We start from the raw sequence: 57,671 nt of genomic DNA, 5'->3' as shown, positions 1-57,671 counted from the left end.
TGCAAGCGTTCGGGAAGTCAGAGGTGATCGTCGCCGTGGAGCCGACCGGGCACTACTGGTTGAACCTGGCCTACTTCCTCGAGGAGCACGGGATCCCGTTGGTCATGGTCAACCCGGCGCATGTGTGTCGGTCGAAAGAACTTGATGACAACCTGCCGACGAAACACGACGCCAAAGACGCCCTGGTCATTGCCAGACTGGCAAAAGACGGACGATTCCTCGTTCCCCGGCTGCTGCACGAGATTGAAGCCGATTTGCGCGTGGGGAGCACGCTCAAAGAGAAGCTCCGCAAGGAACAGACGGCGGTGAAAAACGCGATCGTCCGCTGGACGGATCGGTATTTTCCAGAGTTTTGGACCGTGTTTCGTGACTTGGGGAAAACGGCGCTTTCGGTGTTGGAGTGGACGCCGCTTCCGGCTGATATGGCCGGCCGGACGGTGGAGGAGCTTCTTGAGGTGTACCGGCAAAGCGAAGGGATGAAATGCCCGCAGAAGGCCAAAATTCAGGCGTTGATCAACACCGCGAAGGACTCGATTGGGGTGACGGAAGGGACAGCGATGGCCCGGTTTGAGATCGCCGCGCTCGTCCGCCGATACCGCCAATTGGAGGCGGAGATCGCTGCACTGGACGCCGAGTTGAAGGCATTGGTTCAAACGACGATGGAGTACCAATGGTTGAAAACGGTCGACGGGTTGGGAGACGCCACGATCATCGATCTGCTGGCGGAGATCGGCAGCTTCGCCCATTATCGGGACCCGCGCCAATTGGTGAAGTTGGCGGGCCTGACGCTCAAGGAGAACTCCTCCGGCCAGCGCAAAGGGCAAAAGCACATCTCCAAACGGGGACGGAAACGGTTGCGCTCGGTGCTGTTTCGGGCGATGATTCCGCTGATTCGGCATAACGAGGCGTTTCGCGAGCTGCATGAGTATTATACGACCCGATCCGTCAATCCGCTGACCGGAAAGCAGTCCATCGTCGCCTTGTGCCGGAAGCTGTTGAATGTGCTGTTTGCGATTTGTACGAAGAAACAAGCGTTTGACGCGGAGCGAATGAAACAGGACGTCTTGTCCCAAGTGCAACGGGCGGCCTAAGGCCTCCCCCCTGCGAACGGAAGAATCGTTGGACAACGAGATGACACCGGAGAAGCTGGCGTGATTTCATCCATTCGACCTTGAGTCCCTAAAGGAGCTTGGCCGGCCTCCGCCTGATGACGAGACCGAACGAGGGAATGTTGGCGCGAAGACGCCCGGAGACATGGGAGGGTTCGTCCTCATCAGCGACGCGGAGATCCAAAGGGTGCATCGAATATGCTTCCCCCGCGGCAGGAAAATATAACCAGCCGTGGCCGCGAAGCGCACCCTAGGTCTGTAAGATATCCACAAAACTGAAAAAGGATGTAAGGGATTTTGTCGAAAAATATTTTTTGGACACCCCTGAGAGGCCGAAAAGCCTTGATAGATCAACATTTCTAGAGGGAGGAATTGGTAATGTTGAAGAAAGGATGGCCGATTTTGGTGGCGTCGATGCTCGTCGCCTCTCCGGCGTGGGCGGCCGCCAAACCTGCGGGCAAAGCGCATGAGCGCGAAACGATGGTGAAGAAAGTGGAAGTCGTCGTCAAGAAGAAGACGGAACAAAAGGAAACAGAGGCGAAGAAAAAACAGGAATCGTCCAAGCAACAAAAATGGCTTGCGCAAAAGTTGGCGCTGTTACATAAAAAAGTAGGCCAAATTGAAGAGCGGCTAGACAAAGTGACCGCTCGCATTCAAGCATTGAGCGAAGCGGAATCGTCAACGGACACGCAAACGACGCCTGCTGATTCGTTGCCAACGGGCGAGCCGTCTGCTTCTCAACCGACAGAAGTCACAGCGGCAACTGACGCTCCGAGTGGACAAGCCATAGCGGCCAATGACGCTGCCGCTCCAGCTTCCAGCGGGCAAACGGTAACGGAGGCGCCGTCTCCGAATTCTCCACAACCTGTTGGTGAAGACCAAGAGGAACTCGATGAAGAAAAACAAGAGCAAATTGATGGCCTCATCGGCCAGCTCATCGCGCTGTCCAACCAGCTGCGGGCGGTGACGAATGAAATTCGCGCCCTTGAAAAGAAAGTCGGCGCCAACAACGCAGACATTCAGAAGGTAAAAGAAAAAGTCAAGGCGTTGAACGACCAAGTGCAAGCGAACAAAAAGGCGTTGCTTCAGTTGCTGTAGAAATCAAGGGAGAAGGCGTCCCAAACGTTGGGGCGCCTTTTTGCATTAACGGAAGGACGTCCTTATTCCCGTTTTTAAGGAAAAAATGAATTTAATCAAGAACTTTTGCATGATTTTTGACATAAACTAATCATATATTCCGCTTTTTGAGGAAAAATACATGGAAAATCAATTGTTCTCAGTTTATAATTGATTGTAGAAGCAAGGTCAAAAGTTTGATGAAAACTCCACACGGATCATCCCATTGAGCATCGCAGGGATGTTCAAGGTTGGATTCGTCATTTTAGATATACGGGAGGTGAAGTGTATGGTAAATACAAACAAAATTGTAGGTCAGAATGTCAAAAAATATATAGAAGGGAAAGGCATTAAACATTCATGGGTGATGGAACGCACTGGTATTAAGAAGACAGCTTATTATAATTTCTTGAAAGGCGAAGGAAATGTGGAGGAGTATGTTGCAAAGATCAATAAGCTGTTCCGCATTAACGATCCGTTCTTTTTTTACAAGGCAGATATGGAGTTAAATGGAAAAACGTTTGGCCGCAGCCGATCTGATTCATTTATGAATTATGTGGCCCTTTCGTTTCACGGTGCAGAGGACGAAGAATTCAAAAAGGGCATGCATCTTTTCAGCGAATTTGTTGAACTGATCGATGTGTTAAAATCAGTGACAAATTCCGAACATCCAAGGGGGTAGTCCATTGATTGCAAAAGACAATCTTGAAATGATTCTAGAGCATAACAAAACACATTTGCCGAAAATGAAAAGGGCAATGGACCGTATTTACTCCCTCGGAGATCCTCTTGCTCATGTAAAGCCGCTTGATTTTATAAAAACTTATCTTTACGAGCATGCAAATGTATTGCAGTTTCCGATTCAACATGCTGACTATGGTGGGCTTGTGTATTACTATAACGGTGATTATTATGTCCATATTAATACCGCACAGCCGAGAATATATGAAAATTTCATGTGGGCGCACGAGTTTTATCATTTCTTTTTTGACAAGGAGAAAATTAAGAACCCTGACCAAAATTTTATCATGATTGATCATATTTATGATGAAAAAGAGCGGCTTCCTAATCTCTTTGCTGCCGAATTTTTAATTAATGATTTTGTGTTGGAAAGAAGTTTTCGATTTTTGGAGACCGCTCACATGAAACAATCTCTCTCCCAAAAAATTATGCGATTAATCAGTGTCTTCCAGATCCCGTACAAAGCGTTAGTTGTGAAACTTGCTCAAAACGAATTGATCACGATTAACGAAGCAAAAGATGCATTGGACTATGATTATAGAAATCGTATTCCCCATGATATAGACAAATCATTGTTCGAGCCTAGTTATACGATAAACATCAGCGGGTTTGATGAATTATATGAAAAGGCAAAAGGATTGATGTATGAGGAGGATCTTCAATCGATTAAAAAATTTTATGATAAGCTATATGAACAAGTGTTGGCGTCAGTGCATGATCAAAGGGGGACGAAAGGATGAAGGTCCTCGATTCCCCTGTTTTAGAATCCGTTCGCCCGTTTATTTCAGATAATACGGTCCAACTGTACCAGTCACTAAATGAACATCAAGCATTTTATATGTTAGATAATATGATCTTAACGAAATTCAGAAAACAAATATCAAATTTGCCGCTTTTGCTGCAGGCATTTCATCAGTCTCCGATTTTTCTTATTCCTGATGCAGTGTTAGAAGAGTCTTGTAGGAATATACCCACAAAGGGTAACTATTCACCCCAGTGCTAGTGTATAAAAAAGCCCAGCACAAATAGGGCATTTCGGTCATAGAAAATGCCCTAGGTAGCGGAAAGAACTCGATCGATCGTTTCGCCTGCCAACAGAAGACATAACGAATCCCACACGTTTTTTTCGTGTTTCGTCAGTGTGGAAACGATGCTTCTTGCGATGCAAAACGACTGCGCGAATGTTTCTTCGCGAAACGTACCCGAAATGTTCTCTTTGACTTTGACCATGCGAAGATCGCGTTCGGCTTGGTTGTTATCAAAGGGAACATGTACTTCACGTAAGAAACGCAGCGCTTCTTCCTTTCGTTTTTGAAGGCGTCGAACAAAAGCGAGTGCTTTTTTCGGAAGAGGCGTCATCGTTTCTAATCGGTGTTGTGCTCTTTCTAGGATGCGATCATACACTCGTTCCCACCGTCTCGCTTCTTCTTCGGAAAGTGCACCGTGATGGGCTTCGACGGCTTGCTTGGCGGCTAACAGAAACGTGGTCATGCGCATCGCCCACGTATGCCCCTGTTCGATGAATCCTTTTAACTCACGCAAATGGTGGGCATGACAAAGGGCATGGGTGGCATGTGTGTATTTCGGATACGTACCGAACGCATCGTGCATCATCGTCCCTTCATATCGGGGAAGAATCCCGATATCATCGGTCGCTTTTTTTCCACGAGAAGCGTGAGGAGCCAAGTATGTATATCTCGATGTACACGCGACATGCACCCATGCGAGTTTCCCATTGATGCGCAAACTCGTTTCATCGACATGCAGGATGTTGGATTCAAGTAAGGCGTCTTCGATGATGTCCATATTTGATTCCAACGATTCGCGTCCTCGTTTCACCATATTGGCAAGAGTTCCCGTACTAATCGAGTGTTGATATAACGCTTCGATTGTATCACTTAAACGCTTGTACGGGATCAATTGGATATGATGTAAATAAACAACGAGCGCCGTGAGCCGTGGACCGTATTGCACATGATTCGTGACATGGGATGGGAATTCGGCTTGTTGAACACATCGACAATGTGGACACGATTTCACTTCACGTTCATGTTGTGTCACCTCGATCGCCACAGGAGGGACATCAAACACTTGACGGATATCGACTTTGAACGGTTTGACTTCACGCAAAGAAGCTCCACATCCTTGACACGTATGCACACGGTGGACGACACGATGATGTGGACGTTCCACTTGACGGAGCGTCGTTCCTTGATGTCCTTCTTGTCCGCCTGGCTTGTTGCCAGATGGTTGACGAGAAGAACGTGTGTTGGCAAAACGGTCAGAAGATGGGGGCAAATGGCTATTAGAGCTGTTTTTTTTCGTGCGTGCTTCCAGCTCTTGAACGCGATACTTGAGTTGTTCATTTTCTTTGCGTAGCTGTTTGTTTTCTTTCAACAGTTGCTCAATGACTTGTTGTTGGTGAGTAATGAGCTGCTTTTGTTGTTGGACTTTGCTGATTAAGCTTTCAACTGTAAATACAGCTTGTTGTACCGTCAACATGCGATTCACCTCCTTGTCTATCAATATTCACATCATGGACAGGAAAAGCAAAAAATATTCAGCTCACTTTATGATGTGGCTGAATAGTTACCACAAAGGAACGGTATAATGATTATTACTTTGAGCTTTTCAAACAATTATCGGAGAAGAAACAGCTGTATATTCTATCGATGCAAACCATTTATCACTTATTAGAGAAAGGAATGACGAAAAAGCAACGCATATTGGATGTGATGAAACAACTAGCTTTGCAAGCTTTCAGAGTCAATAGAGATATTATTCATAACCTGGAACGATGTGAATTATCCTCCATTTCGGATCTTCCAAAATTGAGACAAATCATTTTACATAACGGAAATAATGCAGGAGAGCGCTTTATTTGTTTTTTCTCATTATTGCTTGTTCATCAGTACTACGGTCCTGCCTATATATGTAGTGATGACGGCAAAGGTGTATATACGATGTATAATACTTTTGTAAATAACGAAAGTTTATTTGGAATATTAGGTATCGATGATTTTTTAGGATTTAAACAGCAATACATCCTGCTGTCTTATGACCGTATTCTACAATTATCCATTCAAAATACGAAGTTAAGCTCCGAAGAAATCTATGCTTTTGTGCACAGCAGCGGTCGAAACGAGTCGAGGAAGGTCATTTATTCGTTAGATGGACAGTCATTCCATACAGAAATTAAAAATGCCAATTTGGCAAAATGGATTGAAGAAGGAAAAATAGAGATTTCCTTTTAACGGAGGGGCATCCGTTGCTTCTCAAAAGTTGCGAAAGCTCGATAGAGGCAGAGAGCCGCAAGGAAGATCCGTTATGAAAAAAGCTTATTTTGTTGAAATCAAACCGACAACTGAACAAGCGATCAAAATAAACAAAACGATTGGTGTTTGTCGCTGATGGCCTCATCGGCCAGCTCATCGCGCTGTCCAACCAGCTGCGGGCGGTGACGAATGAAATTCGCGCCCTTGAAAAGAAAGTCGGCGCCAACAACGCAGACATTCAGAAGGTAAAAGAAAAAGTCAAGGCGTTGAACAACCAAGTGCAAGCGAACAAGAAAGCATTGCTTCAGTTGCTGTAGAAATCAAAGGAGAAGGTGTCCCAAAACGGCGGGACACCTTTTTTCGCATCAACGGAGAATGTTGATGGACGTGTTCTACAGGTGCCACAATCATGCTGAATCATGGCTTCTTTTCACTGTCCCGAGGCAGCCCATGTTTTTGATTTTCCTAATTTTCGTTCTCCTTGAAATCATGAAGTTGATGGTTTCTTTCTGAATCCATGATGAAAACGCGCTGCAACTGCTTAGAGCACTTGATATCATCCGTCCGTGAGCCGTCTTGTGCCCGAAAATCATAAATTATTCAATTTGGACTTCAGTTTTTCCAGCAACTCGTTCGTACTTGCGGAAATTCCCTTTTTGATTAAGTGGACTATGGCCTCATTGAAACTGTTCAATTCATTTCCTAATTGATAAATCCGGATTTGGTTCAATAGATCGACAGGTAGGTCAATGGTCACTTTGTTCTTTGCTGGCTGCTCTTTTTCTTTGTATTCCGCTTGGTCTTCGGGATGTTCATACTTCCATTCTGGCAGCGCAAGGCATCTTCCTTTTTCTAAATAGACAAATTGCAATTCCGGATTGTTCCCGACGTTCATTCTTACATTTCGCTCAAGTGTCTGTGATAAGGATTGAACTGCATCTTTCGCCTGGCTTTGGACAAGCCCTTTTTCCAAAGCGATTTTTGCCAGTTCTTTGGCGCTTAACGGTATTTTCATCTCTTGAAGGATCTTCGCTGCTGCCTGTTGGATGGTCAACATCATATTCACCTCCTTGAATTGCATTATAAATGATTTTTTTTGTTTGTTTCAACATAAAAAATCATATTATTGATTTTATTGATTTTTTTGTTGTTATAAATCATAAAATCATGTCCGGTTCTTTCATCGCTTCTTAATCTGCATACTTCAGAATAGGGGGGATATAATTTTCTTTATTTACAAAATCTTTATTATATATTTACATATTTTATCTTTTTTTCTTTTATTTTCAGTTTATATTGAAAATGAAATTGTACAAAAAATGGAGGGAGAGGGAAATGAAGAAGAGGTATATGCCGATAGCGGCATTGTCCGCTTTGTCGCTTGCTGCTGAGGCGGCGCCCGGTTTGGTCCAAGCGGCCGATGCGGGTCGGGCGGAGCAGTTGGTGGCCAAAGCCGAAGCGCTGGCAGGGGCATTGAAATGGGAAGTGTCATATGAGTACCGGAAACAGAAGGTTCCGGATCGGGCGCTTGACTATCCTGATATGCGGCTATTTCAGGAAACAAAACAAGCGTTGCAGGCGGCTGAGCAAGAAGTAAGAAAAATGAGCGGCAAAGAGAGAGAAGGATTGGAAGCACGGCTGTCGGAGCACGTGCGGGTGTATGTGCAGCGGGCGGTTGCCTACATTGATGCCGTGTCGGCGGGAAAAAGCATGGCGAAAAAAGCCCAAGAGCTGGCCGAGCAGTTGAACAAGGGGGAAGGAGGCCGAGCGTTGGAGCAGGCTTATCATGCTTTATCAAAAGAAATTCGTACCAAAACACCGATATTGTACCGCGTCTATGGGGCATCGACGCGCCAAGCGCTGTTTGACGGATATGTAAAGCCGGCGGAACGAGTGAGACAAGTGGCTTTGTATCCGGTATCGATCCAGATTGAGGCGGATCGTTTGCGCGCTTCTGTGGCTGAGGGGCGATTGGATGATGTCATCGCTTGCCAAACGCGCATCGATCGGTGGCTCAAAGAGGGGAACACCTCGGGGGCGATGCGGGAAAACAGCCGTCTGCGCGAGAGCATCCGTGCTTATGCGCAAGCGGCCAAAAACGAAGCAGCAACGCGATGGACGATTATTGAGGCGGCATCCACCGATCCGAATCATCCGACTGCCGCGGGTGGAACGGCGGGGAAAGAACAGGAGTATGATCGGCCGGTGGTGCTGCTTGCCGGTGATAAGCAGTATGTTCGCTTCGCGTATGCCCATGTGAAGGGAGATGTCTTGATCAAGGGAAAAGGAAATGGCGCCGGCACGGTTGTGTTGGATCATGTACACGTGACCCCTGGGGCGGTTGGCGACGGGAAGCTTATTGTCGATGATATAAGCGAACACACTCTGTATCAACGATCTGTGTCTGCGGAGCAATTGGACATTCGCGATGTGAACGGGGCGCATATTGTGGCCAGCGAAGGAACAAGGGTGAAAACCGTCCGGCTCATTGACGAAGCCGGCAGCGAGGGAACATTGGTGTTGGAAGCGAAAGAAGCCGGGGCGTATGATTCACTTGTCATTGAAGCTGCACATTCTCGGACTTTGGTGGAATTGCGCGGGAATTTTTCCAAGACGAATGTCCAAGTGGCGGGCAATGGGGCGTCTGTGAACATCAAAGCAGGCACGGTGGTGCAACAACTCGATGTGAAAGCGGGCGCAGACATTGTTGCTGAGAAGGGAGCAGAAATTCAAGCGATCGATATCGCAACTGCTAAACAAGGGGAGCGCGTTCAGCTCAAAGGCGATTTGGCGAAAACGACGGTCGTTGTAAGCAATGGGAATGGGCGAATTGAAATTGGTGATCAGACGGTAGTCAAAGAAATTCGAAAAGGCGCCACTGTGCAAGGAACAGTCGAAATCGCCAATCGGGGTGTTGTGCAGACGGCAGTCGGTGTGGCCATTCAGGGACAGACGTCAGGAACCGTCTCCAACCCAGGTTCCGTCAGCGGAGCGAGCGGAGGGGGAATGGCTGATGTGACGCCCCCGCATTTGTCGTTGGCTTCTTCCCCGCGGGTGACAGTCGGAAAAGACATTACCGTCCAATCCGATGAGGAAGGCATCGTCTATGCTGTGCCGAGCAGTGAACAGCCGCATTCCTTGGCGGAGTTGGAAGCGCTCGTATCAAGCGGCAAGGCGAAAAAAATTTCTTTAACCGCTCCCGGGACGAATGTACGGGTGAGCACGTCCGGATGGACGATTGGCACTTATCGCTTGTACGAGGCGGATCGTTCCGGAAATGTGTCCGCCCCGACGGATACGTTGACCGTTGAGCCGTTTGAGTTGATGATCATGCATACGAATGATACGCACGGGCATTTGGAGCGGGCGGCGCGGCGCATGACAGCGATCAAACAAGTGAGAACCGAACATCCGGACGCGCTGTTGCTTGATGCCGGTGATGTGTTTTCCGGAACGCTGTATTCTAGTGAGTTTAACGGATTGGCCGATTTGGCGCTCATGAATTTGGCCGGATATGATGCGATGATATTTGGAAACCATGAATTTGACAAAGGAACGGGTGTGTTGGCTGATTTTGTGAAAGAGGCGAGGTTTCCGTTTGTCAGCGCGAACGTCGATTTGTCGAACGATGTCCACCTGGGCGGACGATTCCATGACACGATTGCCAGCCAACCGGAGAACGGAAACGTGTATGAAGGTGTGATCAAAGAAGTAAACGGTGAAAAAATTGGCATTTTTGGTTTGACAACCGCGGAGACAAAGCAAATTTCCAGTCCGGGCGATGGTGTGAAGTTTGAAGATTATTTGCAAGAAGCGCGCAAAGCGGTAGATGATTTGCGCCGCCAAGGAGTGAATAAGATCATCGCCCTCACCCATATCGGCTTTAATGACGGGGGAGGAGATAATGATCTCACTTTAGCGAAGGAGGTGGAAGGCATCGATATTATTGTCGGCGGCCACTCCCATGATAAATTGGCGGAGCCGGTCATCGACCGAACGGGAGAAGAGCCGACGGTCATCGTACAGGCGAATGAATACAACAAATATCTCGGCACGCTCGATGTCCAATTTGATGAACAAGGGAAAGTCATCAGCTATGCGGGGAAGCTGATCGATATTGACCAAAAAACCGGTGAAATGTATGTGTTGAAAGAAGATGAGGAAGCGGCTGCCCTGCTTGATGAGAAGTACACGCCGAAAATCGTGGAAAAGCAAACGACAGTTGTTGGACAGACGACCGTTCCGCTTGTTGGCGGCAATCCTCCGGCGCGGGTCGGTGAAACGAATTTAGGCAATATGATCGCCGACGGCATGTTGGCGCGGGCGAAACAAATCGACCCGAGTGTGTCGATCGCGTTTCAAAATGGGGGCGGGGTTCGCACTTCCATTCCGGCGGGAACGATTACGCTGGGAAAACTGCTTGAAGTCATGCCGTTTGGCAATTCGCTTGCCATTATGCGGTTGACGGGGGAAGAAATCAAGCAGGCTCTGGAAGTCAGTGTAAAAGATGCGCCAACGAAACCATTCGGGGGATTTTTGCAAGTAGCGGGGCTTCGGTTTGTTTATGACAGCGGGCAGCCGGTTGGACAGAAAGTGGTATTTATTGAGGTGAACGAAGGTGGCCGTTACATTCCGCTCGATCCGAACAAAACCTACGGGGTGGCAACCAACAACTTTACGGCGAAAGGCGGCGATGGATATGAGGTGTTCGCCAAAGCGTATCGAGAGGGGCGTGTGAGCGAGCCGGGCTTTGTCGATTGGGAAATGGCGAAGCAATACATTGAATCCCAGCCTGACAAAACAGTCGCGCCGAACGTGGAAGGGCGGATTTTCGATTTGGCCTCTATAATTGTTCCGGCGGCCGAGTTCAGCGGGACAGCGGACAAGCCGAAAATGTATAACGGCCATGTGGCGGTGGAAGCGAAAGATGTGAACCAACTTCAATATGCGGTCATCAAAGGGAATTTGTATATTCGCGGCAATCATTCTGTCACGCTTGATCATGTTACAGTCGAAGGGGATGTGTATTTGCTTGACTAACGTGCAGGCGTTGGCCCAATCCTCCCGCTTCCGTGGGTGGAAGTGGGGGGACGCATTGGCGCCGGTTGTTTTAGAAGGTCGGTGATCGAATGGAGAAAACGGATGCAGCAAGGATTTTTTGAATTGCAAAACAGCGTGGAAAGGGGACTTTCTTTGCATTCATGAACCGATGATTTGAAGAAACTACTGTTTATCACCAGTCCTTTTCGATTTGAAAACAACTGTCGACGCTTGCAGGCGGGAAAAATTGAAACCTTTCTGGGGGAGCTTATGATGAAAAGCAAACGGTGGAAAACGGCGGTTCTGATTGCATGGCTGTTCGCTTTGGCGCTGTCGTTGTTGACACCGGCGGTTTCTCGGGCCGATGGGGCTGTGACGGTGGCCGAGGCGATTGCCCGCAACAGCGGGACCGCGACGGTAGAAGGCTATATTGTTGGCGTGGTTCAGTCGGGAAGCGGCGCATCTGTGACCTATTCATTGTCCGCGCCGTTTACAGTGGAGACAAATATCGCTCTTGCGGATCGTCCGAATGAAACTGATCGAAACAAAATTCTGCCTGTGCAATTGCCGCCCGGAGCGATTCGGGAAGCATTGAATCTAAAGGCCCATCCGGAGAATGTCGGAAAGAAAGTTCGTATTACAGGAAGCTTGGCCGCATATTTTGCCGTGCCGGGCTTGAAAGCGCCGACGGCGTATTCTTGGGTGGAGAGCGCGACATCTAGAGTTGAACCTGTGACCGCTGCGCCGGGGCCGGAGGCGGTGCCAGAAGGGACGTTTATTCGCCTAGTGACAGCGACCGAAGGAGCGACGATTTATTATACAGTGGATGGCAGCGAGCCGACGACATCCAGTTTCGTATATCGTGAACCGATTCCAGCGGAAGCGATGACGATCAAAGCATTTGCGGTAAAGGAGGGCATGGAGCCCAGTGTTGTTTCGGTGTTTACGTATTCCGTCCTCACTCAAGCAGTGCGCATACATGACATTCAAGGTGTCGGCCATCGTTCGCCCTGGGACGGGAAGCAAGTGACAGGCGTCGAAGGCATTGTCACGTATGTCCCGGACGCCAATCATTTGTACATGCAAGATCCAAAGCCGGACAACGATGAGCGCACGTCGGAAGGCATTTTTGTGTACAAGCCATCCCATGGCGCCAAGCCGGGGGACATGGTTTTGATCGATGGAGCGGTCACGGAATGGCTGATGGAAGGGTATGCGGAAAAAGCCGATACCGATTTGACAGTCACAGAAATCGATGCATCGAAAGGATCGCTTCGCATCGTGCAAAGCGGCCAACCGTTGCCGGCTCCTGTGGTCATTGGGCGGGACCGGGCATTGCCGACGGAGGTGATCGATAATGACGGTTTTTCTGAATTCGATCCTAACGAAGATGGCATTGACTTTTTTGAGAGTTTAGAAGGCATGCTTGTTCAAATCGAGGAGCCGAAAGTGATCGGTCCGCAAAAGTACGGGCAAATCCCGGTTGTTCCGCAGTCCATCCCAGTCGATACGCGAGCAGGGGGATTGCGCCTGTCCGAGAATGATGCCAATCCAGAGCGAATTCTTCTGTATGTGCAAGACAGAACATTCGTCGCCAAAACTGGAGATTCGTTTGCCGGACCGGTCACAGGGGTGATGAGCTACCGCTATGGCAATTACAATGTGCTTGTTGACCACGAGCGACTTCCACGTCTTCTCGAAGGCGCGGTGTCTCCGGAGACGACGGACATTGTTCCCGATCCCGACCAATTGACGATTGCTTCGTACAATATCGAAAATTTTTCCGCCCGATCGAGCGACGAAAAAGCGAACCAGTTAGCCGATGATCTTGTTTATAGGCTGAAAAGCCCGGACATCATCGGATTAATGGAAGTACAAGACAATGACGGAGAAACGGATAGCGGAGCGACAAACGCTGATCAAACGATGGCACGTCTCATTCAAAAGGTGAAAGAGCGTGGAGGGCCGGACTATGTGTATATTGATGTTGCGCCGCAAAACAATCAAGATGGCGGCGCGCCCGGGGGCAACATTCGTGTCGGATTTTTGTACAATCGGGATCGCGTGTCGCTTGCGGACGGAAGACAGGGGGCGGCGACGGAGGCGGTGGCGTTTACCGATGGGCGCTTGACGCTCAATCCAGGGCGAATTGATCCAAACAATCCCGTTTTTCAAGAGACTCGCAAGCCGTTGGCAGCTCAATTTGAATTTCGCGGCCAAACGGTGATCATCATTGCGAACCATTTCAACTCCAAAAACGGGGATGCACCTCTGTTCGGCAAAATCCAGCCGCCTGTGCGCCCAAGTGAGGCAAAACGCGTGCAAATCGCTGAGGTCGTTCATCGTTTTGTCCAAGATGTGTTGGAGAAGCAGCCGAATGCCAATGTCGTTGTACTTGGCGATTTGAATGATTTTGAGTTCTCCGCTGCTGTAAAGACGTTGAAAGGAAGCGAATTGGTGAACATGATGGAAAGCGTGCCGGCGGATGATCGGTATTCGTATATTTATGAAGGCAATTCCCAACTCCTTGACCATATTCTTGTGTCAAAACGCTTGGCTTCCTCAACGAAGGCGGATATCGTCCATATCAACGCTCCGTTTATGGAAGGAAAGCGGGCGAGCGACCATGACCCTGTGCTTATTCAAACATCGCTTTCGAGCAAGGAGGAAACAACTCCACAACAACCATGGACGCACTTGGCAAATGTATCCTTGAACCGGCTTGTTGTGCAAACGGTGCACGCATTCTTGTCAGTGGAGGGCATGTCTTCCATTCGCGACGGCATATGGCTGCAACACAACGCTGTGCTGCGGGGAGAGGGGCTTCGGCACACGAAGGTGGTCATCTGTCCTGTTGCTCCGGGGGCTGTCGTGGATTTTCAAGGAGCCGTCGTGAAAGAGGTAGTCATTGCGAATAGACATGTAAAGGAAATTCGCGGGGCAGAGTATGTGCAAACATGGAACATAGCTGACGGGGTTGACTTGTCCATGATCGTGATCAAACGTCCAAACGGCGAGCCGATTCATCCGACCACGGTTCGACCTTGATGGAAAGTAGTAGCGATTCCCGCCCATGTGGCGGGAAAGGTGCTGTTTTCTTTTTCATTCGTCAAAAATGGACCTTCCCCAAAAGGTGTACGTGACTTTTAGAAAAACAAACATGATAGAAGTTTCGCTCAATCGATTTGAATGATCTCCCACCTACGCAAATGCTTAGAGGTGGGAGATTCTTGGGAACACCCGCCCCACGGCAGGTTGCCAGCCAAGCCATCCCCGTGCGTCCCATTGTTTAGCTGTCTTACGAAGACAGCCAACGAAGTCCTTCTTTCAAGATATTTTAGGCGCGTTGGGGAACATCCTTGATGGAAGACGCTGATTCATTCCCCACTTCCGCTGATTGCGCGAAAGTGGGGGCTTCTCGGTTAGAGATGATAAATGGTAAAAAAAGAAAATGATCTTTTTGATTTCGTCTACCAGGAAACTTCCTTCTGTCAAGTACATTTTGTGGTAAAGAGTATTTTTTCTAACAATTTTGTGTTTTTTGTGATATGATGACAATGGTACAAATTTTTCGAATCACTAAAGGGGGATGGGCATTGAAAAAACGGAAGAAATACGCGGCGGCGAGCGTGGTGTTGGCGTTGGGGCTGCTTGCTCCGGCTGTGTTGCCGACCGCAGCGGGCGCGGAAGACCGAGATGTCGTCAAGCTGCGCATTTTAGAGACGACGGACGTACATATGAATCTTGTCAACTACGATTATTTCAAAGATAGTCCGACGAATGAGTTCGGGTTGTCGAAAACGGCGCGTTTGATCGAGCAGGCGCGCGCTGAGCAGCCGAATACGCTTCTGTTTGACAATGGGGATTTGATTCAAGGAACGCCGCTTGGCGACTATGTGGCCAAAGTGAAGCCGCTGCAAGACGGAGAAGTGCATCCAGCGGTGAAACTGTTGCATTTGTTGAAGTACGATGCGGCGACGGTTGGGAACCATGAGTTCAACTATGGATTGGATTTCCTCAATGAAGTGTATGACGATGCCAAGCTGCCGATCGTGAATGCGAACGTGTACCGTGACGATCATGACCAAAATCCGGATAACGATGTCAACTATTTCACGCCGTATCAAATTTTAGAGAAAGAAGTCGTTGATGAAGACGGGGAGAAACATACGCTGAAGATCGGCGTCATCGGCTTTGTGCCGCCGCAAATTATGGATTGGGACAAAGCGAATTTGCAAGGGAAAGTGATTGCGAAAGACATTGTGCAGTCGGCGCAAAAGTATATTCCGAAAATGAAAGCGGAAGGGGCCGATTTGATCGTTGTGCTATCGCACTCGGGCATTGAGACCGGCGGAAACAGCCCGAATATGGAAAATGCATCGTATTATTTGACGCAAATTCCGGGGGTCGACGCCGTGTTGACCGGCCACCAACATAAAAAATTCCCGGCCCTTCCAGGCACGACACCAGATTTTCCAGACGGAAACGGAATCAACAATGAAACCGGCACGATTAACGGTGTTCCGGTGACGATGCCGGGTTCATGGGGCGATACGCTCGGCGTGATCGACTTGACGGTCGAGCAAGTTGACGGGAAATGGAAAGTGACGCAAGCGAAAGCCCAACTCCGTCCAGTGTATGACAAGGCGACGAAAACGCCGCTTGTCGACAGCGACCCGGCCGTTGAGCAGGCGATTCAAGCGGAACATGAAGCGACGATTCAGTACGTCCGCAGCCCGGTTGGAAAAACAACGAGCCCGATCAACAGCTATTTTGCGCTTATCAAAGACGATCCGTCCGTGCAAATCGTCACGAATGCGCAAAAATGGTATGTCGAAAAGATGTTGAAAGGGACGAAATATGAAGGCCTTCCGGTGCTGTCGGCCGGCGCTCCGTTCAAAGCCGGCGGACGCGGCGGGGCGAGCTACTATACCGACATCCCGGCAGGGGAAATCGCCATTAAAAACGTTGCTGATTTGTACTTGTATCCGAACACGGTGTATGCGCTGAAAATTACGGGAGCCGAGTTGAAAGAATGGCTTGAGTGGTCGGCGGGGCAATTCAACCAAATCGACCCGAACAAGACAGACGTTCAGCCGCTCATCAACAATGACTTCCCGACGTACAACTTCGACATTATTGATGGAGTGACGTACGAGATCGATGTCACCGAGCCGGCGAAATACGACAAAAACCAAAATGTGATCAATCCGAACGCGAGTCGGATTAAAAACTTGAAATTCGAAGGCAAGCCAGTGACGCCGAACATGGAATTTATCGTCGCAACGAACAACTATCGGGCGACGACAAACCGGATCATCAATCCGGGCGGGAAAAACACGATTTTGGCTGCGCCGGATGAAAACCGGCAAGTGATCATCGACTACATTCGGGAAAACGGAACGATCAACCCGTCGGCAGATGGCAACTGGCGGTTTGCGCCAGTGAAAGGGAAAGCGCCGGTGACCGTCACGTTTGAATCGTCGCCGGAAGCGCAAAAATACTTGCCGCAAGACGGCAGCATCCGCTATGTCGCTACTTTGCCGAGCGGATTTGCCCAATATGAATTTACCTTGCCGCTTTGGAAGGAAGAAAAGCCCAACCCGCCAAAGCAGCCGGAGAAGCCAACCACTCCTCCAGGCCAAGTGAAAAAAGTGTACTGGGATGGCGTGGAGCTGAAAAAAGGGCAAATCGGCCGCTTGACGGTGCAAAAGCCGATCAATCTATGGAAACGGACGAAGGATGGGCGCCTTAAGTTCGTCCGCATCTTACAGCCTGGGGAAGTATACCGCGTCTACGGGTATGACGCGCGCTTCGGCGGGCAGTACGCGGTCGGCGGCGGGTATTACGTGACCGACATCGACACGCACATCCGCTACGAAACGCCGTCAAAGGAGAAGTTGAAGCAAGCAAATGGATGGTAACATCAAACACGGCCTTGTGCCGCCATTCATGGCGGGCAAGGCCGTGTTTTTTGCCTCAATGATAGAGCGGAATGTCTTTACAACGCGATCGCAGGCATCAAGGCCATGCCACCAACCGTGGTTCGGTCCAACGGACGAATTCATCAGTCCACGGTCGGGTTGTGATCGACCAAGCGATAGTAGAGACGGTCGTTTTTCTAGGAACCCAAACCGAAACCGAACCGCCATTGACTTTGAACTCCCCCCATCCATCACTGTTGATGGTGACGGTGTCACTCCGGTTGCCGGTAAGGTCATAGAACACTTTTCCGGCGTGTTGTTTGCCAACGTACATCCATTTGCTTCCTCCCGGCCCATCGGTGATCAGTGCGGCCAGTCCGGATCCTGGTTTTTCAGTGACGCCTTCCCTTGTCCACCCGATGATGTCGGAGTGATCAAGATAATCATGTTGCGTTCCGTAAGCATAATCCCTGCGCGCGATGAGGAGCGGATCGATTTTGCTTTTCAGCGAAGGAATGTTATATTGTGGAATGCCATAATAGTCACCATAAAAGACGCACGGGTATCCTTCCTGCCGAGTTAGAATAAAGGCGTAAGCCAACGGTTTGAACCATGGGTCGACCCATGACTGCAGCGCTTGGCCGGGTTCGGTGTCATGATTATCAACGAAGGTGACGGCCAATGTTGGTTGATCTTTCATGAGAGTATTGGTCATTAACGTGCGCATATCAAATGTGCCCCCTGATTTGGAAGCGGTATAAAATTTGTTGTGTAACGGGGCATCAAACAAAGACATCGTTCCGTTTGTTTTCGTAATGTAATTGTGCAACTTGTTGATGTCATAGCTCCAATATTCCCCGACGGTAAATAGCGGCTTGCCAGTCTGAGAACGCACATACGACAACCAATCAGGAAAAAAACTGAACTTAATATGCTTGACGGCATCAAGCCGGAACCCATCAATGTTCGTTGTGTTGACATACCATTTCCCCCAGTTTTTCAGCTCGGTCACGACTTCGGGATGATCCATATCAAGGTCGGCATACATTAAGTAGTCATAGTTTCCGTTTTCCGTGTCTACTTCCCAATCCCACGCTTTGCCGATGCCGCGGAATTTGTAAATGCGGCTTAATTTTCGGCTTTCGTCCCAATCAACGCCGTCAAAATGGTACCAGCGCCACTTAAAGCTGGAGTAGGTGTTGCCCCGCCCGGGAAAATCAAATTTCGTCCATGCTTGGATTTGATAGGTGCCCGAGATTTCTTGGTTGCGGTCGGACGGATTGACTTCGACGGCGTCCACCCATTCCGTGCCGTCGGCGCCGCCTTTATGGTCGAACACGACATCGGCGTACACTTGCATTCCAGCGGCGTGGGCGGCTTGAATGGCTTGAAGATATTGAGCTTTTGTTCCATATTTTGTGCGGACGGTCCCTTTTTGATTGAATTCGCCGAGGTCATACAAGTCGTATACTCCGTACCCTACGTCGCTGCGGCTTGTTCCTTTGTAAGCGGGCGGCAGCCAAAGAGCGGTGATGCCAAGGCTGGATAAGTTGTTGGCTTCATTGGCCACTTTGGTCCATAACGTGCCATCATCCGGCAAGTACCATTCAAAATACTGCATCATGGTGCCGTTAAACGGTGCGGCAGCCTTGGCGTGCTGTCCTGTCGGGCAGAACAGCGAGGCAGTGAGCAAAAACGCGAGCAGGAACACCCACCCTTTTCGAATGATGCGGTGAAACGTTAGTACAATGCCCTTCCCCCTTAATCAAATATTACATTCGACGGTTTGGATTCCAAAAAATGAAGGGAAACGATTGCATAAAAAGAGTAAACAGGAAGCAAAACCTCGAACGTTTACGTCTATTATAATTTTTGTTTGTAATCGTTTTCAATATCGAATTTAAACGATTTTGAGTTAGGAGTGAATCGAAAATAAAAAAAACAGAGGGGAATATAGTTGAAATATTCTGTTTATTCGTATAAGATAAAGATTGATGAAATCGTTTGCATCAACTGTTTTGTGCAAACGATTGCACAAAGGGGTATAAAAAGGAAAGGAGAGAAGGAAGTTGGCCAAACAAAGGAGAAGGGAGCGGGGGATGATCAAGAGGGTGAGGAGAACGTTATCATTGTTTTTGGCATCGGTGTTGTTGCTGGCACTGACTCCTTTCCAGGCGGTTGCCGCTGCGAACGAGGCAGGAAGTTCTAGCGCTCTAGGGAATGGAGCGTATCGGTGGACGGCTGAATCCACGGCTTCGCAGCCACGGACGATCACGCTAGTCGGCAATTTGCAAGATGAGTTGGGCCATACGGCGGAATGGGATCCGGGGGCATTGGCGACGAGGATGCATGATGAAGGGAATGGGCTTTATACATTCACCGGGACGCTGCCAGCCGGGACCTATGAGTACAAAATTGCGGTCAACGGCAGCTGGGATGAAAATTACGGCGCCGGCGGTCGCAATGGCGCAAATCTGGTGTTGAAGCTGGATCGGCAAACCGAGGTGACGTTTTATTACAATGACCGGACGCATGCGATCGCGGATTCGACATGGTATACGGCGATTGCGAAGGAGAAACAGCCGCGTCTTGTCGGGACGGTGCTGCCGGCCATCGGCTATGAGGAGGAGAACAACGGATGGACTCCGGGGACATCGACTGCGCTGTTGACCGATGATGATTTTGACTCGGTGTACACGTTTACGGCGCGGGTGCCGAAAGGATCGTATGAATATAAAATTGTCCTCGGAAACAATTGGAACGAGAGCTACCCACAAGAGAATGCACGCTTAACCGTTTTGGAAACGACAACCATTACATTCTTCTTCAATGCGAAAACAAAAGAGGTGTACACCGACTACAACCCCAATGGCTCTGACGGTGTTGTTCAGAAAGACCGATTAAAACACAATACATGGGATACGCTGTACCGCCAGCCGTTTGGCGCGGTGAAAGCGGGAACGAAGGTAACGCTTCGTCTTGCGGCGAAAAAAGGCGATTTGACGAGAGCGGATGTGTATGTGAAAAATGCGACGACCGGAACCGCCAAAGTCTACACGATGGAAAAAGTCGGCGTGCTCGGGGATGATGAGTATTGGGAGGCTGCGTTTACTCCTTCTGCGCCGGGGGTATACGGTTATAAATTTATCGCTGTCGATGCCGGGATGAAGGCGGAATATGGCGAAGATACGAAAGAAGGACAATGGGGGAGGGCGGTCGACAAAAATGCGGAGCTGTTCCAGCTGACCGTCTATGATCCGAATTACAAAACACCAGATTGGATGAAAGAAGCGGTTGTGTATCAAATTTTCCCAGATCGGTTCTTTAACGGCAACCCTTCAAATGACAACAGCAAGCAGCAGGCACGCGGGGCGCAGCCGATTGAGCATCGCGATTGGTCGGATTTGCCCGATAATCCGCGCCTGAAAGGAACGAGCGGCTACGATGGCGACGGCGAATGGTCGAATGACTTTTTCGGCGGAGACATCGCTGGAATTGAACAAAAGTTGGATTATTTGCAGTCGCTTGGGGTGAACACGATTTACTTAAATCCGATCGCCAATGCGCCATCGAACCATAAATATGATGCGAGCAATTACAAAGAATTGGATCCGATGTTCGGTTCCCCGGAAGAATTCCAATCGTTTGTGCAGGCGCTTGCGAACCGGGGAATGCATCTCATCTTAGACGGGGTGTTCAACCACGTATCCGACGATTCGATTTACTTTGACCGCTACCACCGCTATCCGACCGTCGGCGCGTATGAATATTGGGAAGCGGTTTACGATTTGATAAATGAAAAAGGATTGAGCGAGGAAGAAGCGCGGAAACAAGTGGAAGAGAAGTTCAAACAAGAGGGACAGACGTTCAGCCCGTATGGGTTTCACCTTTGGTTCAATATTGAAAACAAAAAAGTCGATGGCCATTATCAATACCAATCATGGTGGGGCTATGACAGTCTGCCGGAGTTTAAGTCGGTGACGGGGGAAAAAGTGCCGCATCCGAGTGAATTGAACAACGATGCGCTCGCGAATTACATTTTCCGTGAATCGGATTCGGTGGCGAAAAGCTGGATTGCCCGCGGCGCCTCCGGCTGGCGGTTGGATGTGGCCAATGAGGTGGATCCGGCGTTTTGGCGCGAGTTTCGCCAAGAATTGCTTCAAGGGTCGTACGACCGCGGTCCGACGTTAAAAGAGGGGGAGCAGCCGCTCATTTTAGGGGAAATTTGGGATGACGCATCGAAATATTTTCTAGGCGACCAGTACGATTCCGTGATGAACTACCGGTTCCGCGGGGCGGTGCTTGACTTTTTGAAAAACGGAAATGCGGAAGAGGCGGACAAGCGACTGACGGCCATAAGGGAAGACTACCCAAGTGAAGCGTTTTATGCGCTGATGAACTTAATTGGTTCCCATGACACGGCGCGGGCGGTCTTTCTGCTTGGGAACGGAACGGATTCATCCGAGCGGGCGGAGCTTGATCCGAATTATAATGAGGAACTTGGGAAAAAGCGGCTCAAGCTGGCGGTGATTTTGCAGATGGGATATCCGGGAGCTCCGACGATTTATTACGGCGATGAAGCGGGAGTAACAGGCTCAAAAGACCCAGACAACCGCCGCACGTATCCGTGGGGCAAAGAAGATCAAAATCTATTGTCCCATTATCAGAAAGTGGGGCACATTCGCCAGCACCATCAATCGCTGTTGGCCCATGGCGACATCAAGACGGTGTATGCGCAAGGGGATGTATACGTATTTGCCCGCCAATACGGGCGTGAAGTGGCGCTCATTGCTGTCAACCGCGGCAATGAGGACAAGACGGTGGCTCTTGACGTCGCTTCGTTGCTTCCGAATGGCACCGTACTCACGGATGAGTTGCATGATGGCGAGAAAGCCACGGTCGCTGGCGGAACGTTGACGGTCACGATTCCGGCCCTGGATGGACGGATGATGTTTGGGGCGGTGACGGTGGAAATGCCGGCAGCAGTCAGCAATTTGCAGGCGAGCCCTTCGGATGGCCGTGTCATGTTAACGTGGGAAGGAAATGCGTCGAGATACCGAATTTACGAGTCCACGTTAAGAGGGGCCGGTTATACGATGGTGCAAGAGACGGAAACAACTTCGGCTACGATCGGTTCGTTGACGAACGGAACAGCCTATTACTTTGCCGTTGCGGCGGTCGATGAAAACGGCAATGAATCACCGAAGGTCGAAACGAATCGCGTCGTTCCTCATTACCCGCTGACGAGCGACAATGTCCAGTTCGTGACAACGTTAAGCGATGCCACACTGGATTTGTCAAAGCCGCAGCAAGTGGATGTCCATGTCAACATCGACAATGTGACAAGCAAAGGAGCAGCTGATGGGTTGCAAGCGGTGTTGCAAGTGAAAGGCCCGCATGACGAAACATGGAAAGAATACAGAGCGTCCTACCAAGGACAAGACGGCGACGCCAACGTGTTCCGGGCTTCCTTCACTCCGCTCGCCGCAGGGACGTATACGTATCGTTATGCGCTGACGACCAATCTCGGCGAGGAATGGGTGTATACAGCAGAGAAGCAAGTGACGTTTGCGGCAGACAGCAGCGACCAAATAGCGCCAGCAGACGCCATCGAGCTGCGGCAGCCTGCGGTTGAATCCGGACAAGTGAATTTATCATGGACGTTTGTTGGGAAAAAAGATGGAGATGCTTATTTGTTAGCCATCGAGCGCAACGGTGATATCGTGCATACAACCACTTCGATCGGCGATTCATTTACAGACTACGATGTCGAAAACGGCACCGAGTACACGTATGTTGTCAAGTTGTATGACCGCGCCGGCAATGTTGTGGAGTCGAACACGGTCAAGGTGACGCCGGACATTGTGATGGTGAAGGTGATTTTTAAAGTGAAAGCGCCGGATTATACGCCGCTCGATGCCCGCATTACGATTCCGAACAGTCTGAACGGCTGGAACACAGGAGCGTGGGAGATGTCGCGCAACGGTGCGGTGACGCCCGATTGGCAATTTACCGTCGAGGTGCAGGAAGGGGAAACGATCACCTATAAGTATGTGAAAGGCGGATCGTGGGATCAAGAGGGGTTGGCCGACCATACGCGTGAGGACGACAACGATGATGACGTGAGCTATTACGGCTACGGGGCGATTGGCACCGACTTGAAAGTGACGGTCCACAATCAAGGAAACAATACGATGGTTGTGCAAGACCGCATTTTGCGTTGGATCGATATGCCTGTTGTCATCGAAGAGGTGCAAAAACAAGGGAGTCAAGTGACGATCAAGGGCAATGCCATTAAAAATGGCGTTTTGACGATCAACGGTGAGCGGGTGCCGATTGATGGCCGGATGGCATTCTCGTACACGTTTGCGCCGGCCAGCCATCAAAAAGAAGTGTCGATTCATATTGAACCATCGGCCGAAAGCAAAACAACCATTTTCAACAACGACGGCGGAGCGATTGCGAAAAACACAAAAGATTATGTGCTGGATTTAGAAACGAAGCAATTGCGCGAAGGGAAGTTGACAACGCCGCCAAGCAACGGCGATTCTCCAGGAAGCGATTGGCCGGGCAGCGAAACGCCGTCCCATGACGGAGGGGCAACGCCAGGCAACGGCACCTCTCCGGGCAGCGGTGGTCCATCGGATGGCGCATCCCCTGGGGGGAGCGTTCCGCCGGGCGGCACAGCTCCACCGGGAAACGAAGCGCCTCCATCCAGACCGCCGCAAAAACCGTCTCCATCGAAACCAAAAGAGAAACCGAGAAAGCCAACCACTCCTCCAGGCCAAGTGAAAAAAGTCTACTGGGATGGCGTGGAGTTGAAAAAAGGGCAAATCGGCCGCTTGACGGTGCAAAAGCCGATCAATCTATGGAAACGGACGAAGGATGGGCGCCTTGTGTTCGTCCGCATCTTACAGCCTGGGGAAGTATACCGCGTCTACGGGTATGACGCGCGCTTCGGCGGGCAGTACGCGGTCGGCGGCGGGTATTACGTGACCGACATCGACACGCACATCCGCTACGAAACGCCGTCAAAGGAGAAGTTGAAGTTGGTGAATGGGGAGTAAGCAAGAAAGCGAGGCCGTCCGAATGAATGGGGCAGCCTCGCTTTTATATGTGAAAATAACGACAGGAATTTTACTTATGGTCGGCATATAATAATAAGTGAATGCATTAAGATGAAAAAAGAGGGATATTGCGAGTAATCGAGAATAAGTATGTTAAACGTTTGCAATGAGTGATAAATGCCGACATTTAGGTGAAAAGAGTGGTGATCATGAATGAAGAAAGAAGTAAGCAAAATCATAAAAGATATTTTTGTGCGTCAAAAAGGATTTGCGAAGACAGAAGACTTAACCAGAGAAGGAGTGAGCAAATATTATATTCGAAAGTTCGAGCAAAATGGAGACATCATTAGGATAAAACGTGGGCTGTACCGTTATGTTGCATTTGAAAGTGATCAAAATGAAGAAGTGGTTGAAGTATCAAAAGTGATCCCGAATGGTGTTCTTTGTCTTTTGTCGGCATTGTCTTTTTATGAGTTAACAACTTATAACCCGTGGGAGTACCAAATTGCTATTGAAAGAAAATCAAGGAAACCCCGTTTGCCCGATTATCCGCCAATTAAAATTTTCTATTTTTCAAAAAAACAGTTTGAATATGGAATTGAAGAAGTGGAAATAGGCGGCCATAAAATAAGCATTTATAATCGTGAAAAAACGATTTGCGACATTATTCGATACAGAGAAAAAATAGGAATCGATTTAATGAAAGAAGGTTTGCGAAATTATTTGCAAAGTCCTGAAAAAAACATAAATAAACTGGTGGAATGTGCTGAGAAAATGCGCATCAAGACCGTTTTATTAAAATACTTAGAGGTGCTTTTATAATGGGAAATGTTAAAAATATACCTGCTTCAGTTGGAGAAAGACTAAAGAATCTTGCCAAACAAAGCGGAAAAACCTTTGATTTCATTTTACTGTTGTATTTTCAAGAAAGGTTGCTATACCGACTTTCCATTTCTCATTATCGGGATAAATTTGTTCTAAAAGGCGGTCTCTTTTTATTTTCCTTAACACAATTTCAATCTAGGCCAACCAAAGATATTGACTTTTTAGCCAGACAAATTTCAAATGATATTCAATATATCAAAACTGCGTTTGAGTCCATTTGTACGTTAACTGCTGAAGAAGATGGAGTCGAATTTGATGTAAAGGGCATTACGGCTGAACGAATTAAAGAGGGTGCTGATTATGAAGGGATTCGTATGAAAATTCCGGCAGCACTTGGCAAAATAAAAAAGCAATTGCAACTGGATATTGGATTTGGTGATGTCGTGATCCCAAAACCACAAGAGATGCAGTATCCTACTTTATTAAATATGAAGCCCCCGGAGATTCGAGTCTACTCAACTTATTCAGTAATAGCTGAAAAGTTTGAGGCGATGATCTCACTATCTGTTGTCAACAGTAGAATGAAGGATTTTTATGATGTTTTCACACTTTTATCAACCGAGAATTTTGATGGACGCGTCTTATGGGAAGCCATATTTGAAACCTTTCAAAGACGTCGAACGAATTTAGAAAAAGAACATCGGCTCTTCACCAAAAGTTGTACTTGATTTTTTCTGAACATCCCCTATTTACGCTTGTGAGGGAACATCAGCACTTTTTGCCTATCCTTGTCAGGAAACCGTTGTCAAGTACATGTTGTGGTGAAGAGCCATTCTTTTTTCTCTTTTCTTTTGATGGAAAGGCATCTATGATGAAAGAAAAAGAGAAAGGAAGGAGCGGACGGAAGTGAGAAAATGGGTGCAGACGGCGGCAATCGGAATGCTGTTGGCTGCGGCTGGATGGCTTTGGATGCCGAGTTCATCAATGGTCAAGGCGGAGGATTGCGGGGAGCTTGTCGGAACGGAAAAAGTGTGGTGGGACGGCGTTGAACTGAAGCCCGGGCAAATCGGCCGGTTGACGGTCACAGCGCCGACAGAGCTATGGTTGTCGAACAAAGCAGTGAAGACGCTGCCAAGCGGCGCGGTGTATCGCGTATACGCGTTGCGCGGCGGCTATTTTGATGTCGGCCGAGGATATGGGATCAAGAACGATGCCCGCGTCCGCTATGAAACGCCGTCAAAAGAGAAGTTGGCCGCTGCTTTATGCGTGCAGCGGGCGAAGGCAAACATGGCGGATGTCACGATGAACGGGGTGGCGATCGGCGACTCGCGCGCGAAGGTCGAAGCGATGTACGGCAAGGCGAAGCGGAAGACGAAAAACGCCTACGGCCTATATTGGGAGGCGTATGATCAGGGCGGTTACAAAAACTTTTTGATGGTGAGCTATGACCGTGATCGGGTGGCGGCGATGTACACGAATCAGCCGATTGTCCAAACGAAAAAAGGAACGGGCATCGGAACGGCGAAAACGGTGGTGGAAGCGCGCTACGGCCGGCCGCTTGCGGTGATTCAAAAAAAAGATGGCCTTTACAGCATCCAAAATGATGAATATGATACGTATCTTGTCAACGGCCGCTACGTCACCTTCTTTTATGACCGGTACAACAACAACCGGGTGGATGGCGTGCTTGTCGTCAATCGGGCGCTCGAGGATGAAAAGCCCGGGTTTTACGGAACGGCGACGGAGGAGCTGCGCACGGCCTATGAATATCAAATTTTTGATTTAGCAAACGCGGCGCGCCGCTTGCACGGGCTTCCGGCGCTCGCGTGGGATGCGAAGGCGGCGGCGGCCGCCCGTGAACATAGCGAAGATATGGCGGTCCATCACTACTTCTCTCATACGAACTTGCAAGGCCTGTCGCCGTTTGACCGCCTGAAGCGCCATGGCATCGCTTATCGCGTGGCGGGAGAGAACATCGCCTACGGACAATACGATGCGATTTTTGTCCATGAAGCGTGGATGCACTCGCTCGGTCATCGGCAAAACCTTTTATATCCGGACTTTACCCGCCTCGGCGTTGGGGTGGCGTTCAATTCATTTCATCAACCCTACTACTCTCAAGAGTTTTATACTCCGTGACCGCGGATGATGTTTTCGCTTCTACAGAGCGTCCCAACCTTGCTGGGACGTTCTTTTTTTTTTTGACTAAATAAATGGAAAAGGGTTCCCCTTTTTGTAGAAGTTTGTCGTATAATAGAATCAGTGTCAACAAAATGATAGAAAGAGAGGAAAATAGGACCAGTGGGAAAAGCGAAGAACATCATCCGCATTGGGATCGGGGCGGTGTTGGCCGCATGGACGGCGCTGCAGGCGGCAGAAGCGGATGCCGGAGCGAATGTCGTCTACTGGGAAGGCATGCGCCTCGTGCAGGGGCAGATTGGAAAATTGGAGATCGTGAAACCGATTAACCTATGGAAACGGGAAAACGGGGCGCTGACGTTTGTCCGCGTGTTGCAGCCTGGAGAACAGTACCGGGTGTATTCGTATGACGAGGCGTTTGGCGGCCAATACGGGGTTGGCGGTGGATATTACGTCACCAATATCAAAGGGCATGTCGTGTATAAAACGCCGTCAAAGGAGAAGCTGAAGCTTGTCAATCCTGGGCGGTACGGAGCGAAACAACTGGCGGTCGGCACGGTGGTAAAGGAGGTGTCGACGCGCATCGCCTCCGGGGTGGAAAAAGAGGAAATGGAAATCGTCGGAACGCGCGGCAAGCAGCATGTGTACAAGCTTGACATCGATACGTCGAATGAGAGGCTGGCCATTGAGACGGCGCTGTCCAATGATCAAGTGCTTGGCATTGAACCGGTGCTTGAGCAGGCAAAACGGTACGATGGCCGCGACGGAATCGTACTGGCGGCGGTGAACGGCGATTATTTCAAAGAGGATGGTTCGCCGACCGATTTGATGGTGCACCGGGGAGAGATCGTGATGACGAATACAACGCCAACGGCGGAACGGACGATTTTTGGCATCAGCGCTGATGGAAAGCCGATGATTGGAAACCCAGATGTTCAAATTGGCGTTCGAATTGGAGAAGGAGGCTCATATCCCGTCGATGGCATCAACAAGCCGCGGCGCGCTCATCAGTTGATTTTGTACACCCCGTATTTCGCTGCCTCCACGAAAACGAACGCTCTTGGGACGGAAGTCGTGCTGACGAATGTACAAGGGGTGTTGAACGGGAATGGAACGGTCACCGGAACGGTGAAGAAAGTTGTAGTCGGTCAAGGCAATGAACCGCTCCAACCTGGAGAGCTCGTGCTATCGGGCCACGGCCGGGCGAGCGACTATTTGCGGCAGGCGAAAGAAGGGGATGCGGTGGAAATTTCCCTTCAGTATGACCAGCCCGAATGGAGTGGGGTGAGAGAAGCGCTCGGCGGCCGATACCGGTTGGTGGCGGATGGACAGGCGCAATCGTTTGCGATTGCTGGGGTGCATCCTCGCACAGCCGTCGGCATTGACCGCAACGGCAACGTCATGCTCGTCGTTGTCGATGGCCGCCAGCCTGCTCATAGCCAAGGCATGACGTTGAATGAGCTGGCCAAACTGATGCATGAGCTTGGCGCCGTCGATGCGATGACGCTCGATGGCGGCGGTTCTTCGACCTTTGTCGTCCGCCAGCCAAACGGGCAGCTCAAAGTCGAAAACAAGCCGTCTGATGGATTTGCGCGTCCGGTGGCGAATGCGCTTCTTGTTGTGTACAAAGAGACGCAAGAGAACGGGGAAAGCGAAGAAGTGCTTGATGATTTTGAGAACGAGTTGAAGTGGAATGCATCGGGCGTCAACTATGTGGGGGCTGCGGTCGAGCGGACGACAGAAAAGGTGAGAGAAGGAAAGCAGGCGCTGAAAATTTCATACGATTTCCGCGGGATGCCAGGGACATCCGGCGTCTATGCTAGTCGGGAGAAAGCGATTTGGATTTCGAAACGGCCGCAAGCGATTGGCATGTGGGTGTATGGAGACGGAAGCGGCCATTGGCTGCGCGCCCAGCTGCAGGATGGAAGCGGGCGCCGCATTTGGATCGATTTTGCCCGCCATGTCGATTGGATCGGTTGGAAATATGTCGAAGCCGCTGTGCCCAGCGATGTCGCGCTTCCGCTCATGCTGGAGATGCCGGTGCGTTATATGGAAACGGATATCGGACGGAAAAACGCCGGAGCGATTTACATCGACGGCCTTCGCGCCATCTTCCGCTGATGGGCGCGCCTCCCCTGCTTGCCTAGAAGAGGGAATGAACAAGGGATGTTGCTCACTAATCGAGAAAGTCCTTGCATGCTGTTCTTCTAGGCATTTGCATTTCTCTGAAAAGTATTGTATATATTAGAAAATGGGCGGATAGGCAAACCACAAGGGAGGCAAAAGTTTGACGATGGACGAGCAAACATTGTTGGAGCAGTTGCGGAAAAATCCGCCGAAGCTGGTCGGAGGATATAAAAAACAAGGATGGGCGATCAAAGTGTTGGAGCGAATCGCCAATCCGGATGTGGAAGACGAAGGGGACGGCCGGGTGACGGCCAAAGCGGTGCTGTGGGCGCAAGACGGCACGTATTACCCGGCTTTTTTGACAATTGACCTCAATCAACAAGGAAGAGTCGTCGGCGTCTATTTTATCGCTGAAAACAAGGAGCAGTTCGATTTGATTCCGTTCGAATGGGCGAAAGAGTTTCTTGGCAAGCCAGAGCAGGAAATCGTTCCGTTTCGCTACCGGACGCTGAGCAAAATCGACGGCGACAAGCAGCAAACCCATTGGCCGGACTTTCGTTGATCAAGGCTGGCTCTGACAGTCAAAAAGGTGGCTGAAGAGTCGGCCTTATTTTATGCTTTGAAGGGCTTACGTTCGATTTTTTTCAGAACATATTTTCATTTTGTTTCTTTTCCAGTAAAATTGAAATACATGTTTACTATTTTCATAGATAGCAGGTGAAAGTGTGAGGAGAAAACGGAGAAAAGCATTTTCCATCATCGGATGGCTGGCGGTGTTTTGGTTGTCGTTTTCGCTGTTGGCTGTTCAGGCGGAAGCGGCCCCGTTCCCAAGTGTGGAGCGGCTTGAACAGCATGCCGCCCAGCTTGAGCGGGCGATGAAAGCGGATCAATGGTCCAAGCCGTACCGTCTCTTCAACCAAGTCAAACGCGATTATGAGGCGGCAAAAAAAGAAGTGGCGCGCGTGCGTCCACAAACGGCAAGGGCGCAGTTGGAAAAACGGATCGCGGCCGGAGAACAGACGATGAAAAAGGCTTCCGCCTATATCAGCGCGGTCGAAAGCGGGGAGCGATTGCGCGCCTTGACGGCCAACGTCGACCGGGCGCTGCGGACGGGGGATGTGGATGTTGTGTACGATTCCTATGGTCCGCTGGAATATCAAATGCGCAAAACAGCGATTCTCATCGGCCGCGTTCCGGGAGCGTCGCTGCGCGAAAAGATGGAAGGATGGTTTCAACGCCCGGCTTTGTCTGTCAAGCTGCGTGCCTATGATCCCATCAATATTATGAAAGCCATGGACAAGCTGCTTGATGCGTATGATGAAGGGGATATCGCGCGGGCGGAGCGGTTGCTGTCGCTTTGCGACCGGTGGCTGCCAAACGTGGTGGATGCGGCGACGCGCAAGCAGCTGGCGGTGTATATCGATGATTTTAAAGCGCCGGTTGTCTTAGATGTCGATATCGAATAAACTGGCGCATGTCGGGAGAGGAGAGACGGATATGAAGGTGATTCAGCGATGGGCGGCGGCTCTTCTATTGCTTGCGGCTTCATTTTCGGTTTGGAGTCCGTCGGCGGAGGCGGCGACGGCTCCGGCGTCAACGAAGGTGCTCGAAGAAGTGCGGGAAATTGTCCGCCAGTATTATGTGGAACCAGTGAGCGATCAAGTGCTGAAGGCGAGCACCCCGCAAGATATTGTCAAACAGCTTGACCCGTATTCTGCCTATATGACAAAGGAAGAATACGAGGAATTTTTGAAGTGGATTGATATGGAGTCTGTCGGCATCGGCGTGATGATTGAGGAAGATGAGGACGGCGTCCACATCATGTCTGTCTTGGACAATGGGCCAGCCGCCCGCGCCGGACTGCAGCCGGGCGATGTGATTCAGGCTGTTGACGGGCAGCCGGTAACGAATGAGACAATGGAAAAAGTATTGAGCTTGATCGCAGGGGAAGAAGGAACGACGGTGGCCGTAACCGTTTGGCGGCCGTCGACCGAGGAAACCGTCAGCGTCACCATCAAGCGGGAAAAAATCGACTGGCCGAACGTGGAGTTCAAACGGCTGGCAGGGAATATCGGCTATATTCAGCTATATAGTTTTGATGAGACAGCGCCTGGTGAGATCGAACGCGCCATTCGCTCGTTAAGCGGGGTGAAAGGGTGGATTTTTGACCTCCGCGACAATCCGGGGGGATATGTGGAAACGGCGCAGCAAATCGCCGGCTTTTTCCCGAATGTGAAACAGGCGTTTCAGTTGCGCGACCGTTCGAATCACCCAGAAGTGTATGCCGCTGTCAAACAGCCGGTGCAAATGGCGGGTCCGATCCGGCTGCTTGTCAACGCGTCGAGCGCGAGCGCGTCGGAAATGTTGGCGGCGGCGGTGAAGGAGCAAAAGGCGGCCGTTTTGTATGGGCAACGGACGTTTGGCAAAGGATCGATGCAGGAAATGTTTGAGCTGTCGGACGGCAGCATGTTGAAGTTGACCGTCGCCCACTTTTTCTCGCCAAAAGGGACGCCGATTCATCACGTTGGGGTGAAGCCGGATGTGCCGACGGTTGTCGGTAAAGAGCTGTATGCCGCTCACCGCGATTTGCTGATTGGCCAGCTGAAAGGGTATCAGTCGCTCGGCAAGCTGCGCAATGCGCCGGTCGATAAGACGTTTGTCGTCCGCTTCTCTCGTCCGCTCGCCAATACCGCGGTAAGCGGAGTAAAATTGTATCAATTAGGTGGACAGGAAGCGGCGGTGACGGCGCAAATCCGCCGGGGGACGGAGCTTTTGATCAAACCGGCAGCGAAGCTGGCCAAAGGGCAGAGCTATTTATTGGTCATTCCGCCGGTGTTAAAAAGCAAAGACGGCGTGGCGATGAAAAAAGGCGCTTACATGGAGATTCAAACCGCTGCTTCTACGAAATAAGGCCCTCCCGTCCAGATGCGTTGGATAGCCGTCTGCTCTTGATGGTGCAAAGTTCGGCTGCTTCGACTAAGGCTCGGCTGACAACGGGAGCGCGGTCGTTTTGAACGGAACGATGCAAAGAAAGCTGGCCTCCATCGGTCGTTTGGCGACCATGGGGGCCAGCTTTTTGCCGATTACGTTTCGCTTGATTGCGTTTCTTGCCTTTCGCTCTGTGCCGGGGAGGATGGGATTGTCACCTTCCAGGACGTCCAATCCGGTTCTGCTTTGTGCAGCAATTCCGGTGGGAAGAGGAACGTCCATGGTTTGCTGGTGTGGGCTTTCACTTCCAGATGGCACGGAAATAATCCGCGGGCGACCATGTCGCCAGCATGATCCCGCACTTCAAGCGGGATTTGTTCAAAATGGATATGTTTGTCGCTGCCGTTGCGAATGAGCAACGTGACGGCTAGTTCACCGGAAGGCAGCTGTTTCGCTTCAATGCCCATGAAGTTCACCTCCCCGGGAGCGGGAGGCGGAACCGAGTCAACGAGGGCTTGCAGCTGTTGGTGCTGCTTGGCCGACAGCGCCTGCTCCCAGCTTTCCTCTAGGTCGAGCCGATGCCGCGGTGTCAGTTCAAAGGCGATCTTCCATCCATCTTGAGGCAACTGATCGACGAGCTTGTCCTCGGCGGCGAACAAAAACCGCCACGGGCGGGCCGTCATCGGCGGCAGCTCGCCGAAAGCGCTCATATCAAACTCTTTGCGGGCGATCGCCGTGCCATCCTCGTCAAGCAGCAACAGGCGGATTCGTTCAAAGCGAACCGGCTTCGGCAGCGTGTTGCGCAAAATGGCGACAGCGACAAACCCATCGTTGTATTCGACCAGCTTGACGCCGGAAATGGAAATTTGGTTTGGCTGAAGCGGCGGCAGCTGTTCGTGGTAAAAGCGATAGACGTACGTTTCCTCTGGAGACAGCTGCCAGTCCGGATGAAACGACAGCGTCGTTTTCGTTCCGCCCTCCGGCTGTTCGACATGCTGCGCCGGCAGCTCGGCCTCCGGTTGTGTGCGTTGTTTTCGTCGGAAAATCATAGGGAACCTCCTTTACGAGGCGGCGTGCTGCGTCGCGGTTATGGTTCGTTCGCGGCGACGGCCGCTTCGTCATCGATGACAAACTGGCTTTTCAAATAGTTCATGGCTGTGGTGCAAATGCCGGCGTCGATCGCTTGCTGCAGCGCGACGAATTCGCGGTAGGCGTCCATTTCAAAGGCACGGTACGGATCCTCTTGGCCGTAGCTGCGCAAATGAATCCCCTCTTTCAATACATTCAGTTGATTTAAGTGGCGAATCCAGTGGGCGTCGATGGTTTCGACCATCAAATGCTTAAGCCGCATCGTTTGTTCTTCGTCGCACGGAAGATCGGCGAGCGCCGCTTCAAGCGATTTGTATTCGTCCCAAACAAGTTGGGCGATTTCTTCTTTTTGCTTATGGCGAAGATCCTCAATCGGATAGGCAAATTGGAAAAAGGCACGGCGCAGCTCGTTGTGCAGTCCTTCGATGTCCCACTCTTCAAACAAAACGTCTTCCGGACAATAACGGTCGATCGTTTGCGTGATATAACGCTGAATGTGCCGAAGGAGCTCGGACAGCACCTCTGCTTGCTTCAGCGCCAAGACGCGATCGCGCATATGGTAGATGACTTTGCTTTGTTGGTCAATCACAGTGTCCAGTTTCAATAAATGCAAACGCGCTGAATAATGGGCGTTTTCGATCGTTGTTTGCACTTTTTGGACGAACTTGATCGGGTTGGGCGACACGATGAGCCCGGTTTCATCCGTCTTGACTTTGCTTCGCCATTTTTCCAGTTCCTCTTGATCGTACAGCCGAAATAAATCATCCTCCAGCGAAATGATAAACTGGGAAGACCCCGGATCCCCTTGGCGTCCTGCCCGGCCGCGCAGCTGCATATCAATGCGATGGCTTTCATGCCGCTCTGTGCCGATGATGTGCAGCCCGCCAAGTTCCTTGACGCCTTCTCCAAGCAAAATGTCGGTCCCGCGCCCGGCCATATTGGTCGCGATCATCACTTGCCCTTTTTGCCCGGCGGTGGCGATGATGCGCGCTTCTTCTTCCTCCGTTTTGGCATTGAGCAGGTGGTGAGGGATGCCTGCTTTCGAAAACGCCGCTGACAACCGTTCCGACTGTGCGACCGATGTCGTGCCGATGAGAACGGGACGGCCGATGGCATTCATTTTTTTCACTTCGTCGATAATTTTCCGTACTTTCGCCTCGTACGTCTGGTAGACGAGGTCGTCCCAGTCGGTGCGGCGGGATGGCCGGTTTGTCGGAATCGTAATCACGCGCAGCCGGTACGTTTGCCAAAATTCTTCTTTCGACGGCGTAGCGCTGCCGGTCATCCCGGCTAGCTTCTCATACATGCGAAAATAGTTTTGGATCGTAATCGTGGCTTGGATGTCGTTTTCTTCGGTGATTTCCACACCTTCTTTCGCTTCAATGGCTTGATGCAGGCCGTCGCTGAACGAGCGCCCTTCCATCACCCGGCCGGTGAACGGGTCAACGATCATCACTTTGCCGTTTTTGACGATGTAATCGACATCCCGCCGCATGATAAACCAAGCGCGCAGCGACTGCATCGCGTGATGGAGCAGCACGTGATGCTCCCAGTCGTATAGATTGTCGATGCCAAACGCCCGCTCGATTTTTTGCGCCCCTTCTTCGGTGAGGAAAATTTGTTTCGTCTCCAAAGACCGTTCATACTCTTTTCCTTCTTCAAAGGTGCGGACGATGCGCGCCATAATCGGGAACAATTCGGCTCCGATTCCCGATTTATTGGCGATAATGAGCGGGGTGCGCGCTTCGTCGATTAAAATGCTGTCGATTTCATCGATGATGGCGTAATACAGCGGGCGCTGCACTTTATCTTCGAGGCGGTGCACCATGTTGTCGCGCAAATAATCAAAGCCGAACTCGGTGCCGGTGCCGTACGTGATATCGGCCGCGTACGCTTCTTTTTTCTCGCTGGCCGTCATTTGCGACACATTCAGGCCGACGGTTAAGCCGAGAAAGCGGAACACACGGCCCATTTGTTCGCAGTCCCGGCGCGCCAAATATTCGTTGGCTGTAATAATGTGGACGCCTTTTCCAAGGAGGGCGTGCAAGTAGCTTGGCAAAGTGGCCGCCAATGTCTTTCCTTCCCCGGTCTGCATTTCGGCGATGTTTCCTTCATGCATCGCCAATCCGCCCATCAGTTGCACGTCGTAATGGCGCAGACCGAGCACGCGCCGCGCCGCCTCCCGGACGACGGCAAACGCCTCGGTTTTGATGTCATCGAGCGTCTCACCGCATTCGAGTCGCTCTTTGAAGGCAACCGTTTTTTGGCGCAGTTGTTCATCGCTCAGCGAAGAAATGGTTGGTTCCCATTCATTGATTTGCGCCGCCAGCTTGGCAAGACGCTGCACGTCTCGCGCGCTTTCGTCAAATAGTTGCTTTACTTTTGCAAACATATGTCCATTCCTCTCCTAGACAGGCATGATTCACACCAAGTGCTCTAAAACCTAATTATAGCACAAGATGTTTCCTGTGGAGGGAGGATGTAAAATGTGGAATCGTCCGCCGGATTGGCGCTCGGAGCTTCTCGCGGCAAGGGAAAAAGAAATTTTCCATCCTTGGGGACAAAAAAGGGGTGTAAAAAAAGATTGATTTACTCATCGTATATGGTAACATAAAGATGATGTGTGTTTCCGCGATTTTATAAGGCCAAGGTGATTGCATATGAATATGGAAGCATTTGCCGCATGTTTGGCTTCGTTTATCACAGTATTGGTCATCACCCCGTTCGTGATCAAGCTCGCGGTCAAAATTGGCGCGGTCGATCGGCCGAACGGGAGAAAAGTGCATACAAAAGTCATGCCAAGGCTTGGCGGATTGGCCATTTTTATCGGTGTCGCCGTCGGCTATTTTGTCGGCGGGGTGTATAAAGAGCAAGTGACGGGGATGACGGTCGGCGCCATCATCATCGTGCTCGTCGGGATGCTCGACGATTTGTACGAGCTGTCGCCAAAAGTGAAGCTGGCCGGCCAGCTGCTGGCGGCGTTCGTCGTTGTTGCTTCCGGGCTGAAGGTCGATCTTTTGACCGTTCCGTTTGTCGGCACGTTTGAGGTGGGGCTGTGGAGCTACCCGATCACGATATTTTGGATTGTCGCGATTACGAACGCCATCAACTTGATCGATGGATTGGATGGATTGTCCGCGGGCATTTCCGCCATTGGGATTGCGGCCATTGCCGTCATGGCGGGCATGGCGGGCAAAATGCTCATTTTCACGCTCTGCTTGATCATCTTAGGCAGCGTCATCGCTTTCTTGTTTTACAATTTCCACCCGGCAAAAATTTTCATGGGGGATACCGGCGCGTTGTTTTTAGGATATGCGATTTCCGTCCTGTCGGTGCTAGGGCTTTACAAAAGCGTGACGCTCTTCAGCTTCGTCGTTCCGGTGATCATTTTGGGTGTGCCGATTTTCGATACGACATTTGCCATTATTCGCCGCATTGTGAATAAAAAGCCGATCTCGGCGCCGGATAAGTCGCATCTTCATCATCGGCTGCTGGCCCTTGGCTTTTCGCATCGCAACACGGTGCTGCTCATTTATGCGTTTGGCTTGATGTTTGCCATCAGCGCGATTTTGTTCTCCGCCTCGACGTTATGGCAGTCCATTCTCATCGTCTTTGCCTTGATCGTCTTCGGGGAACTGCTGGCTGAACTGATCGGCTTGGTCAATGATCAGTACAAGCCGTTTATGACCTTTATTCGTAAGCTGCTTCGGGGAAGCCGAAAAGTATACGGAAATGACCGATAAATAGCAAATGGGCCGTTTGTGTCATGAAAGGGACAAACGGCTTTTTTCAGGAATGGCCCGTCTTTGGAAAATTATACCCTTCTTTTTCGTTGTTTATGCAGCTTCTTCCGTTCCTTCGCTGATTTTTTTGCGGCAAGGCCAAGATTGCCACAAAACTGTCATTATATATTGACGCAAATGTGATAAACTAAACATGTTTATTCTATATATTTTTTGGATTTGGAGGAACTTGCGATGAATGTGCCAATGTTGGATTTAAGCGAACAGTATGAACAATTGAAGCCGGAGATCATGCGCGTATTGGATGAAGTGATGCGCTCCTCCCGCTTTATTTTAGGGGATTATGTCAAAAAGCTAGAAGCAGATATTGCCGCCTACAGCCGGGCTAGACATGGGATCGGCTGCGGCAACGGAAGCGATGCGATACATATTGCTTTGCAAGCGGCCGGCGTCGGGCCGGGCGATGAAGTCATCACGACGGCGTTCACCTTTTTCGCGACGGCAGGATCGATTGCGCGGGCCGGCGCCAAACCGGTGTTTGTCGATATCGATCCGGTGACGTTCAACATCGATCCAGCGAAAATTGAAGCGGCGGTGACGGAGAAGACGAAAGCCATCATCCCGGTGCATTTGTACGGGCAAATGGCGGATATGGAGGCGATTGCCGCGATTGCCAACCGGCACGGATTGGCGGTCATTGAGGACGCCGCCCAGGCGATCGGCGCGAAATACAACGGGAAATGCGTTGGCGAGCTTGGGACGGCGGCGACGTACAGCTTCTTCCCGACGAAAAACTTGGGCGCCTACGGGGATGGCGGCATGATCATTACGAATGATGACGAACTGGCCGAAAAATGCCGGGTCATCCGCGTTCATGGCAGCAAGCCGAAATATTACCATCATGTACTTGGCTACAACAGCCGCCTCGATGAGATGCAAGCGGCGATTTTAAGCGTCAAATTCCCGCATCTGGATCGGTGGACGGAACAGCGGCGCAAGCATGCGGCGACGTATACGCGCCTGCTCGAGGAGGCGGTCGGCGACCTTGTTGTGACGCCGAAAGAAGTCGACGGGCGCTATCATGTGTTCCATCAATACACGATTCGAGCGCCGAAGCGCGACGAGCTGCAAGCGTTTTTGAAAGAACAGGGGATCGCGACGATGGTGTACTATCCGCTGCCGCTGCATTTGCAGCCGGTGTTTGCTTCGCTCGGATACAAGGAAGGGCAGCTGCCGGAGGCGGAAAAAGCGGCGAAAGAAGCGCTGTCGCTGCCGATGTTCCCAGAGCTGAAAGAGGAGCAGCAACAGTACGTCGTCGAGAAAATCGCAGAGTTTTACCGTCATTTCGCTTGATCGTCCAACCGGCCAAAGGAAACGTCACTTGCGCACAGCAATGGCGTTTTCTTTGGCGTTGGATCATTTGTTTTGTTCACAACACTTTGTTATTTTATGATAAGGGATGGTGGCCGGATTGACGGCGGAAAAACGACCGTTTGTGCTATACGAATATTTGCGCTTTTTTTGGCAGCGAAAATGGTGGTTTCTTGTCGTTCCGCTTGCGACGATCGTGTTGACCGTCATCGCAGGGCGGCTTTTGCTGCAGGGGGAGAAGTATACGGGGAAAGCTGTCGTGTTTACCGGATCGATTGATGTAAAAGAGTTGACGGATCCGAAAAATATAGAAGCGAAGTTTCCAGATGTGAAAAACTTGGATGTCGTCGTTCCTGAAGAACAGTACGTGCAAATCACGGTCAAAGGCGACGATGAACAAGACGTGAGTCGAGAATTGAAGCTTGTTGTGTCGGAATACAGCCAGGGGCTCAAGCGCCATTCGCAAGAGCGGATTGATGTCACCACGAAATACTTGCATGCGCTGGAAGAACGGGAGCGCGCCTTGCAGCAAAAAGTCGATTATTATAGCGAACAAATACAGTCGGGCCGCTTGAATCCGGAACAGCTCCATGACATCAGCGACTTGTTGGTGGAGTCGGAAAACAACTTGACTGAAGTGATGGAGCGTGTCAATCGCATCCGCGGCAATCTTGTCTTTTACGAAAAACCGGCCGTATTGTCGGAAACGGTGGCGAAATCGAAAACGTATACGGGGCAGCTGATGGCCGTCGGCCTTGTCCTCGGCCTGTTTTTGACGGTCGTTTGGCTCGTGCTTTGGAAGTATATATTGGACGCGAGGAGGTACTATTCTTCATGATCCGTTTTGCCATTGTCGGCATGGGGCATATCGCCAAAAAACATATCGATGCCATTGAAAAGGCGGACGGCGCCGAGCTGGCGGCCGTGTGCGACACGAATCCGGAACGTTTGCGCGACGTGTCGGATGTTCCTGTTTACACTGATATGGAGACGATGTTGAAGGAGAACGAACAGATCGATGTCGTCAACATTTGCGTTCCGTCTGGATTGCACGCGCGGCTGGCCAAGCTGGCGGCCCGCTATCGCCGTCATATCATTGTGGAAAAACCGATGGCGCTCCGTGTGAGCGACGCCGAAGAGATGATCCGCGCGGCGAAAGAAAGCGGCGTGAAGCTCGCGGTCGTTCATCCGAACCGCTTCCGTCCAGCGATTCGGAAGCTGAAAGAGGCGATGGAGCGCGGGATGTTCGGAAAACTGAGCCATGCGAACGCCACGGTGCGCTGGAATCGAAATCAAGCCTATTATGATCAGGCGGCGTGGCGGGGGACGAAAGAGTTTGACGGCGGCGTCTTGATGAATCAAGCCATTCACAATTTGGATTTGCTGCTTTGGCTGATGGGGCCGGTCAAGGCGGTGCAAGCGATGGCGGCGACAAGGCTGCGCAAGATTGAGACGGAAGACGTCGCGGCGGCGGTCGTCGAGTTTGAAAGCGGGGCGCTTGGCGTCATTGAGGCAGCGACGACGATTTATCCGCAAAACTTGGAGGAATCGATCGCCATTTTCGGTGAAACGGCATCGGTGAAAATCGGCGGCCGGACGGCCAACTTTATCGAAACGTGGGAAGCGGAAGGCGTCAGCGAGGAAGAACGGGCAAAGCTCATCGATGAGATCAACGCCGACCCGTTTGGCAAGCCGGGGCACCAATGGATCATTGAAGATATGGTGCAAGCGATTCGCGAAGACCGCGAGCCGATCGTCACGGGTTTGGACGGATTGGCTCCTGTTCGGCTGATCGAAGCGATTTTGCGTTCGGCGGAAACGGGGACAAGAGTGCAACTATCTGAGTAGAAAGGAATGAGAGGAATGAACTACGCGGAACGGCTGTTGCAAAAATTTGAGAAACGCGACGCGGTCATCGGCGTGGTCGGGCTTGGCTACGTCGGGTTGCCGCTGGCAGTCGAAAAAGCAAAAGCAGGGTTTCATGTCATTGGCTTTGACATCCAACAAAGCCGCGTCGATCAAGTGAACAATGGGATCAACTACATCGGCGATGTCGTCGATGAAGATTTGCATGAGATGGTCAAACAAGGGCGGCTTGTGGCGACGACCGATTACGCCCGGATCGCGGAAGTCGATGCCGTGGCGATCGCGGTGCCGACCCCGCTCGATGAGCATCATCAGCCGGATACGTCCTACGTCGAAAACTCGGCGAAGGAAATCGCTAAATACGCCCATGAAGGGATGCTTGTCGTGTTGGAATCGACCACCTATCCAGGTACGACGGAAGAAATCGTGAAACCGGCGCTGGAGAAAAAAGGGCTCGTCGTCGGGGAGACGGTGTTCGTCGCCTATTCGCCGGAGCGGGTTGACCCGGGCAACAAGCAGTTTAAGACGAAAAATACACCGAAAGTCGTCGGCGGCGTGACAAAGACGTGCACGAAAGTGGCAGCGGCGATGTATCGCGCCGTGCTTGAAGGCGATGTCCATGAAGTGTCGAGTCCGGCGGTGGCGGAAATGGAGAAAATTTTTGAAAATACGTTCCGCCATATCAACATTGCGTTGGCGAACGAAATGGCCATTTTGTGCGAACGGATGGGCATTGATGTCTGGGAAGTCATCGATGCAGCGAAAACGAAGCCGTACGGATTTATGGCGTTTTATCCGGGGCCGGGGCTTGGCGGCCATTGCATTCCAATCGACCCGTTTTATTTGACATGGAAGGCGCGCGAATACAACTACCATACGCGCTTGATCGAGCTGGCCGGAGAAATCAACAACGCCATGCCGGAATATGTCGTCAACCGCGCGATGCTCATTTTAAACGAAGAAGGCAAGGCGCTGCGCGGTTCGAAAGTGACGGTGCTCGGCGTCGCCTACAAAAAAGACATTGATGATGTGCGCGAATCGCCAGTGTTGAAAATCGTCGAGCTGCTCGAGCAATACGGAGCGGAATTTGCGGTCGTCGACCCGTATGTTCCGTCGTTCCGGGCGTGCAACCGGGTGATTGAGACGGTCGAGCTGACGCCGGAACTGCTTGCGCAGTCAGATCTTGTCTTGATTACGACGGACCATTCCAACATCGACTATGAAATGGTCGCTCGTCACAGCCGGGTCGTGTTTGACACACGCAACGCCATGAAAGATGTGTCGAAACCGGCCAAATACGTCAAATTGTAAGCGAAGGAGACGAAACCATGAACGTTGTCGATCCCTCTGTTGTTTGCGGTGAACGTGTCGAAATCGGCCATTTCACGGTCATCGAGGCGAATGTCAAAATCGGAAACGACGTTAAAATCGGACATCGCGTCACGATTCACGAAGGAACCGTCATCGGCGACGGCGTGACGATCGCCGACGGAGCGGTGCTCGGCAAACCGCCGAAGCCGGCGAAAACGAGCACCGTCAAGCTGTCGGGCGAGCTGCCGCCGCTTGTCATCGGCGACCATTGCACGATCGGCGCCAACGCTGTCATCTATCGAGGAGCAGTGATCGGCGCCTACACATTGATCGCTGATTTGGCGAGCGTGCGCGAAAACGTGCACATCGGCCAATATGTGATCGTCGGGCGCGGGGTGTGCGTCGAAAACCACGTCCAAATCGGCGATCGGACGAAAATCCAGTCGAACTCCTACATCACGGCCTACACAACGCTCGAAGACCATGTGTTCATTGCTCCGTGCGTCACGACGACCAATGACAACTACATGGGGCGGACGGAAGAACGGTTCGCCAAAATCAAAGGGGCGACCGTCAAGCGCGGGGCGCGCGTTGGAGGCGGAGCGATTTTGCTGCCGGGCGTGACGGTGGCGGAAGAGACGTTTGTCGCCGCTGGGGCGCTTGTGACGAAAGATACGGAACCGAGGACGGTCGTGAAAGGATTCCCGGCGCGCTTCAGCAAAATGGTCGACGAGCGGGAGTTGTTATAAATTGTTCTCGGCATTCAAGCGTTTAGGAGCGGACTCGCTCCTTTACGCGTTTATGAACGTCGGCACGAAGCTGATTGCCTTTTTGATGCTGCCGATTTATACAAGCTATTTGTCCAAGGCGCAGTACGGGGCGGTCTACTTGATCGACCAATGGACGTCGATGCTGACGTTTCTCGTCATTTTCGGTACAGATTCGGCGCTCTCTTTTTACTATTACGACACGGACGACAAAGAGAAGCGCCTTTTGTATGTGCGCAACGTCATGTACTTCCGGCTGTTTGTCGTCGCCATCTTATTTTTGGCTGTCGTTTTGGCCGGTCCGTGGATCGCAGGCGCGCTGTTTCAAGAGCCTCGCTATGTCGATTTGCTGTACATCAGTATCGCGACGTTGCTGCTCGATACGATTTTCGTCATGGCGACGACGGTGCTGCGGTTTGAATTTCAGACGAAAAAAGTCGTGATTTGGACGCTCGTGAAAATGCTGCTTGTCGCTGTGCTGTCGTATGCGGCGCTCCGGTGGTTCGCGGCGACGCCGGAAGGGCTGCTCATCGGCCGGCTCGTGAGCAGCGCGCTCGTGTTTTTGTTGATGTTGCATTTGACCGTCAAGTATATGGTGTGGCGCGTGCGCTTTGACGTGTTAAAGGAGCTGCTTGCCTACGCCGCCCCGCTCGTGCCGACTTCGCTCGCCTTTTGGGTGATCGCCAACGTCAGCACGTTTTTCATCCAACGGTTTGCGTCGTTGGAGGAAGTCGGGGTGTTTGGGGTTGCCTTGCGTCTCGCGACCGTGATCACGCTCATCACGAGCGGCGTGCAGATGGCGTGGCGTCCGTATTCGATGTCGATGAAAGACCGGCCGGAAAGCCGTGCGTTGTTTGCGAAAGTGTATATGGCGCTTTTGCTCATTGGAGCGTTTGGGCTGCTTTTGATCGCCACGGCGAGCCCGTGGCTTGTGGGAACCTTTTTCAAACCGGAATATCGCGATGCAGCGTCCTATATTCCGTTTTTATCGGCCGTCACGTTTTTGAACTTTTATTATCTGATTGTTTCCACCGGCTTGTTTTTGACAAAGGAAACCGGCTATATTTCACGGGTGTTCACGCTAGCGGCGCTTCTTCATCTTGCGTTGAACGCCGTGTTGGTGCCGCTTTGGCTCAGCTGGGGGGCGATCGCGGCCAGCCTCATGACGTATATGGTCGCCGTGGCTTTCATTTTTCGCAAAAGCCAGCAAGTGTATCCTGTGCCAGTGTCATGGAAAAAGATGGCTTTGGTTTTGGTCGGCACATTGCTCGCCCTCATCGTCATCGTCTACGTTCAGCAGGCGCCGCTTGCTGACGGCTGGGTGCTCGCTGGTTGGGGCCTGTTTGCCGCCACGCTCTTTGCCAGCCGGGTTGATCGTGATTTGCGCCGTCCGGTGCGCACGATCGAGGGCGAAAATGCGCAAAATACTTGATAACCGCTCATCTGATCTAGGAGGTGTTTCGGATGAAAATCGCCACCGTGTTAGGCGCCAGACCGCAGTTTATCAAGGCTGCCCCCGTCTCGCGCGTCTTGCGAAAACAATATACCGAAGTGCTGATCCATACCGGGCAGCACTATGACCCGAATATGTCGGCCATTTTTTTTGAGGAGTTGAACATTCCGACGCCTGACTACTATCTTGGGGTGGGTTCAGGCAGCCATGGAAAGCAAACGGGCGAAATGCTGATGAAAATTGAAGAAATTGTCATGCAGGAAAAACCGGATTATGTGCTCGTCTATGGCGATACGAACTCGACGCTCGCGGGCGCTCTTGTCGCAGCGAAGCTCCATATTCCCGTCATCCACGTCGAAGCCGGACTGCGCAGCTTCAACAAGCAGATGCCGGAAGAAATCAACCGCATCATGACCGATCATGTCTCCGAGCTCTTATTTTGTCCAACGGAGACGGCCGTGGAAAATTTACGAAAAGAAAATATTACGCGAAACGTCTGGAATGTCGGCGACGTCATGTATGACGCCATTTTGTACAACAAGGAGCTCGCACAGCGCCAATCGACGATTTTGGCTGATTTGTCGCTGGCGGAACAATCCTACTACTTGATCACCATTCACCGAGCGGAAAATACCGATGACCCCGACAAATTGAAAGCCATTTTGGCTGCTTTTCGGGATATTGACGGAACGAAAGTGTGGCCGATTCATCCCCGGACGCGGCATAAGCTTGAAGAGTACGGCTTGGACGCTTCGGCGATTCCAGGGCTTCGGCTGATCGATCCGGTCGGTTATTTGGACATGCTTCGGTTAGAGAGCGGCGCGAAAAAAATCATCACTGATTCAGGAGGCGTGCAAAAGGAGGCGTATTTCTTGCGCGTGCCTTGCGTGACGGTGCGCGAACAAACCGAATGGGTGGAAACGCTCGAAGGCGGGGCGAACATCTTAACCGGCACGGACCGCGAGAAGATCGTCGCGGCGGTTCACAAGGAAGTCGCCCCTGTTTATGTGGACGTCTTTGGCGATGGGCATGCGGCGGAGAAAATCGTGGCGGCGATCGGACAGCGATAAGGGTGCGTCGGCATGTTGGACGTGTTGATTGGGTTGATTGTTCTTGTCGCCTCCACCTTGATGTTTCGCTATGCAGCGGGGACGCTTTCATTGACGGCGCCGAATCTCGTGTCGATTGTGTACTATTACTCGTTCCTTCTGTCAAGCTTCATCGGCGCGCTGCTGATCGCCTTGGGGATGGACGATTACTACATGATTCGCAAGCTGTTTCGGCCTGAGGAATACCGGCAGATTGGATTTGCTGTCGTATGCTTTGTCATGATCGTGTTCCCGCTGTCGATGGTGGTCGTTTCAAGGCTGTGCGGATTTGAAGCGAGGCAGGAGTTTCGCGCCTATTTGCAAAAGCCGCTTTCTCCGTTGGCTGGAGCGACGGGCAGCCAAGTGTTTTATGCGTTTTTGGCGCTGTCGCTGCTCAGTTTTGCCGCCATTGCATATATGATTTGGAAAACGCCGACGATTCCGGTGTTTGCGCTCTTGACAGGGACGGATGAGAGCTTGGCTGCGTTGCGTGTTGAGGCGTCGCGCCATTTTGCCGGAAACGTGCTCGTTCGCAATATTTTTGCCATTACGCTCACGCCGCTTTTGTCGTTTATCGCTTATTTGTTTGCCGAGCTGACGCACGAGTGGCGGTGGAAGCTGCTGTTTATCTGTCTGTTTGTCGGGGCGGTGTTCGTCAATGTGTATGATTTGGCCAAATCGCCGATTTTCTTTTACGTGATGATGTTTTTGCTGATTCGCATCTACATTGGAAAAACAAGGCTGTCGGCGGCGAAATTGGCGTTGTATGGGGGAGTGGGGGCGGCGGTGCTCGTCGGCATGTACATCGTCATTCAAGGGGTGCAAGATGTTGCGACCTTTTTGTCTTACAACAAAGGCCCGATCGGCCGCATGATTTTGGCGCAAATCGCGCCGACGTTTCTTCATTTGAATTTGTTCGGCGAAGCGCTGCCATTTCTTTATGGAAAAAGCTTGCCCTCGATTTTAACAGGGTTGTTTGACGTCGAGAATGTCCGCTCCGCCCGCCTCGTGATGGCGCACGTGTTCCCAGAGCGGATTGAAGACGGGACAGGGGGAGTGTTGAACACCCTTTTTGTCGCTGAGGCGTATGCCAATTTCGGTTATGTGGGGATCGTCATCGGCACGCTGTATGTCGGTGTCGTGACGCAGCTGTTGTATATTGGGTTTCTACGGCTGCCAAAAAATCCTTTGTTTTTAAGTTTGTTCGTTTATTTTTCCATTAACATCCCCCGCACGCTCGTCGGTGGGTTCACCGATTTTTTGTTCAATCCGACCTGGGTGCTGCTCGTGGCATTGTTTGGCGGAATGGCGTTGTGGCTGCGGGTGCAGGGGGATTTACGGGCATGGTTTGCAACGAAAAGGCGAATCACTGATGAGGGATGAATGATGAAAACCGTATTGATTTATTACCCGTTTTCACTCGCCGCGGAACGAAACAGCGGGTCAAAGCTGCGGCCGTATGAAATGCATCAAGCGTTTTTGCGCTGGGGAGCGAAAGAGGGAGTGGACGTTCTTCTGATCGCCGGCACGTCAGCCGAGCGGGAGAAGCAATTTCAAGAGCTCCGCAGCCAAGGCAAGCTCGATGATGTCTGGTTTTGCTATATGGAAAACCAGACGATTCCGCTTTGGCTCACGGACCCAGGACACCGGCCGCAACGTCCGTTCGTCGACCGAGACGTTCTCCGCTACTTGAAAGCCCGCAATGTTCCGATCGGCGTCTTTTACCGCGACGTCTATTGGAAGTTTCCTGATTTGTATCCGCTCCGCGGTTGGAAAAAAACGGCCATGCAAATGATGTACCGTTGGGAAGAACGGTTTTACGAGCGGTACTGCGATGTCATCTTTTTGCCGAGCCTCGAAATGGGAACATACGTCGCGATCCGCCGCCCGATGGTCGATTTGCCGCCGGGTGGGAAGCAAAAGCCGTTTCAGCGGTTCGGGACGGCGAAACAGCCGCTGAATGCCATTTATGTTGGCGGCATCAACAATGCCGACTATGGGCTTTTGCTCCTGCTTGAGGCGATTCGCTTGGCCAACCGCCGCAAGCCGCTTGTTTCGCTCACCGTCGTCTGCCGAAAAGACGAGTACGAGCGGCAGCCGCTTGCGGTGAAAGAAGAGCTTGCCGCCTTGCAAGTGCGCGTCGAGCACGTCAGCGGCGAAGCGCTCGACCGTTTGTATGCGGAGATGGATTTCGCCTTCATCCCGCGGCGGCGGAGCGAGTATAATGATTTTTCCGTTCCCGTCAAGCTGGTTGACTATCTGTCGAGCGGCCTGCCGATTGTCGCCACCGCTTGCTCAGCGCAAAAGCGGTTGATTGAAGCGGATGGGTACGGCGTCATTTGCGACGACAACCCGTCGTCGATGGCAGAAGCGATCGCCAAGATGGCCGACATGCTCGAGGAGTGCCGCTTGCGCATTGCGCAGACGTTTATGGCGAAACATTCGTGGGAAGCGAGAGTGGAAAAGGTGAAAGAAACGTTGGTGGGGGGCCTCCGATGAAAGTCGCCTTATTGGCTCCAAGCAAATCGATCCATACGCATAAGTGGGCCCGCTTTTACCAAACGCAAGGCATTGATGTGAAAGTCGTGACGTTTAAAGACCATTACGGGCCGGAGCAAGCGAAAGAAGTCGAGACAGTCGTGCTGCCGAAATGGCTGCCGGGGAAGTTGTCGTATTTTTCCACTGTCTTTTCATTAAAGCGGCTGCTCGCTTCGTTTCAACCAGATATTTTGCACGCCCATTATGCCTCCAGCTACGGGTTGATCGGGGCGCTTGCTTCGTATCATCCGTTTTACGTCTCCGTCTGGGGGCGCGACGTGTATCAGTTTCCGAATGCCAATCGTTGGAACCGACGGATGCTTGAATATACATTCCAGCGTGCGGATGTCATTTGTTCGACAAGCCATGTGATGGCGAAAGAAACCGGAAAGTATACGGACAAACCGATCGAAGTGACGCCGTTTGGTGTTGATGTCGCCCGCTTCAAACCGTTGCCGAAACAGCCGAAACGGACCGTGACGATCGGCACGGTGAAAGCTCTTTCCGACAAGTACGGGATCGCCGATTTGATTCGGGCGTTTGCCATTGTGCACGAGCGGCATCCGCAAACGGAGCTGTTGATCGTCGGCGACGGGCCGCAGCGGAGCGAATACGAGGAGCTGTGCGCCCGCCTCGGCATCCAATCCGTGACGACGTTTGCCGGCAAAGTTCCGAACGAACAAGTGCCGCTGTATATCAATCAAATGGATATTTTCGCCGTGCCTTCGACTGAAGACAGCGAAAGTTTTGGCGTTGCCGCCGTCGAGGCGATGGCGTGCGGCGTTCCCGTTGTCGTCTCCAACGTCGGCGGGCTGCCGGAAGTCGTTCGTGAGGGAACAACGGGGTTGATCGTGCCGAAAAACAGTCCGGAAAAGCTGGCGGAGGCGTTCGAACGGCTGCTGCTTGATGAGAGGCTGCGGCAACGAATGGGGGAAAACGGCGTCAACCATGTCCATGAACATTACGATTGGACGGAAAATGCGATGCGCATGATCCGATTGTATGAACAAACGTTGAAAGGCGGTGGAGGGAGTTGATGAGGAACAAAGCCGTCATGTCAGCCGCCGCGGTTGGTGCTCGTTTGTTGCCGAAAGCGGAGGCTAAGTCGCGAAGCCGGCGGCTTTCCGTTGGCAAGCTCATGATGACCGTCGGTTCGCGGCAACGATTATCCATCCAAGGACAGCGGGACGATGCCAGGGGGGCGTTTCCCCTTTTCCACGCCTCGTTTGCGCTCGCCTCTTGGCGCTCGAAATGGAACGTTCGTTTGCGATTTTTTGGGAAAGTGGTGTGGAGCGGGCCATGAGGATCATGTACCTATGCCAACACTTCCCGCCGGAAACAGGCGCACCGCAAATTCGTGTGTATGAGGTGAGCAAAGAGCTGATCAAACGGGGGCATCAAGTGGAAGTGCTCACGGCGTTCCCGCATCATCCGCACGGCGTCATCCCCAAGCCATACCGCGGCCTGTTTTATTTGTTCGAACAATGGGACGGCATTCCCGTTCATCGGACATGGATTTATCCGTCGCCAAAGGGGAGCTTTTGGAAACGGCTCGCTTCGTATTTTTCGTTTACGTTCAGCTCGTTTTATTCGCTGCTTGTGAAAGCGAAGCCGACGGATGTGATCATTTGCAATTCCCCGCCGTTGTTTTTAGGGATCACCGGGTACGTGGGTGCGAAGTTGAAACGGGCGAAGTTTGTTTTCAACGTCGCCGACATTTGGCCGGAATCGGCCGTTGAGCTCGGCATTTTGAAAAATCGGCTGTTCATTCGAATGGCGAGATGGCTCGAGCTGTTTTTATACCGGAAGGCGTGGAAAATCGCCGCCGCGACGGAAGGCATTCGCGATTATATGATTGAGCAAGGGAAAGCGCCCGAGGATGTCTTTTTATTGCCGAACGGCGTCAACACGGATGTGTTTCGCCCGTTGCCGAAAAACAAGAAGCTGCTCGCGGAATTAGGGCTCGAAGGAAAAGTGGTGTTTACGTACGCCGGAACGATGGGATACGCCCAAGGGCTCGATTCGGTGCTGCGGGCGGCGGCCATCGTCAAAGCGAAAGATGAACGGGCGCATTTCCTGTTTGTCGGCGACGGCCAAGAGCGGGAAAAGCTGATGGCGTTAAAAGAAGAGCTTGGCCTTGACAATGTGACGTTTTACGGATCCGTTCCGGTTGAGAAGATGCCGGAGATTTTCTCCATCACCGATTACAGCATCGTTTCGCTGCGCAACATCGACTTGTTTAAAGGAGCAAGGCCGTCGAAAATTTTCCCGGCGATCGCCACCGGAACCCCGGTGCTGTATTGCGGCGAAGGGGAGAGCGCAGAGATTTTAGAAACATACCATTGCGGAAAAATCGCTCCTCCAGAAAATCCCGAACAGATCGCCGCGGCGGTTCTCGAGCTGCTTTGCCTTCCGAGAGAGGAATACGAAAAGATGGCGGAAAATGGGCGCAAGTTGGCGGTGGAGCAATACTCATGGATTCGCATTGTCGACGATTTGCTTCACGCCCTTGGCGATGAAACAAAACGTGAATCCGTCAGATGGACAGAAAAATAGAAAAAGAAGAAAGGGCGTTCCGCTCACAAAGAAGGACGCCCTTTTTTGTTCCCGCGTGATGCCGAGGTGGAGAGCAAAATCCCGTATGACATCATGGACTCTGTCGCTAGAACGAGACTTCAGCACCGGGGAAGTAGTGTTCTAAAATTTGCTCCGCCGTCCATCCGCGCTCGGCGAATGCTTTTGCTCCGTATTGGCTCATGCCGACCCGGTGCCCCCAGCCTTTTCCCGTGACGGTGATCGAGCTGACCCCTGACGGCGAGGCGGAAAGCGGCATGATGCCATCCGTTGTTTGTACTTTGATTCCTTCGACGCCGGCGAGCGAAACCGTTCCGTTCTCTGTTTGGACAGAATAAGATGACAAGGAAGAGGCGGCGATGCTGCCGTTCGTCGTTTGAATCGACACGGATGGACCGCTTTTTTGCACTTGAATGTCGAACCAGTTGGACGGCAAGATGCCGTAAAATTGATTGCCGTCTAGCGGGAACAGTTTGCGGATGGTCGTTTCATTGCCTTTCACCGTTTTTTCGCCGGCCGAGGTTTCAATCGTGACGGCCCCCACTTCCCCGTTCGCGCCGGTTTTGGTGATCGAGACGTCGTATAAAACAACCGATGGATCGGTGAGCCCGAACGAACGCAGCAGCACAGACGGGGAGAAGGTGAACGACCAACGGCTGTACGGCGATGATTCATACGGGTCATCGACGCTCGCCAAATATGGGTAGGCGGTTTGCGACGAGTTCCAGACGTCGCTTACGTTGGCGGTTCTGCCGCCGCTTGTCGAGTGGTAATACGTTTCAATGACACTGCCATTATATTTAAGATACAATCCTCTTGTCGCATCCACTGCCTCGTTCGATCGGGGAGATTCTCCATCATATCCTTTATACGTCTGTGTGTTTGGATTGGTCGTCAAACTTGTTTTATGTTTATAGGCATAGTTTCGGGCTGCAATGGCTTGCGCCTTCAGCGCCTCAAGCGGCCAAGAGGCAGGCATCTCGCTCGGCACGACTCCTTTTAAATAATCTTCCATATCTAAAATATTGACAGCATACAAGGCGCTGTTTTGCAGGCGAATGTCGACGCTTCCCCGATACCGCGTTTGGTTCACCTTGACAAGGGACAACGGCGCCGCGCCGATTGTTTCTTGAATAGTAAATCCGGTGCTTGAAAAATCCGTCTTTCCATTGTACGTGACAAACACGGTCGAAGAGGAAGACCGAAATGTCAGATTTGTCCCGCTTGGCAACGGGGTGATCGTCAACGTCTCTTTATTGACGATTTGATAGTTTCCTTCGACGGCGGCTGTCACCGATGCCCCTTTATATAAAAGGACTTGCACGGGATTGTTGTACGTTTTCACCCCAGCGGCGTTCGAGGCGGAAGGAGAGGTGATGAGCCAAAACAGGACGACGGCCAACCACGCTAGTTTTTTCACCGTCTACTTCACCTCACCAAATTCAGCGGCCATCCAACCCCGCCGCCCGTCAGACAGCTGCACGTTGTACCATTTCTCTCCTTTGCTGTTGGTAAACGGCTGGATATAGACCATCTCTGTCCCTTTTGGAACGGTCGCAATAATCGGATAAGAAGTCGTCGCTCCTTTTCGAATATTGACCGCGGCCGTGGCGATGACGTGCTTGGTGCTGTCGCTGCTGACAGCGGATGTCGAGACATCGCCTGAATGGATCCATCCTTTCAGCGATGAAGATAGGACGACGTTGTACCAAAGTCCTTGGGAAGTAAGGTGCGCCCCGACGACTTGCAGTGAAGCCCCTGCCTGTTTATAAGTGATGACGCGGTAGCTCGTTGACGCTCCGCTGCGGACGGCCGCATTGTTTTTCGCTACATAGACGACAGAAGGCAAAGAAGGCGAAGCGGGTTTGCTGGCAAGTTGTTGTTGAAGCTGTTGAATTTGTTGTTGCTGGGCGGCCAGTTGTGCTTTCAGGTTGGCAATGTCGTTTTTCATCGGGTTGAGCTGGGACGTCACCCAGTCGACGCTCGCTAACACGACTTCTTCCGATGCTTTCATCGCCGATGGCGTAAACAAGAGGGCGCCTGCCGTCATTCCGACCGCCAGGCTGGCAGCAACGGCCCATTTGGCTTTTCGTTTCATCATGTTCATCTCCCCCGTTTTTGGATATGGAAAGAAAGGAGAATAATAGCTTTCCTAAAAGGCCGGTGAAACACAACGGATTCGCTTGGTTCATGAGGAATCGCAAGGAATGAAAACGCGATGTTGCCATGTTTCTCCAGCTTGAGAAACACTGTTGCCAAAGCTTTATATCCGTTGCATCATCGGACTTCTCATGCTATTATTCTCCGAATGTGAACAAACTAGAATTGGCTGAAGTATTCTTCCAGTCCTTCGCGAATGCCGACGGCTGCTTTTTGGCGGAACGCTTTCGTTTTGAGCAGCGCCTCTTCATTCGGATTGGAGATGAAGGCGAGCTCAACAAGAATGCTCGGCAGCTCGTTTTTCCGGTTGACGTAAAAGTCTTGCGTTTTATGGCCGCGGTCATATGTTCCGAGCTGTTGGACAAGATGTTTTTGCACGATGGCGGCCAACTGCTCGCTTTTTGGCCCGTTGAAGTTGCTCGATACGTTGTAGTACGTTGTCGTTCCGCGAGATGTCCGCGAGTACGAGTCGGCGTGAATGCTGATAAAGGCGTCGTAGTCGGAACTGTTGGCGATCCATGTCCGTTCCGACAGCTCCAAAAAGATGTCGGTGCTTCGCGTCAATTTCACGATCGCTCCGGCCCGCTCCAATTCTTCTTTTAGCAATAAGGCGGTGTCCAGCGTAATATCTTTTTCCCGCGTGCCGCCAGGGCCGATCGCCCCGGTATCGTGCGCCCCGTGCCCTGCGTCAATAATGATTTTTTTGCCCTTGAGTCCGGTCTCGAGAATTTTCAGCGCCAATCGGTCGCTGTAATGGCGAAGGGTGAACGTGTACCCCGGTTCAAAGGTGATGAGCAGGCTGCTGCCCGTCCACTCCACCGTTTGGATGCCTGGAATGTCGGTCGACGGGACTTCAGCGTAGGAAAACGAGCCGGTGATTTTCAGGCGATTGCCAGGCAACAACGAATAGGAGACGCGGAAATTAGACGTTTTTTTCCACGTCAAATAGGCATTGTCGTTGATGGTCGAAAACGTCGGTTCCACGAGACTATTTAAGGCGACGGTAGAGGTGCTCGATTCTTCCACCCATCCGCGGACGCCATTGGATGTTTCGACATTCAGCCATCCATGATATTCGTAAAGGACAGCAAGCCGCTCATTCGCTGCCAGCGTCTTCAACGATTGATAGTTTGAAGAGGCGCCTCGGCGCAGCGGAGTGCCCGCCTGTTTGACGTATACGTAGGATGGGGCGTTGACTTCAAACGCCGGCATCCATCCCGTTTTCCCCGATGCAGAGGTGACTTGCACCCAGTCGAACGGAGATGCTTCTGTCGTCTTCAAAACCGTGACCGTTCGGTTTTTCGCAATCCGCTCGATGACGGCGGCGCTCAACGAAGGTTCGGCAAACAGCGCCGCATTAGCGGTTGTCACCTGCTTTTGCTTCCCCTGGCTGGCTGGTGGGGAAAGGTAGGATTTGGTTACGACCGTCTCGTGCACCCAGCCGAGCGTTTTTCCATTGAGGGACACTTTGTACCAAAGCGCTCCCGACGCATCTTTGGCGCTTGACAGGCTGTTCAGTTTGGTTCCTTTTTTCAGTTGGGTGACGACTTTTGCTTTTAAAGATGGAGCTTGCCGCACATTGGCGACCGACACGCTGACCGTCAGCGGCTGGCCTGAGATGCTGGACGTATCCGAGACACCGCTTGGAACCGAAATGGTTGATGACATCGTCAACACTTTTTCCGACACCCATCCCCGGACATGTCCGAGATCAACGCGGTACCAAAGTTCCTGACCATTTGTGACGAACAAATCGATCACTTTGACAGATTGACCGCGTGACACTGTGGCGACGGCGCGGTAATGGACGCTCGCCCCGCGGCGAACCGGGGAGGACTGCACAACGTTCATGAATGTCGGCAAAAGTGTCGGAAGCTGTTTGGGTATGTAGATCTGTTCCGTTTTCACCCATCCTTTGACTCCCGCCCACTCCACACGCACATACTGTTCCCCGAGCGAATTGGTGAACTCGGCCATGATGGAGACGACATCGCCGTTAGACAGTGTTTTTACGACCGGATAGTAAGGGGATGCCCCCTTGCGCATCGCGATGTCGTTGGCGGCGATGACCGCACGCTTTCCGACGAGCATGGAAGGTGGTTGGTTGGAAAAGCTGTCCGCACGCGCCCAGCCGGTGACGCCTCCGTACTCGATGCGGTACCACGTTTCACCATAGGCGTTTTGAAACTCGTCTATGACGTTCACTTGTTGGCCAGCGGGAATCGAACCAACGGCCCGATATGAATCGGTTGCCCCTCTTTTCAGCAACGAGTCTTGCTTGGCGAACATCACGTTAGGGAAGGCGGAAGAGACATGCGCTTCAGAAAAGTCGTCTGCCCGCGCCCAGCCCGTGATGCCCTTGTATTCGATGCGATACCACGTTTCGCCAGCAGCATTTTGGAACTTGTCGATGACCTTTACTTGTTGGCCAGCGGAAATGGATTCGACGATTTGATAGGAATCCGTCGCTCCTCTCCTCAGCAAAGCGTTATGCTCCGCGACCATGAGTGTCGGTGAGGATGAGGAAGGACTTCCATCGGCGGCCAAGGCGGCTGACGGCCATAGCGGGCAAGTCGCCAACAAGACGGAAAGAAGCGTTTTTTTCAAGGATTCGATCCCCCCTTTTTCTCAAGTTTGTGTTTTCTATACTATCATAGCGAATTTTGCCGTTTTATCCAACCCGAATTCAGTCCTATTATGAGAAAAAATGAAAAGTTTTGTTGAAAAAGAGAGAAAAAAGCAGAGGACATGAAAGGTTGTGCTCTTTCATCATCATTGCGGCATGATACGCTGTAAATGGAAAAAGGCGCCCCATTGCGTTTGGGAGCACCTTCTTTGTGATCGTTAATTTTGGCTTTGTGTGGATGGTGAATCGCTGCGCGTGAGGGAGGCGTTGGACGTCTCGAGCGCTTGCCGCAGCGTTTCATTGATTGAGCTGACCGATTGCTCGTCCGGGATGTAGTAGTACACGCCGTTGATCGTTTCGTCGTATCCTTTCAAATGCAAATTTTCTACATCCGCGTTTTTCATTTTTTGATAGACGTAGATGAATGACAACAACTCGGACGGAGGGATGTTCGTCCGCACGTGATCCCCTAAATCGGCGATGACGTCATCCAGCTTCGGCAGCGAGGTGATGGACGTGCTTTTGTCAATAATGGCGCGAATGACTTGCTTTTGCCGCTCGTTTCGGCCAAAATCGCCGCGGGGGTCCGATTTTCTCATGCGCACATAGGCGAGCGCTTCATTGCCATTCAACTCTTGTTTGCCTTTATGGAACGTATGCCATTTGAGCGAACCTGTCAGCTGAGCTTTGAATGTGAACGGAACATCCACCGTGACGCCGCCTAGGGAATCGACAATTTTTTCGAACCCTTCAAAATCCGTCGTCACGTAATAGTCGATCGGAACATTGATCAGCTCATTGACGGCTGCAATGGTCGATTGAATGCCGCCATGACTGTAAGAATGGGTGATTTTGTCTTTCCGCCCTTCGCTCGGGATGTAAACGCGCGTATCGCGGGGAATGCTCAACAAATACACTTTGTTCGTCTTCGGATTGACGGTCAACAACATGACGACATCAGACCGCCCCTCCTCGTCGTGGTACTGGTTTTCCACTCCGACTAACAGAACGGTAAATGGGTCTTTGCGCATCTCAATGTTTCTTGCCGGCTTGCTTGATGGATCAAGCGCTTGATAAATTTTGCTTGACGCCTGTTTCGCCTCGGAGTAAATATTGTAGCCAAAGGCGCCGACACCCCCGAGCAACAGAAGAAACACGAGCAAAAAGAATCGGCGGAGCCGCTTTTTTTTCTTTCGCTTTTTCACCGTTTTTCTTGTATGATTCATCGTTTAACCCTTCTTTCCTTTACGGTGTCGTTTTAGGAAGACGAAAGCAGCCGCTCGGCATACTCCATCGCTCCCGCCTGAATGTCCGCCCTTCCGTTTGTCAGTTCGGTCATCCACTCGCCGAACGAAGACTGGCCGTCCTCGGGAACGAGAACATCAAACGTGACGCGGTCGGCATATTGGATATTTTTAATAGTATATACGGAAGAGCGTAGCTCATTTTCCACTTTCCCAAGCCACGGATAGTCGATCGTGACACGCATGACGCGCATGAGCCGACGCTCGACGATGCCGGCGGCGTTCAGCCCCTCGGAGACAGCGCGGCTGTAAGCGCGCACCAACCCGCCCGCGCCGAGCTTGATGCCGCCAAAGTAGCGGGTGACAACGGCGACGGTGTCTTTCAATCCTTTTTTCTTCAGCACCTCAAGCATCGGCACCCCTGCGGTGCCGCTCGGCTCGCCGTCATCGTTCGCTTTTTGGATTTGGTCATGCTCGCCGATCAAATAGGCGGAGCAGTTGTGGGTGGCGTCCCAATGCTTCTTCTTGATCTGTTGAATAAAGGCGACGGCCTCTTCCTCGGTTTCGGCGCGATTGATATAGCAGATGAACCGTGATTTTTCGATCACGATCTCGCGTTCGCCGTATCCTTTGACCGTGTAATATGTTTGCAACAAAGCAAAACACCTCAACATACAAAAAACGCGAAAACGGTTTAATTTTGTTCATTTTTTTGCATGAATGGCTAGCGCTCTACTCTCATTATGGTAAACTGAAAATAAAAGAGCAATAGATAGGGCATGCTTTTATTATTATAAATCGACAACTTTTTTCCTTCAAACAAATTTTGCTGGCGCCCATGCGCACCGCTTGGCAGCGCTGTTGGAGGTTGGCAAATGGCTGAGGCAAAACAGTGGGACGTGAAGCAATTAGATCGGATTGTCGAAAAAATGATCGACACCGTTCAACACAGCAAAGACGAAATTTTCCGCATCGGGGAGCAGTCGCGTCAAGAGCACGACCATTTGCTTCGCGAACTCGAGGAGGTGAAGCGGCTGACCGTGCAGGCGATCGAAGAAGCGGACCGGCTCGAAATGGAGGCGCGCCGGGCGCGCCGCCGCCTGTCGGAAGTGAGCCAAAACTTTTCGACCCACTCGGAGCAAGATATTCGCGAGGCGTATGAAGCGGCGCACGAGCTGCATATGAAGCTGACGATGGTGCGCGAGCGGGAGAAACAGCTGCGGCTGCGCCGTGATGAACTCGAGCGGAGATTGGCGAGCCTTGCGCAAATTATCGAACGCGCCGATTATTTAGTTGGACAAATTACGGTCGTGCTCCACTACTTAAACAGCGATTTCCGCCAGGTCGGCGAGCTTATTGAAGGAGCGAAGCAAAAGCAGGAATTTGGGCTGAAAATCATCGAAGCCCAGGAAGAAGAGCGGCGGCGGCTGTCGCGGGAAATCCATGACGGCCCGGCACAGCTGCTCGCTCACGTCCTTCTTCGGTCTGATTTGGTCGAAAAGGTGATCAAAGAGCGAGGGACAGAGGCGGCGATCGCCGAAATTCGCGAT

41 protein-coding genes and 1 pseudogene (2 of these 42 only partly in view) are annotated in these 57,671 nt (G+C 51.5%); 32 read left to right on the top strand and 10 right to left on the bottom strand.

Going from position 1 to position 57,671, the window contains the following annotated elements:
• The 4 genes from QWV57_RS16180 to QWV57_RS16165 all read left to right on the top strand — a co-directional run.
• Window positions 1-1,091 carry the 3' portion of an IS110 family RNA-guided transposase gene (locus tag QWV57_RS16180; RefSeq protein ID WP_055358439.1) on the top strand. It extends 190 nt beyond the left edge of the window, so the window shows 1,091 of its 1,281 coding nt (coding positions 191-1,281); its start codon lies off the left edge, out of view; the stop codon is at window positions 1,089-1,091.
• A gap of 396 nt (window positions 1,092-1,487) precedes the next feature.
• A complete protein-coding gene (locus QWV57_RS16175) occupies window positions 1,488-2,207 on the top strand; it encodes a hypothetical protein (protein ID WP_301100094.1) in 720 nt (239 codons plus the stop codon).
• Between the two features lie 307 nt (window positions 2,208-2,514).
• A complete protein-coding gene (locus QWV57_RS16170; protein ID WP_014196828.1) occupies window positions 2,515-2,907 on the top strand; it encodes a hypothetical protein in 393 nt (130 codons plus the stop codon).
• Window positions 2,908-2,911: 4 nt separating this feature from the next.
• The gene (locus QWV57_RS16165; protein ID WP_014196827.1) at window positions 2,912-3,706 is read left to right on the top strand and encodes an ImmA/IrrE family metallo-endopeptidase; all 795 of its coding nucleotides are present in this window, start codon (window positions 2,912-2,914) and stop codon (window positions 3,704-3,706) included.
• Between the two features lie 313 nt (window positions 3,707-4,019).
• Here the strand turns inward: QWV57_RS16165 and QWV57_RS16160 are convergent, their stop codons facing one another.
• Complete coding sequence (locus QWV57_RS16160; protein ID WP_119877845.1) at window positions 4,020-5,468, bottom strand: IS66-like element ISGst1 family transposase; 1,449 nt, start codon at window positions 5,466-5,468, stop codon at window positions 4,020-4,022.
• A 203-nt stretch (window positions 5,469-5,671) separates the two neighbouring features.
• Here QWV57_RS16160 and QWV57_RS16155 point away from each other — a divergent pair, with 203 nt between their 5' ends.
• The 3 genes and pseudogenes from QWV57_RS16155 to QWV57_RS16145 all read left to right on the top strand — a co-directional run.
• Window positions 5,672-6,220 carry a hypothetical protein gene (locus QWV57_RS16155; protein WP_233130476.1) on the top strand — a complete coding sequence of 183 codons (549 nt, stop codon included), beginning with the start codon at window positions 5,672-5,674 and terminating at the stop codon, window positions 6,218-6,220.
• A 73-nt stretch (window positions 6,221-6,293) separates the two neighbouring features.
• On the top strand, window positions 6,294-6,377 hold the full coding sequence (locus QWV57_RS16150; protein ID WP_223812672.1) for a helix-turn-helix domain-containing protein: 84 nt from the start codon (window positions 6,294-6,296) through the stop codon (window positions 6,375-6,377).
• Window positions 6,376-6,558: pseudogene (locus QWV57_RS16145) on the top strand (hypothetical protein); the annotation flags it as partial. The gene QWV57_RS16150 and the pseudogene QWV57_RS16145, both read left to right, overlap by 2 nt.
• A 272-nt stretch (window positions 6,559-6,830) precedes the next feature.
• On the opposite strand, the gene QWV57_RS16140 reads toward QWV57_RS16145, so the two are convergent.
• Entirely contained in the window at window positions 6,831-7,298 is a 468-nt protein-coding gene (locus tag QWV57_RS16140; RefSeq protein ID WP_068896398.1) for an HTH domain-containing protein, read from the bottom strand.
• A 278-nt stretch (window positions 7,299-7,576) separates the two neighbouring features.
• Between QWV57_RS16140 and QWV57_RS16135 the strand changes: the two genes are divergently transcribed.
• From QWV57_RS16135 to QWV57_RS16125, 3 genes are all read left to right on the top strand, one after another.
• A complete protein-coding gene (locus tag QWV57_RS16135; protein WP_301100092.1) occupies window positions 7,577-11,281 on the top strand; it encodes a 5'-nucleotidase C-terminal domain-containing protein in 3,705 nt (1,234 codons plus the stop codon).
• A 273-nt stretch (window positions 11,282-11,554) separates the two neighbouring features.
• The gene (locus QWV57_RS16130; RefSeq protein ID WP_301100091.1) at window positions 11,555-14,329 is read left to right on the top strand and encodes a DUF8508 domain-containing protein; all 2,775 of its coding nucleotides are present in this window, start codon (window positions 11,555-11,557) and stop codon (window positions 14,327-14,329) included.
• Window positions 14,330-14,877: 548 nt separating this feature from the next.
• Entirely contained in the window at window positions 14,878-17,205 is a 2,328-nt protein-coding gene (locus QWV57_RS16125) for a bifunctional 2',3'-cyclic-nucleotide 2'-phosphodiesterase/3'-nucleotidase (RefSeq protein ID WP_301100090.1), read from the top strand.
• A gap of 97 nt (window positions 17,206-17,302) precedes the next feature.
• Here the strand turns inward: QWV57_RS16125 and amyS are convergent, their stop codons facing one another.
• Window positions 17,303-18,916, bottom strand: coding sequence for an alpha-amylase (amyS, locus tag QWV57_RS16120; protein WP_301100089.1), 1,614 nt, complete (start codon window positions 18,914-18,916; stop codon window positions 17,303-17,305).
• A gap of 358 nt (window positions 18,917-19,274) precedes the next feature.
• Here amyS and QWV57_RS16115 point away from each other — a divergent pair, with 358 nt between their 5' ends.
• The 8 genes from QWV57_RS16115 to QWV57_RS16080 all read left to right on the top strand — a co-directional run bounded on the left by QWV57_RS16115 (window position 19,275) and on the right by QWV57_RS16080 (window position 32,273).
• Entirely contained in the window at window positions 19,275-24,272 is a 4,998-nt protein-coding gene (locus tag QWV57_RS16115) for a pullulanase X25 domain-containing protein (RefSeq protein WP_301100088.1), read from the top strand.
• Between the two features lie 213 nt (window positions 24,273-24,485).
• The gene (locus tag QWV57_RS16110) at window positions 24,486-25,094 is read left to right on the top strand and encodes a type IV toxin-antitoxin system AbiEi family antitoxin domain-containing protein (RefSeq protein ID WP_301100087.1); all 609 of its coding nucleotides are present in this window, start codon (window positions 24,486-24,488) and stop codon (window positions 25,092-25,094) included.
• A complete protein-coding gene (locus QWV57_RS16105; RefSeq protein ID WP_081132575.1) occupies window positions 25,094-25,825 on the top strand; it encodes a nucleotidyl transferase AbiEii/AbiGii toxin family protein in 732 nt (243 codons plus the stop codon). Before QWV57_RS16110 ends, QWV57_RS16105 begins: the two co-directional genes overlap by 1 nt.
• 178 nt (window positions 25,826-26,003) lie before the next feature.
• Window positions 26,004-27,236 (top strand): CAP domain-containing protein, encoded by a 1,233-nt coding sequence (locus QWV57_RS16100; protein WP_301100086.1) that lies wholly within the window; start codon window positions 26,004-26,006, stop codon window positions 27,234-27,236.
• A 162-nt stretch (window positions 27,237-27,398) separates the two neighbouring features.
• A complete protein-coding gene (locus QWV57_RS16095) occupies window positions 27,399-29,357 on the top strand; it encodes a phosphodiester glycosidase family protein (RefSeq protein ID WP_015375880.1) in 1,959 nt (652 codons plus the stop codon).
• A 166-nt stretch (window positions 29,358-29,523) separates the two neighbouring features.
• A complete protein-coding gene (locus tag QWV57_RS16090; RefSeq protein ID WP_015375879.1) occupies window positions 29,524-29,925 on the top strand; it encodes a hypothetical protein in 402 nt (133 codons plus the stop codon).
• A 163-nt stretch (window positions 29,926-30,088) separates the two neighbouring features.
• The gene (locus QWV57_RS16085) at window positions 30,089-30,829 is read left to right on the top strand and encodes a hypothetical protein (protein ID WP_301100085.1); all 741 of its coding nucleotides are present in this window, start codon (window positions 30,089-30,091) and stop codon (window positions 30,827-30,829) included.
• 31 nt (window positions 30,830-30,860) lie between these two features.
• Window positions 30,861-32,273 carry a S41 family peptidase gene (locus tag QWV57_RS16080; protein WP_301100084.1) on the top strand — a complete coding sequence of 471 codons (1,413 nt, stop codon included), beginning with the start codon at window positions 30,861-30,863 and terminating at the stop codon, window positions 32,271-32,273.
• A 173-nt stretch (window positions 32,274-32,446) separates the two neighbouring features.
• Here QWV57_RS16080 and QWV57_RS16075 read toward each other — a convergent pair whose 3' ends face one another.
• Together QWV57_RS16075 and secA2 are read right to left on the bottom strand one after the other, a co-directional pair.
• The gene (locus QWV57_RS16075) at window positions 32,447-33,340 is read right to left on the bottom strand and encodes an accessory Sec system S-layer assembly protein (protein ID WP_013146464.1); all 894 of its coding nucleotides are present in this window, start codon (window positions 33,338-33,340) and stop codon (window positions 32,447-32,449) included.
• A gap of 38 nt (window positions 33,341-33,378) precedes the next feature.
• Window positions 33,379-35,772 (bottom strand): accessory Sec system translocase SecA2, encoded by a 2,394-nt coding sequence (gene secA2, locus QWV57_RS16070; RefSeq protein WP_060788361.1) that lies wholly within the window; start codon window positions 35,770-35,772, stop codon window positions 33,379-33,381.
• A gap of 268 nt (window positions 35,773-36,040) precedes the next feature.
• On the opposite strand from secA2, the gene QWV57_RS16065 reads away from it, so the two are divergent.
• The 13 genes from QWV57_RS16065 (at window position 36,041) to QWV57_RS16005 (ending at window position 50,073) form a co-directional block, all read left to right on the top strand.
• Window positions 36,041-37,123: a glycosyltransferase family 4 protein gene (locus QWV57_RS16065; RefSeq protein WP_013146462.1), complete on the top strand. Its 1,083-nt coding sequence runs from the start codon at window positions 36,041-36,043 to the stop codon at window positions 37,121-37,123.
• A gap of 234 nt (window positions 37,124-37,357) precedes the next feature.
• Entirely contained in the window at window positions 37,358-38,476 is a 1,119-nt protein-coding gene (locus QWV57_RS16060; RefSeq protein ID WP_033004666.1) for a DegT/DnrJ/EryC1/StrS family aminotransferase, read from the top strand.
• Window positions 38,477-38,594: 118 nt separating this feature from the next.
• Window positions 38,595-39,332, top strand: coding sequence for a GumC domain-containing protein (locus QWV57_RS16055; protein ID WP_013146460.1), 738 nt, complete (start codon window positions 38,595-38,597; stop codon window positions 39,330-39,332).
• The gene (locus QWV57_RS16050; RefSeq protein WP_015375874.1) at window positions 39,329-40,342 is read left to right on the top strand and encodes a Gfo/Idh/MocA family protein; all 1,014 of its coding nucleotides are present in this window, start codon (window positions 39,329-39,331) and stop codon (window positions 40,340-40,342) included. The genes QWV57_RS16055 and QWV57_RS16050 overlap by 4 nt, the downstream gene beginning before the upstream one ends.
• 15 nt (window positions 40,343-40,357) lie before the next feature.
• Complete coding sequence (locus QWV57_RS16045) at window positions 40,358-41,671, top strand: nucleotide sugar dehydrogenase (protein WP_015375873.1); 1,314 nt, start codon at window positions 40,358-40,360, stop codon at window positions 41,669-41,671.
• A gap of 17 nt (window positions 41,672-41,688) precedes the next feature.
• Window positions 41,689-42,420 carry an acyltransferase gene (locus QWV57_RS16040; protein ID WP_013524679.1) on the top strand — a complete coding sequence of 244 codons (732 nt, stop codon included), beginning with the start codon at window positions 41,689-41,691 and terminating at the stop codon, window positions 42,418-42,420.
• Window position 42,421: 1 nt separating this feature from the next.
• The gene (locus QWV57_RS16035; RefSeq protein ID WP_015375872.1) at window positions 42,422-43,870 is read left to right on the top strand and encodes a lipopolysaccharide biosynthesis protein; all 1,449 of its coding nucleotides are present in this window, start codon (window positions 42,422-42,424) and stop codon (window positions 43,868-43,870) included.
• Window positions 43,871-43,902: 32 nt separating this feature from the next.
• Window positions 43,903-44,961 (top strand): non-hydrolyzing UDP-N-acetylglucosamine 2-epimerase, encoded by a 1,059-nt coding sequence (wecB, locus tag QWV57_RS16030; protein ID WP_013146455.1) that lies wholly within the window; start codon window positions 43,903-43,905, stop codon window positions 44,959-44,961.
• Between the two features lie 12 nt (window positions 44,962-44,973).
• Window positions 44,974-46,362 carry an O-antigen polymerase gene (locus tag QWV57_RS16025; protein WP_081132569.1) on the top strand — a complete coding sequence of 463 codons (1,389 nt, stop codon included), beginning with the start codon at window positions 44,974-44,976 and terminating at the stop codon, window positions 46,360-46,362.
• Window positions 46,363-47,478 (top strand): glycosyltransferase, encoded by a 1,116-nt coding sequence (locus QWV57_RS16020; protein WP_015375870.1) that lies wholly within the window; start codon window positions 46,363-46,365, stop codon window positions 47,476-47,478.
• Window positions 47,475-48,554: a glycosyltransferase gene (locus QWV57_RS16015; RefSeq protein WP_015375869.1), complete on the top strand. Its 1,080-nt coding sequence runs from the start codon at window positions 47,475-47,477 to the stop codon at window positions 48,552-48,554. Before QWV57_RS16020 ends, QWV57_RS16015 begins: the two co-directional genes overlap by 4 nt.
• Complete coding sequence (locus QWV57_RS16010; RefSeq protein WP_015375868.1) at window positions 48,554-48,820, top strand: hypothetical protein; 267 nt, start codon at window positions 48,554-48,556, stop codon at window positions 48,818-48,820. The genes QWV57_RS16015 and QWV57_RS16010 overlap by 1 nt, the downstream gene beginning before the upstream one ends.
• Entirely contained in the window at window positions 48,817-50,073 is a 1,257-nt protein-coding gene (locus QWV57_RS16005) for a glycosyltransferase family 4 protein (RefSeq protein ID WP_015375867.1), read from the top strand. The genes QWV57_RS16010 and QWV57_RS16005 overlap by 4 nt, the downstream gene beginning before the upstream one ends.
• A 106-nt stretch (window positions 50,074-50,179) precedes the next feature.
• Here the strand turns inward: QWV57_RS16005 and QWV57_RS16000 are convergent, their stop codons facing one another.
• From QWV57_RS16000 to QWV57_RS15980, 5 genes are all read right to left on the bottom strand, one after another.
• Entirely contained in the window at window positions 50,180-51,511 is a 1,332-nt protein-coding gene (locus QWV57_RS16000) for a SpoIID/LytB domain-containing protein (RefSeq protein ID WP_015375866.1), read from the bottom strand.
• A gap of 3 nt (window positions 51,512-51,514) precedes the next feature.
• Window positions 51,515-52,192, bottom strand: a complete 678-nt coding sequence (locus QWV57_RS15995; RefSeq protein ID WP_013146448.1) for an SH3 domain-containing protein — start codon at window positions 52,190-52,192, stop codon at window positions 51,515-51,517.
• A gap of 218 nt (window positions 52,193-52,410) precedes the next feature.
• A complete protein-coding gene (locus tag QWV57_RS15990) occupies window positions 52,411-54,858 on the bottom strand; it encodes an SH3 domain-containing protein (RefSeq protein WP_013146447.1) in 2,448 nt (815 codons plus the stop codon).
• A gap of 237 nt (window positions 54,859-55,095) precedes the next feature.
• Window positions 55,096-56,103: an LCP family protein gene (locus QWV57_RS15985; RefSeq protein WP_015375865.1), complete on the bottom strand. Its 1,008-nt coding sequence runs from the start codon at window positions 56,101-56,103 to the stop codon at window positions 55,096-55,098.
• Between the two features lie 32 nt (window positions 56,104-56,135).
• A complete protein-coding gene (locus QWV57_RS15980; RefSeq protein WP_081132580.1) occupies window positions 56,136-56,777 on the bottom strand; it encodes a YigZ family protein in 642 nt (213 codons plus the stop codon).
• Window positions 56,778-56,996: 219 nt separating this feature from the next.
• On the opposite strand from QWV57_RS15980, the gene QWV57_RS15975 reads away from it, so the two are divergent.
• Window positions 56,997-57,671: the 5' portion of a sensor histidine kinase gene (locus QWV57_RS15975; RefSeq protein ID WP_301100083.1), read on the top strand. It continues 507 nt past the right edge of the window; the window shows 675 of its 1,182 coding nt (coding positions 1-675); its start codon is at window positions 56,997-56,999; its stop codon lies beyond the right edge, outside the window.

The sequence above is a fragment of the Geobacillus zalihae genome (assembly GCF_030414215.1).
In the GTDB taxonomy this organism is placed as follows: Bacteria; Bacillota; Bacilli; order Bacillales; family Anoxybacillaceae; genus Geobacillus; species Geobacillus zalihae.
Note: the sequence above shows the minus strand (reverse complement) of the source record. Positions and strands in the feature narration are given on the sequence as shown.

Bases quoted from the DNA above. Each gene is read 5' to 3' on its own strand.
- QWV57_RS16170 (WP_014196828.1), top strand. From the start codon at position 2,515: ATGGTAAATACAAACAAAATTGTAGGTCAGAATGTCAAAAAATATATA.
- wecB (WP_013146455.1), top strand. From the start codon at position 43,903: ATGAAAATCGCCACCGTGTTAGGCGCCAGACCGCAGTTTATCAAGGCT.
- QWV57_RS15995 (WP_013146448.1), bottom strand. From the start codon at position 52,192: ATGATGAAACGAAAAGCCAAATGGGCCGTTGCTGCCAGCCTGGCGGTC.
- QWV57_RS16020 (WP_015375870.1), top strand. From the start codon at position 46,363: ATGATGAAAACCGTATTGATTTATTACCCGTTTTCACTCGCCGCGGAA.
- QWV57_RS16040 (WP_013524679.1), top strand. From the start codon at position 41,689: ATGAACGTTGTCGATCCCTCTGTTGTTTGCGGTGAACGTGTCGAAATC.
- QWV57_RS16160 (WP_119877845.1), bottom strand. From the start codon at position 5,468: ATGTTGACGGTACAACAAGCTGTATTTACAGTTGAAAGCTTAATCAGC.
- QWV57_RS16130 (WP_301100091.1), top strand. From the start codon at position 11,555: ATGAAAAGCAAACGGTGGAAAACGGCGGTTCTGATTGCATGGCTGTTC.
- QWV57_RS16060 (WP_033004666.1), top strand. From the start codon at position 37,358: ATGAATGTGCCAATGTTGGATTTAAGCGAACAGTATGAACAATTGAAG.
- QWV57_RS16025 (WP_081132569.1), top strand. From the start codon at position 44,974: ATGTTGGACGTGTTGATTGGGTTGATTGTTCTTGTCGCCTCCACCTTG.
- QWV57_RS16075 (WP_013146464.1), bottom strand. From the start codon at position 33,340: ATGATTTTCCGACGAAAACAACGCACACAACCGGAGGCCGAGCTGCCG.
- QWV57_RS16010 (WP_015375868.1), top strand. From the start codon at position 48,554: ATGAGGAACAAAGCCGTCATGTCAGCCGCCGCGGTTGGTGCTCGTTTG.
- QWV57_RS16155 (WP_233130476.1), top strand. From the start codon at position 5,672: ATGACGAAAAAGCAACGCATATTGGATGTGATGAAACAACTAGCTTTG.
- QWV57_RS16015 (WP_015375869.1), top strand. From the start codon at position 47,475: ATGAAAGTCGCCTTATTGGCTCCAAGCAAATCGATCCATACGCATAAG.
- QWV57_RS16135 (WP_301100092.1), top strand. From the start codon at position 7,577: ATGAAGAAGAGGTATATGCCGATAGCGGCATTGTCCGCTTTGTCGCTT.
- QWV57_RS16080 (WP_301100084.1), top strand. From the start codon at position 30,861: ATGAAGGTGATTCAGCGATGGGCGGCGGCTCTTCTATTGCTTGCGGCT.
- QWV57_RS16105 (WP_081132575.1), top strand. From the start codon at position 25,094: ATGGGAAATGTTAAAAATATACCTGCTTCAGTTGGAGAAAGACTAAAG.
- QWV57_RS16050 (WP_015375874.1), top strand. From the start codon at position 39,329: ATGATCCGTTTTGCCATTGTCGGCATGGGGCATATCGCCAAAAAACAT.
- QWV57_RS16175 (WP_301100094.1), top strand. From the start codon at position 1,488: ATGTTGAAGAAAGGATGGCCGATTTTGGTGGCGTCGATGCTCGTCGCC.
- QWV57_RS16005 (WP_015375867.1), top strand. From the start codon at position 48,817: ATGAGGATCATGTACCTATGCCAACACTTCCCGCCGGAAACAGGCGCA.
- QWV57_RS16045 (WP_015375873.1), top strand. From the start codon at position 40,358: ATGAACTACGCGGAACGGCTGTTGCAAAAATTTGAGAAACGCGACGCG.
- secA2 (WP_060788361.1), bottom strand. From the start codon at position 35,772: ATGTTTGCAAAAGTAAAGCAACTATTTGACGAAAGCGCGCGAGACGTG.
- QWV57_RS15985 (WP_015375865.1), bottom strand. From the start codon at position 56,103: ATGAATCATACAAGAAAAACGGTGAAAAAGCGAAAGAAAAAAAAGCGG.
- QWV57_RS16150 (WP_223812672.1), top strand. From the start codon at position 6,294: ATGAAAAAAGCTTATTTTGTTGAAATCAAACCGACAACTGAACAAGCG.
- QWV57_RS16065 (WP_013146462.1), top strand. From the start codon at position 36,041: ATGAATATGGAAGCATTTGCCGCATGTTTGGCTTCGTTTATCACAGTA.
- QWV57_RS16140 (WP_068896398.1), bottom strand. From the start codon at position 7,298: ATGTTGACCATCCAACAGGCAGCAGCGAAGATCCTTCAAGAGATGAAA.
- QWV57_RS16110 (WP_301100087.1), top strand. From the start codon at position 24,486: ATGAAGAAAGAAGTAAGCAAAATCATAAAAGATATTTTTGTGCGTCAA.